We start from the raw sequence: 57,671 nt of genomic DNA, 5'->3' as shown, positions 1-57,671 counted from the left end.
TCGACGCCGCGGAGTTCTGGGACGTACGTTTTGATATACTCGGCGTCGGGGTCGTATCGCTCGCCCTGCGTCATCGGATTGAAGATGCGGAAGTACGGCTGTGCGTCCGTACCCGTCGAGGCCGCCCACTGCCATCCGCCGTTGTCGTTGGCAGTGTCGTGATCCGCGAGGTACTCCCGGAAGTGGTCGTACCCCTCACGCCAGTCGATCTGGAGGTCTTTCGTGAGGAACGACGCGACGATCATCCGCAGACGGTTGTGCATATACGCCTCCTGTTTCAGTTGTCGCATCCCCGCGTCTACGATCGGATAGCCCGTCTCGCCGGCTTTCCAAGCCGCCAACTCGGCCGGGTCGTCGCGCCATTCGATCCCGTGTTCGTACTCCCGGAAGTTCTCGGATACCACCTCGGGGTTGAAAAAGAGTACGTGGGTGTAGAACTCCCGCCACGAAAGTTGGGACTGGTACTCCTCGACCGACTCGCGTGCGGTCTCGTCTTCGGCTTGCTCGTGCGCCGCAGCGGTCGCTTCGTACACTTCCCGGATCCCGATTGTGCCGAACTTCAGATCCGTCGAGAGTCGGGAGACCGCGTTCCGCGTCGGGTAGTCCCGGTCCTCCTCGTAGCGGAAGATGCCGTCCGCGCAGAAGTCGGTGAGGCGGTCGCGGGCGGCCGCTGTACCGGCTGCCTGGACGTCCGCGGTAGGCGGTTCGAAGCCTAACTCCTCGATCGACGGCAGTGCGCCGCCCTCGACGTCTGCGAGGTGGTCTTCGTCCGGTGCGGCGAACGGGTCAGGCTTCGGTCGGTCGCGCCACTTCTTCCAGAAGTATGTGAACACCGAGTAGGGGTCGCCGTTGTTGGTCGTGATCGACCCCGGTTTGTGGAAGATGGCGTCGTGGAACGATGCTCTGGCGACGTCCTGTTCGTTCAAGGCCTGGCGCACGCGGGCGTCGCGTTCGCGAGCGAGGCCGGAGTAGTCCTTGTTCCAGACGACGCGGTCGGCGTCGTACTCTTCGGCGAGGTCGGGCAGGACGCTGGCGGGGTCGCCGCGGGCGACGAGGAGGTCCGAGCCGCGCTCGCGGTACCACTCTCGGAGGTTCGCGAGTGCGTCGAGCATATACCGGACCCGCGGCGATCCGGCGTGATCCAGAACCGCGTTGTCAAAAATGAACACCGGTACCACCGGGCCGGACGCCGAGTCTCCCGCTGGTGACCCGGCTGCGCCCGCTTCGTCGGTGCTTACAGTGCTTTCTCTCTCGGTACTGGCTGTGCGCTCTTCGTCGGGTCGGGCGTTGTTCGCGGCGTCGGCGGCCGCAGCGAGCGCCCGGTTGTCGGCCGCCCTGAGGTCCCGTCGGTGCCAGTGGAGTTGCATACCGGCACGTAGGACCACCGCGGCATGAACGTGTCGGCGGTTTCGTCTCAGTTCGCCCAAAGCGGATCGATGGCGTCTCGCCGTCCGTCAAGCACGGCGAAGCGCTCGCCGCGGCGGCGCTCCAGATACTGGAGGAGGCGCTCGGCCCAGCGAAGTTTGCGCGCTTTCGCGTCGTCGACGGTCGGATCGTCGAAGTCCCAACCGACGAAGCAGAGGTCGGCCGCACCGAACTCGTCCGCCAGGAAAGCCGCCCGGTCGCCGTCAGTGAACCCGCCGAAATTGTAGACGGTACGGATCGGTTCGGCCTGCGTCGTCGCGAGAACGTGCGCCTGATCACAGCGTGGCGTCCACTCCTCGACCAAGTCGAGATTATCGCCGTGAGCGTGTGCTGCGACGGGCGTCTCCTGCCGCGTCAGTTCCACGGCCGTCCCGGGATTCTTGTCGAGGTCCGTCACCAGCAGGTCGAGGTCGTAGCCGGCCTCGCGGACGACGTCGCCGGCGGTCGAGGCCGCGAAGATGAGATCGGCGTCGGCCACCCGGTCGATCGCTGCGCCCAGACTCGGCGCGGCGCCGACGATGGCGACTGTCGATCCCGAGCAGTCGAGGCGGTCCAGATCGAAGGGCGTCGCGTACTCTGCGATGGTGTCGCGGACGTGTTCGTCCCCGTCGCGGGGGTACCCGAAGTCCGCGAGAATCGACTCGTAGATCGGCTCCCACGTCTCGAAGCGCATCGTTACCACTCACCAGTGTAACGGTGCGAGTCGGAATGGCACCAAGTACCCCTACCCGCGTGCCCTTCCGACTTCCAGTGTGTCGATTCCGATGGGGACATCATAAGTTTTCCCGTGTGCTAATGGGCCTGACACGGCGACAGAGGCCGTTAGGTGTCCGTTCGTGAGACGAACGTCCAGATTTTCTGGCGTCGGCGAGAACCGGCCGGGCGACGGTGGCACGCCACTCGTCCCGCGTCATTCGACCTGTGCGACGATCGTGTCGAGCGCGTTCGCAACGCCGGCAGAGAACTGGCCTCCGCTGGGGTCGAGTCTCGCAAGCGCTCGCGGTGTGCCGAAGAGGAGCGCCGCGCGGCCGCCGTCGGCATCGATCCGCCCGCCGTCGCTTCGAGGCGTCGCGTTCGCGGCGTCATCCGTGGCTCCGACGGCGTTACCCGCCACGACGGTCGCTCCCGCGTCGGCAGCGGCCGTGGACAGCGCGCCGACGTCGCCATCGGAGAGTCCCCCGAGTTCGAAGACGCGTACGGTAGCGTCGGAACTGAGACGCCCATCGTCGGCGACGCCGAGGCGCGCGAGGTGGCGTTCGGCCTCCCGCGGCGTGGTCACGTCGAGTTCCTCGACCGCGACGTCGCCGGTCTCGCGCTCCCGGAGGCGCGAGCGGGCAAATTCGTGACCGATCAGCGCAGCGTCCCTCGTCTCGGCCACGTCGTGGGTCCGGATCACGTGTGCCCCTCGTTCGACCGCCATCGAGGTGGCTGCAAGCGACACGGGAAGCGCCTCCTCGGTGTCGCGGCCGGCGACCGCTCGGAGGAAGTTCTTCCGGTTTATCGAGACTAGAATGGGATGTCCGAGGCCGCGGAACTCGCGAAGCCGCCGGAACGTCTCCCGGTCGTCCGCGAGCGTCTTCTCCTCGGACCAGCCGCCGAAGGCGGGATCGACGAGCGTCTTGTCGGTGAAACCGTTGAGCGAGAGCGCGTCGTAGATGTCGTCGACGTCCTCGATCGCACCCGGACGCTCCAGATCCGGCGGCGACGCCATCTTCGACACTGCAACGTCACGCTCCGAACAGACTCGCGGCATCTCCGGGTCCGCGAACCCACAGATGTCGTTGACCATATCGAAGCCGCGGTCGAGCGCCGCTTCGGCGACCTCGTGATACCGCGTTTCAATCGAGAAGACGGCGTCCCCGGAGACGCTCTCGAGCGTCTCGACGGCGGTATCGAGCCGTTCGAGCTCCCCCTCCGCAGAGAGGACCTCGAAGCGCTTGTTCGCGGATTCGAGGCCGACGTCGACGATGTCTGCGCCCTGTTCGATGAGTGCTTCATCGACGTACGCCGCGGCCTCAACGGGGTCGTCGAAGACGCTCGGATCGTACGGCGACTCCTTCGAGACGTTCAGTACGCCCATTATCCGCGGCGGGTGTTCGTCACCAATCGGCAGCCCAGCAGCGTCGACAGTTCGCATACTCGTAGGTTGGGCGGCGGACACATATACTGACTGGCAGCGTCGGTGAGAACCGGTCACTTCGGTGACGGATCGACCCGGCGCATTTTACCCGTGCGACGACAAGCGCCGCGTATGCCCAGACCCAAATCCGACTTCGAGACGCTCTACCCGTACCAACTCTACGAACCCGAGGACCTCCTCGACCCCGAGATGATGTATACGGTCCCCGAGATTGCGCGCCTGCTCCAGGGCCTCGACCCATCGGTCGAACTCGACCCCGACACCGAGGCGCAACTCATCCGGTGGACAGTGCCCTGGCTGATGGCGCACACCGACGATCTGGTGATCAACGACCCCATTGGTGACGAACCGGGATACTTCGGACTCGTTCACGACCAGCATCCGCCCGAAGAGATTCCTGAGGACGCTGACCAGTAGTCATCTGTCGGTGAGTTCAGGCCGCCACGCTCCGCGGTGCGTCACCGAAAGCGTCGGAGACGCCCGGCGCTTCACCCCATTCTAGCCGCCTGTCGAGCCAGTTCGACGTCGGCGAGCGGGTCCTCGACGATGCTCGGCCCGTGCCCGACGTGCAGCGCCGTTAGTTTGGTCTCGACAGCCTCGGACAGCGCGTCGATGCTCTCGATGATCGTCTCGCGGTCGCCGCCTTCCAGGTCGGTTCGGCCGAAGCCGCCGTTCTCGAAGACCAGATCACCGGCGAAACAGACGCCAGACGCCGGTGCGTACAGACAGAGGTGGTCAGGCTTGTGTCCGGGCGTATGCAGCGCTTCGTACTCGTCGTCGCCGATCGGCACTCGGTCGCCGTCCCCGATGGCGTTGTCGACGTATTCGTTCGTCGGATCGAACCCCCAGGTCTCCACGTCGAAGGCCGCTCGAATCGACTGGAGGTTTTCGACGTGGTCCGGATGCGTATGCGTGAGGTAGACCCGATCGACGCCGTCGGCGTGTTGGTCGATCCGGCTGACGACGTCGAAGTTCGATCCGGCGTCGACCAGCGCCGTCGTCTCACCCGTCACGAGAAAGACGTTGGAGGTGAACGCGCGGACGCTACGTGCGAGATTGTGAATCACAGGTCTACTACTCACGTGCCTGACTTCGCTCTTTCCTCTTTCTCGCCCGCGAGGGTCCGTGCGCTTTTGTACGCTCGCGCCGACCCCACCGGTGTGTACCGGAAGGGTCACTACGGCGTCTCGTTGCTGGTCTTTGCGCCCATCGCCTTCGTGCTGTTGTGGTTCGAGCAGACCAATCTCGCCGTCGTCACCGGGGCGGCGATGCTCTGGCTCGCGATGCTGCCCGACGTGGATCACCACCTCCCGGGGATTCCCCACCGGGGACCGACCCATTCGCTGGCGTTCGCCGCGCTGGTCGGCGGAGCGTTCGGCGCCGCTGGCGTCGCGCTCTCGGATGCGCTGAGCGGATCACAGACCGGTGTTGCGGCCCTCAGCGGGATTTCATTCGGCGTTCTCGGGTTCGCAATCGGTGCGCTCGCTGTGGTCGCACACCTCCTCGGCGACGCGCTTACGCCCGCAGGCGTGAATTTTCTGTGGCCGCTCTCCGGGCTGACGTACTCGCTTGGGCTCTGGGCGGCCGACAACACCATTGCCAACTACGGCCTTTTCGCCGCTGGCGTCTTCGCGACTGGCGCGGCCGCGTATCTGGGCGTCGCGCTGTGATCGGCCACCAGGCCCATAACGTCACAAGGCTTATTTGCTACCTTCTCGTTTGTCCGGACGCAATGGCGAAAGGTACGGTCGCGTTCTTTAACGACACAGGCGGATACGGTTTCATCGAAAGCGAGGACTCCGAGGAGGACGTCTTCTTCCATATGGAAGACGTCGGCGGCCCGGACCTCGAAGAAGGGCAGGAAGTTGAGTTCGACATCGAGCAGGCCGACAAAGGCCCACGCGCGACGAATCTCCAGCGCCTGTAAGAACGCACCACGGAAGCGGTACTGCAGTCGGCGACCCCGTCGATTCTCACCACGATTTTACATTTCTGACGCCCTGAGCGGTGGCCCCGTCTGACGCGCTCACAGCGTTCCCGCATCCGCACGCTCGCGCAGTTCCGCAGCGCGCTCGCGGATTTCGACCCACTCTTCATCGTCCTTCCGGTCGACGTGTGAGTACATCAGTCCCATCCGCCCCGTGCCGCGGAGGGTCTCCTCGTTGCGGTCAAGGAAGTCCCAGTACAGCGCGTTGAACGGGCAGGCGTTCTCACCGGTCGTTTTTGTCTTCGCGTACGCGCAGTTCGCGCAGTGATCGCTCATCCCGTCGATGTAGTTCGCCGAGGCGGCGTAGGGCTTCGAGGAGAGCACGTCGGTGCCAAACGACCCCATCCCGACCACGTTCGGCGTAGTCACCCAGTGGTAGGCGTCGACGAAGCCGAGGTGGAACCACTCGTTGAGTTCGGCCGGATCGACGCCGTACAGCAGCGCGAAGTTCGACAGTATCATCAGCCGTTCGATGTGGTGGGCGTACCCTCGTTGGTGGACGTGACCGACCGCCTCGGAGAGACACTCCATCTCCGTGTCGGTGTTCCAGTACAGCGGCGGCAGCGACTCCGTCTGATCGAGTTGGTTCGCATTCGCCAGCTGGGGCATCGAGCGCCGGTAGACGTGCCGCATGAACTCCCGCCAGCCGATCACCTGCCGAACGAAGCCTTCGACGCTGTTTAGCGGCGCGTCCCCCGACTCGTACGCCTCGAGTACCGGCTCGATGACCTCCTCCGCGCGAAGCAGGCCGAGATTGAACGCGGCCGAGAGCAGCGAGTGGCTCATCGCCCACTCGTCGTTGCGCATTGCGTCCTGGTACGCGCCGAACTCGGAGAGCCGCTCGGAGACGAAGTGATCGAGCGCCCGCTCGGCGGCCGCGCGTGTGACCGGCCAGACGAACGGTTCCGGGTCGCCCCAGTGGTCATCGTAGCGTTCGACGACGAACTCCCGCACCTCCTCGGTGATGCTGTCGGGCTCGAACTGCGGCACTGCGGGCGGCGTCCAGTCTGCCGGTGGCGTCTCCCTGTTTTCGTCGTCGTAGTTCCACTCGCCGCCGACCGGGTCGGCTCCGTCCATCAGGATCCCCGTCTCACGGCGGACGTGGCGATACCACGCCTCTTGACGATAGCTCCCGATCTCGTCCGTCTCGCCCCCCGAGTCGGATCGCTCGCCGGCCCACTCGTCGAAGAACGACCGGCTCGTCAGAAACAGGTCGTTCTCGACCAGCGTGAGCGTCCCTCCGCGCGCCTCGACGAGACGGCGGCGTCGCTCGTCGGCCCCGTGGCTGGGAGACTGAATCCCGACGAGGTCATCCTCGGGGTTCGCCTCGAAGTACCGATCCAAGCCCGCGCCGAACGTCTCGGCTTCGAGGTACGTGACTTCAAACCCGCGCTCGCGGAGCGAATCGCGAAAGTGCCGCATCGCGCTGAACACTAGTGTGAGCTTCTGCGGGTGGTAGCGTTTTCGTTCTGCGAAGGCGTGCGCCTCGATGAGCAGGACGTGATCCGCCGATTCGAGCGGCGCAGTCCCAGGGTGGAGTTGATCGCCGAGGAGCCAAACAGTCATCAGGCAATATTCGTTCGCTATCGACAAAACCGCCACGGCTGTTAGGTTCCGGGGCGGGGAATTCTCAGTCCCCGAAATCGGTCCTGTCGACAGTAGCGAGAGAATGCCACCACTAGGTACCGAGACCGACGACGCTCACGCCGGAACGGCCTCATTTCGGCGGAGTAGAACGCGATACCACGTACGTCACCGTAGGGCAAGAATTTAGATGGCTGGCCCCGAGACGTACAATAGATCGATATGGACGGCGCTACTCCCCGAATCCTCGTCGTCGAAGACGAGCCCGACTTGGCAGAACTCTATGCCATTTATCTCTCGGATACGTACGATGTGGAGACGGCGACAGACGGCACGACAGCGCTGGATATGGTCGACGGCGACGTCGACATCGCGTTGCTCGACCGTCGGATGCCCGATCTGACCGGCGACGAGGTCCTCGAGGAGATCCGCGCCCGCGGGATCGGCGCACAGGTGGCGATGATCACTGCGGTCGAACCCGACACCGACATCGTCGAGATGCCGTTCGACGACTACCTTGTCAAGCCTGTCACCCAGGAAGACCTCCACAGCCTCGTCGAGGTCCTGCTCCGCCGAGCGAACTACGACGATCGCTCACAGGAGTTCTTCCGGCTCGCCTCGAAGAAGGCCGCACTGGAGTCTGCGCCGGACGTCTCAGTCGATGAGGAAGACGAGTATCAGCGACTCACTGACCGGATGGAGGAGATCCGCGAAGAACTCGACGACACCCTCGCGGACCTGAGCGACGATGATTTCCGCGACGCGTTCGCATCGTTCCCCGACGGCGAGGGTGACGTGGACTTCGACGATCTGGATTCGGACCCCTCGTTCTAACGCTATTTTGCTGCCGCCGCGCCCGCGGTCCGTAGCCAAGAACCTCACGTCACGCCCGATCGGGCGATGCCTACCGACGGCTGCCCGGTTGCGGATCGATGTGTGCGGGCGCGAGCAGGTCGTCGATGCGCTGCTCGTCCAGCCACCCTAAAAGGTGCACGAGCTGTGCCGCGGCGGCCTCGAAGAGTTCCTCCCCGATCTCGGGCGTCGCGTCCGTCTGATCGCCGAAGACACCGCTCTCGGAGTTCTCGATGGCGTCATAGAACGTCCGCGCGCCGTGTCGGTTCAGGTGCTCGGCGTTTTCGACGTCGACGATGCCGCCGTCGCGGGCGGCCTCGAGCTGTTCTTCGTGGACCAACTCGGGTGCGAGGTGCTGGATCATCGCCGTCTCTTTCGGCCCGCCGTGAGGCCCGTTGTGCTCGAATACCTCGTCGACGAGTTCGGGGATCGACTCGTTCCACATCCACTCGATGGCGTACATCGTTCCGTCGTCACGCAGGCGTCGGCCGACCTCACGCAGATGTTGGACGTTGCCGCCGTGTGCGTTGACGTAGACGACACGGTCGATGCCGTGGTACGCGAGATTCCGCGTGAACGACTCGACGTAGTCGCGAAACGCCGGGGGATCGACCCACATCGTGCCGTGGAACTGGCGGTGGTGGGGGCTGACGCCCACGTTCACCGTCGGCGTGCAGAGGTGGCCGGTCCGATCGGCGGCCTCACGGGCGAGTCCCTCCGCGATGAGGTGATCCGTCGCAAGCGGGAGGTGCGGGCCGTGTTGTTCGGTCGAGCCCAGAGGAACGACCGCGACCGATTCCTCGGCGACGTAATCTCCGAGCTCGGGCCACGGCTGGTCTGCGACGTACATACCGAGCGGTAAAGGTGGAGCCTCAAGAAGGTATGCCACCCGGCGAGGGGGCAGATCGACCCCACAGGCTGCGGCCAATAGATCACCGTAGGGTCGGTGTAGTCCGGAGTTATTCGATTGTTGTCGGTTCAGCCGTCGTCACCCCGTCGCTGTCGCCGTCGTCGCCACGGACATCGCGAACCGCCGCGACGCACGCACCGAGTCCCAGGAGCACGACTGCGAACTGGACCAGGCTGCGCACGATCGGAATCGCAGCGAGCACTGTCACGACGACGACGCCGACGAGCAGCGCGACCCACCGGTTCGTGTAATCGGCCAGCGACAGCATCCAACTGCCGAGTGCGACTGCACCGTACACGCTGGCGACCCACAACAGCAGGCCGAAGACGAGGAATCCAGCCAGCGAGAGCGGGATGCCGACGATCGTAATGAGCAGTATCAGCAGAGCGATCGGGGTTGCAATCAGCGCGAGGAGACCGATGCCGAGACTCCGGAGCGTCCGCGTCGTACTCTCGGAGACGACGCGGCGACTGAAAGCGGGAGCGGCGAGCAGGAGGACGCCCCCGAGCAAGAGGTTCGTCAGGGCTCCGTAGAGCGGGCCGACCCAGGCGGGGATCGTCGGAAGCGACGCCCCGCCACCGCCGCCGGAACCGAACACGTCGGGGCCGGCGAGCGAGAGGTTCTCGTCGCGGATGACTTCGCCCGCGACGGTCGCACCGCCCGCGATGGTTGCGGTCGCCGCGTCGTACGTGAGCGACCCGCCGATGGAGGCGTTCGGTCCGACGGCGAACGTCTCCGCGCTGACGGTCGCGTCGCCGTCGACAGTTCCGTCGAGTCGGACGTCGGCCGACCCCGCTTCGAGCGCGCCGCCGATCCGTGCGCCCTCCCGGAGTTCGAAGGCCGCAGAGCCGGCAGTGACGTCGCCCTCGACGACACCTTCGACGATCACGCTGCCTGCGGCCGCGTCCACTGAGCCGGTGACACGGCCGGTGTCCGTCACCAGAACCGAACCGGCTGCGGCCTCGACGTCACCCTCGACCGTCCCGGCGATGATGACGCTTCCCGCAGCCGCTTCAAGCGGTCCCTGCCGCGTTTCCCCGGCGTCGACGCGGACGACACCGCCGAAGGATCCGTCTCCGCCCGGCCCGCCCGGGCTGACCGACTGTGCGCTTGCGAGTGCCGGTACTCCGCCGAGGACGACGAGCGCCGCAAGGAGGACCGTGAGGTATGGATGGAGGTTTGACATTGGTCACACGAGAGGGGACCTCTCAGACGACGCTACAGGGGAACGTGAGTAAAAACTTATCATCCATCCTATTAGTATTCGGCTGCCGACGCTGGCTTCCCGGTCGGCTGCCGGCGCGCTGAACTTTTTGCCACCCCGGTTCGTGCCACCGCTATGGAGTACGCGACACTCGGGAACACTGGCGTGACAGTCTCGAAGATCTGTCTCGGCTGTATGAGTTTCGGCGATGTCGGCTGGCGCGATTGGGTCCTCGACGAGGAGGCGGGAACGGAACTGGTCGAGCGGGCGATCGACCTCGGCGTGAACTTCTTCGACACTGCGAATGTGTACTCGGAGGGCGAGTCAGAGCGCATTCTCGGTGACGCCCTCGCGGAGTACGATCGCGAGGAGTTCGTCGTCGCCTCGAAGGTGTACTTCCAGATGGACGGGGACGACCCCAACTCTGGTGGACTCTCGAAGAAGGCTATCGAGCGGGAACTCGACAACTCGCTCGATCGACTCGGGATGGACGCACTGGACCTCCTCCAGATCCACCGCTGGGACGACGACACCCCGATCGAGCAAACGATGCGCGCGCTGGACGACGCCGTCCGGCGGGAGAAGACCAGATACGTCGGCGCGTCGTCGATGTGGGCCCACCAGTTCGCCGAGGCCCAACAGATCGCCGAGCGCGAGGGACTGACGCCGTTCTCGACGATGCAGAACCACTACAATCTCCTCTATCGGGAGGAAGAACGCGAGATGCTCCCGATCTGCGACAAGCAGGGCGTCGGCGTCATCCCGTGGTCACCGCTGGCTCGCGGGTGGCTGGCGCGCCCCCACGAGGACGCCCGTTCGACGACGCGCGGGGAGACCGACGACCACGCGCACCGGCATCCGTACCTGGAGGGTGGCGGCCGCGAGGTCAACGAGCGCGTGCAAGAACTTGCCGCGGAGAAAGGCGTGAAGATGGCCCAGATCGGCCTCGCGTGGCTGTTCGAGGACGACCGCGTCGACGCCCCGATTGTCGGCACGACGAGCATCGAACACCTCGAAGACGCGGTCGAGGCGCTCTCGGTCGATCTCACGCAGTCAGAGATCGCATACGTAGAAGAGCCGTACGAGCCCGTCCGCGTCTCGGGCCACGAGTGAGACCGTGATGCGGTATGGAGGCGTGAGCGCTTTTGTGTCCGGCGATGGGAGGACGGTTCGGTACGGGAGTGTGAGTATGACCGAGTTCCCGGACGTGTGAGCGACGCGCCGCTACGACGAGCCGTCCGCGACGACCTCACGGTCACCGTTCGGCCTCTCGCTTTCGGTCGCGGTGATCCGAACGACGGCGCGAGCAGCGAGGAGCGCGATGGCTACCTCCGAAAGGCCGACAACGAGGAACGAGATCAGATAGCCCGCGGCCGCCGTGGTCACGCCCCCGAGCAGGAAGCCCGTCAGAAACCCGAGACTCCCGAAGACGTTGAACCCGCCGAGCGCCGCCCCGCGCGTCTCCGGCGTCGCAACGTCAGTGACCAGCGCCATCGTCGCGGGCGAGACGAGTGCGCCCAGCGCACCGACAGCAACCATCCCGACGATAGCGAGCGAAACGGTGGGCGCGATACCGACACCGACGATGCCGAGTCCGTAGCAGATGGAGCCGACGACGACCGGGGCCGCTCGACCGACGCGATCGGAGAGGATGCCAGCCGGATACTGTAACAGCGCGAACGGAATAAAGAAGGCCGCAAGCGCGAGCCCCGCGCCCGCCGCACTCAGTCCGAACGCGTCCCGGAAGTAGAAGACGCCGACAAGCGCAAAGAAGCCGGCGGTCATTCGATCGATGAACCCAAACGCGTACGGAACGCCGAGTTGTGGCCGGCGCCTGAGCCCGCGGAGCGCCTCATCAACGCGGAGACGGTCTGCCCCCGGCAGATCCTCGGAGATCGTCAGAAAGAGCACTGCGACCGCGAGGAGCGTGGCTGCGGCCGCATACAGTGGGTAGATTGGGTCTGCATCGGCTAGTCGGCCACCCACGACCGAGCCGATCGCCGCGCCCAGCCCGATCGCGATCCCGGCCGCACCCATATTCTGGCCGTTACCGCCGGTGAGATCCGCGAGCGCGGTGATCGCGAGCGAGAACGCGCCGATCGTCATCGCACCACCGAGAAGCCGGACGATCAACACGGCATCGAACGAGAGTCCGAGCCCCGGAGCGGCCGCAAGCACGAGATAACTGACCGCTCCGCCGACTGCCCCGGCCGCGGCGAGCGGCGTCCGGCGGCCGAGGGCGTCGCTCGCGGCACCCCAGACGCTCGCGAAAATCACGAAGGCCGCGAACTCCGCCACCAGAAACCACATTCCCGCCCGGATCGCCCTGTCGCCGCCCAGCGCCGAGATGATGTCCTCGACGCCAGGGTACAGGAAGACCTGGGAGATGAGGACGCCCCAGACGGCCACTGCCAGCCGGATCCGGGTTCCACGACGAGTCACAGTCCGCATTGCCGCCCAGAACAGATATTCGCGTCGTTTTTCGAGCCGACAGCAGTTCGACGCGGCGGGGCGATGCGTTCCCGCCGGAGTCGTCTTCGAACGTCACGTGGTTCACCGTGCTATCAGAACCCACTTTGCCGTCTGACTCATCTTTCCGCTATGGCCGATGGACCGGACGAGTGGACGCGACGGGCGACGCTAAAGGCCGCCGTCGCGGCGGGCGGTGCGGCGGCTTTGTCAGCGTGCCTCGATCGATACTCGGAACCGGCGCCTTCGGGGCCTGAGGATCTCTCGTCGCTGCCGGGGAGACAGCACGCGTGGAACGACCGCATTCGGACCGACGAACACGGAAACAGCCTCTTGCCGCGACACCAGTCGCTGCTCTATCTCCGACTCCCCGGCGACGGGCCGCCGGATGCGACCGCTCGACGTGCCGTCGAGGCCGCCCTCCGGACGCTCGACCGCGCCTACGAGCGGAGTCACGAAGGACTGCTGTGCTCGCTGGCGTACTCGCCGCGGTACTTCGACCGCTTCGACGACGACCTCCCGCCGTCAACCGATCTGCCCGAACCCCGCGCGCTCTCGCCGTTCGAGACGCCCACGTTCGACCGACAGGACGCGCTCCTGCATCTCGCATCAGATCGCGCGGACGTCGTTCTCGCGGCCGAGGGGGCGCTTCGGGGGCGCCAGTCGACGGTGAACGGCGTCGACGTCGAAAGCGCCCTGACCGACGCCTTCGAGGTCGCAGACCGCCGGACGGGATTCGTCGGTGCCGGGATGCCGGCCGAGAGACAGGACGGTCTGGAGGGGATCCCGGAGTCGAACCCCGTCCCGGAGAACTCGCCGCTGTTTATGGGGTTCAAAGCGGGGTTCCGAAAGAACCAGGCCACCGAGGAGCATGTCACACTGTCGAGCGGTCCGTTCGCCGGCGCCACGACGAAGCACGTCTCGAACCTCCGGATGCGGCTCGACGACTGGTACGGCGAGCAGTCGTTCGACGAGCGCGTCGCGGAGATGTTCTCTCCTACTCACGCCGCGGAGGATCTGGTCGAGGGCGTCGGCGAGACTCTCGGCGCGAGTAACGGCGTCACGGAGGAGATAATCGAGCGTCTGCCCGAACACGCTCGTGAACACGCCCGCGTGGGACACGCCCAGAAAGCCGCGCGGGGCAATCGGACGGACGACGGGACAGTCCGGACCCTGAGGCGGCATTTCGAGTCGACCGACGACGACGAGGCCAGTCTCCACTTCCCGAGCCTCCAACAGGAGATCTCGACGTTCGAGGAGGTCCGGACCGCGATGAACGGGACCGATCTGACCGAGATTCCGACGATCCGGCAGCGGGCGAACAACGGGATTCTCGAGTACGTGTTCGTGAAACGTCGCGGCAACTTCCTCGTCCCGCCGCGGTCGCTGCGGTCGCTGCCGACGCCTGCGGGTGAGACGCCCGGACTCGACTGATCCGCGCGGAGCGAGCGAAGCAGACGGGTCGACCCGGTTTCTAGAGTTGCTCTTCTATCGCGCTGCGAACCGTGTCTAAGCCGTATCCCTCGAGTAGTTTGCCGTTGACGTAGACGGCCGGCGTTCCAGGGATTTCGCGTTTCACACCTTCCTGGCGGTCAGCCTCCACCACAGGACGGTAGGGCTCCTGACTTGCGGCCCCGGCAACGGTACACCCGTCGATACCGAGGTCAGCAGCGAGGTCGTGGACGATCTGGTAGCCGTTGCTGGAGAGTCCGTCCTGATTCTCGTACACTCCCTTGGCGAACTCGAAGAAGGTCTTCTGGCCGCTGCGGTCCTGCACTGCCCGAGCAGCCGAGGCAGCGAGCCACGACCAGTCACTCACCGGGATCGGGAAGTCGAAGAAGCGATACCGCGCGTCGCCGGCGTCGACGTAGGTGGATTTGATCTCCGGGTACACCTTCTGCGTGAAATCCTGGCAGTGTGGGCAGGTGTAATCCTCAAACACTTCGACGGTGACGGGGGCGTCGCTCGGACCGAGCGACGGTCGGGGCAGAGAGGAGACGGTTTCGAGCGTGCCGACGTCACAGTTGTCCGGAAGCGCGGCGTTTGCAGTCTGTGTGCTTCCACCGCCGTCGCCGCCGAGACAACCCGCAATTGATCCGAGCGCGGTCGCGCCGCCTAGCGCGGCGAGGTACGACCGTCGTGTCGTTCGCATAACTGGACTGAAGATCCGACGATATATAATCGCGTTTGTCCCGGAACGTGGGGCGGAACCAGTCTATTTTTCACCGCTGCGCGCGCTCCTCCGGTATGGAGTTCGACGAAGACGATAGCGTGGTACTGCACGACAAACACAGCGAGTTCGACGGCGAGGTCGGCACCGTCACGCAGGTCGTCGAGACGATGTTCGGCGACGCGACGTACACCATCAGTTTCGAGGAGGGCCAAGAAGTCGGTATCTCGGCCGATCAACTCGAAGAGGCAGACGACGCGGACGACGGAGAGTAACGGGAGTTTTTCACGCCTCGACGCAAAGCGTTCTCGATGCCCCGAATCCCGTTTCACTACGTCGATCTGCGGACCTTCTGCTACGAGACCGAGGATGAAAAGCGCGTAGAGAGCGCGCTGCGGACGTTCCTCCCGGAGGACTTCGAGGTGACCCGCACAAAGAGCGAAGGCCACCACGGCGATCGGATCGTCGTCCTCTCGGCGCGTGTCGAGAATGCCGACGACGTGCGGCACGCCCTCCGCCGTCTCGCGTCGCTTCCGGAGTTCGAGACGTTGCTCTCGGAGTTGGACGACCGCGTCACCGACAACACCGAACTGTTTCTTCGACTCGACAAACAGGCAGCGTTCCGGGGCGAGGTCCGTCGCGGCGACGGCATCACGCTCCGAGCGAAGGTGGAAGCCTATCCGGCCTCAAAGGAGGCCGCCGTCGAGAACGCCCGTGAGGCGCTCGAACGCGCAGAGACGCTCGACGGCGATCCGGAGTAGGTCGATGGGGGCCCCACCTGCGACGGGAGACGCCCCGTTCGGGCCTGACGCCGCTTGTCGATCCACGTAGCAGCCAGTCGTGGCGGTTCCAGTAGGTATATTATCCGACATCAAGAAGCCCACACGATGCCCTCCACCGTGCAAGAGTTCGACCGGCCTTCAGAAGCGACTGCCGTCGCGAAGCAGTACCTCAGACGCGAACGCCCGTTGAGTGCTCTCGTTGCCGCTGTCGTGGTCTCAATATTCCTCGGAACGTTTCTCGCAACCTCGATCGTCCCGGCGCTCGTCGTCGGCGCCGTACTCGTCTTCGTCACCCGGGCACCGATCGTTCAACCACGCGGGTCGGTCCGACTCCGGACTGACGCCAACCCCGAGCGCGTCGTCGAATCGTTCACCGGAGCGACGCCCCCACTGCTCGCCTTCCAGTGGGGGATCGCAGACCGGATCACCGCTGAAGACGGGACGATAACGTACCACGTTTCGTATTTATTCGGCCTGCGATCAGTTCGGATGGCGGTCGAAACGCGGACCGAATCTACGTCCAACGGGACCCATCGAATCGAGTTGTCAGTCACCGCGAACGGCCGACCGTGGTCGACGTACGACGTGACCGTTTCTCGTGAGGATGACCAGACTTTCGTCGCGTACGACTACGGCGGCGACAGGCGATTCGGCGTTCGACGCATTCCACAACGTCTCGTCGCAGCGCGGTACCGGGAAGAGGCCCTCGCTGTGCAGGGATACTCGGTCGTCAATCGTGACGACCAGTTAGGAATTATCGGATAACCAGAGTGGACACACTCAGCGGTGAGTGGTCGTCCAGTACCTTCGGTCGGTATCGCGACGCTGGGTTGGCCTAGTCGTCGACCCACTTGATCGAGCAGCCCTGCGATGGCGTCGGATCGACGGGGATTTCCTCGCCGTCAAGCAGCGCTTCGACCGCCTCGCGCATCTCGTGGCGCTCGGGTTCGGCGTCGGGATTCATCGCGTCGTCGATCCGCGAGTGGAACGCCAGGCGGAACCTGTCGCCGTCGCGTTCGAACAAGAACGGATCAGGCGTGCAGACCGCTCCGTACTCCCGGGCGACCTCCTGGGATTCGTCGCGCAGGTACGCGGTGTACTGCACTTCACCGTTCTCGATCCGTTCGTTCATCCGTTCGAGGGAGTCGTCGGGATACGCCTCGGCGTCGTTCGGATTGATGCCGACGACCGCGAGTTCGCCGTAAGCGTGCGCTAGGTGATTCAGTTCCTCGACCTTCGCCTCAGCGTACGGACAGTGGTTGCAGGTGAAGACCACGAGCAGGGCGTCGTAGTCGGCAAATTCCGACAACGAGTACGTCTTTCCGTCCGCCCCGGGAAGTTCGAAGGCCGGGGCCGTATCGCCTCGTGACAGTTCGGAATCGGATTCGACGAGAACCATACAACATAGACGACCTCACCGCTCAAATGTGTGTTCGTTCCAGTGAACCTCGGGATCGAGCCCGGAGGCCCTCGCCTTGCTCTTCTGTAGACCGACTGCCTGGTCAGCCTCCGTAACTCAGTCCCCCTCGACGCCGACAGTCGTCTGCAGGAGGTCGCTGTCAGCATCGCGGACGATCCACCACGCGAGGCCCAGCGAAACGAGGCCGATCGCCGCCACGAGGCCGAAGGAGACCCCGAGACCGACAGTGTCGATCAGGTAGCCGAACACCGGTGGGGCGACGACGCCGCCGAGTGAGATACCGATCGTTACGAGCGCGAAGTTCTTCCCCAGGTCGGCGCGCGCCGAGAGCCGATCGGCGAGTGTCGAGCGCGCTGGGCGGGAGAAACTGATGCTTCCACTCAAGAGCAACACCAGCGTGAGTCCGGCGAGCGGGAGCGAGAGCGTCGCCAGCAGCGCCGTCAGGACGACGAGCGCCACGTAGCCGGCGATGATAATCGGCCCCGCACCGACGCGGTCCGTGAGCCCGCCACCCGCGAGGATCAGTCCAGCCCCGACCGCGAGCATCGCCGAAGTGACCGCGCTCGCGGTCCCGTCTGCGAGCCCGTATCCTCCGGCGAGCAGGCTGGGCGTGTACGTCCGGATCGTCCAGGCGACGATCGAGGTGAGGAACGCGAGCACGGAGAGTCCCAGGATCCCTCCGGAAGCCGTCAGATCGCCGAATAGCGACCTGCTGCGCCCCGGAACCGATCGCAGCGTCGGACGCTCGTCGGGACGCTCCGCCAGCCCCGGACGGGTGACGTCGTCGTCGACCGCTCGGAAACTGAGGAGGCAATACGCGCCGTAGACCGAGCCGAGGGCGGTAATGGTCCAGATCGCGGCTCGCCACGAGAGTCCGAGGGCAGTCGTCGCCGCCACCACGGCGAACGGGGCGGCGAGTCCGACCGCGCCGCCGAACGCGTGGATGCTGTAGGCTCGACCACGAGTGGCGTCCGTCGAGGCCGATGCTAATAGCGGGTAGTGCGCCGGGTGATGCCCCGCGACGCCGACCCCAACGACGAACTGCGCGGCCAGGAGCCACGCATACGAGGTGGCAGTCGCAGTGAGTATTGCTCCTGTGGTACCGAGAACAAGCGAGATACCGAGGACGAGCGTCCGGCTGTAGGCGTCAGAAAGGTAGCCGAGCGGGAGTTGCAGGAGGAGAATGACCGCGTTCTGGACGCCGATTGCCGCTCCGATAGCGGCGATGCTGACGTCGAATCGTGCGGCGAGGACGCCGACGAGCGGCGCGAGCATCACGATGTACGAGTGGTTTACGAAGTGCGACCCTGTCACGAGCGTAACGACGCGACGGTTCCCTGCATCTGTCACAGGGCGTACTCCTCGCTGCAGTGGAATATACTCGCCGAAAGCGTCTCGGGAACCGTTGAGGCGTCAAACCGTCCCGAGAGCGACGGGGGCAGTCACTACGTCTACGCGTGCTTACCCGCGGTTGCGACGTCGCTCCCGGTCGCCCTGCCGGCGCCAGACCTGCGCGAACGACTCGAAGAAGTCCGCGTCCGTGTCGATGACGACGTGTTCGGCGCGGAGGCGTCGCGCCCGGGCGGCTACCTCGTCGACGTGGGCCGACAGTCGGCTTCGGTACGATTCCGCCGTCGATCCCGCGAAGTACGTCCGCTGGGTGGCTCCGGTTTCGGGGTCCTCGAACACGGCGTCGCCGACGACGTCGGGATCCCGTTCGTCGGGAGCGACGACGTGGAGGAGGAGAACGTCGTTGTCATCGAGAGCAGTGAGGCCGTCCTCGATGGCGTCGGGGTCCTCGAGAAAATCGCTCACGATCACGACGAGCGAGCGCGAGTGAATCGTTCCGGCGTACGCCGCGAGAGCGTCGGCGAAGTCAGTTCGGTCGTCCGGTTCGATGTCGTTCACGCGGTCGAGCAACCGGAGGAGTTCGCCCCGTGTCGACTGTCGGCGGTCGAGTCGCTCGACATCGGTTCCGATAGTCGCAAAGCGGAAGGCGTCGTGGCCCGCAGCGGCGAAGTACGCGAATGCGAGACCGAACCGTGCGCCGAACTCGAACTTGTGCGCGTCGCCGTCGCCGAAGTCCATCGAGGCCGAGGTGTCCAAGAGCACGTGAACCGTGAGATTCCGCTCGGCCTCGTACTGTTTGATGAAGTACTCGTCCGTTCGCGCGAAGACCCGCCAGTCGATGCGGCGGACGTCGTCGCCCGGGGCGTATCGTCGGTAGTCGCTGAAGGTGAGCCCCTCGCCCACGTTCGGCGACTGCTGTTCGCCCTGCTGCGGCGAGTCGGTCTCCCGCGTTAGCGACGCTTCGAGCGCGGCGAGTTCGTCGAGAAACGACGGCTCAATCGGCATCGTCGAGCAACGCCGCGACGACGTCGTCGGCGGTCGTGCCCTCGCGCTCGGCCCGGAAATCGACGATGAGCCGGTGTCTGAGCACCGGATGGGCCATCGCCGCGACGTCGTCCCAGGTGACGTGCGACCGGCCTTCGAGGAAGGCGCGAGCCTTCGCGGCCACGACGAGTCCCATACTGGCCCGCGGACTCGCGCCGAACTCGACGTTTTCGGCAGTCCGGGTCGCCCGCACGAGGTCGATCACCCTGTCGCGAATGTCGTCGGCGATCGGGAGTTCCCGGACCAGTTGCTGTGCGTGCTGGAGTCCATCGCGCGAGAGTACCCGATCGACCGCCGGATCCGGCGAACCCGTGGTGTACCGGTCGACGATCTCGCGCTCCTCGCCGCGACTCGGGTAATCGACGAGGATCTTGAGGAGGAAGCGGTCAGTCTGGGCTTCCGGAAGCGGGTAGGTCCCCTCCTGATCGATGGGATTCTGCGTCGCGAGGACGAAGAAGGGTCGGGGGAGTTCACGCGTCTGCCCCGCCGTCGTGACCTGTTTCTCCTGCATCGCCTCCAGCAGTGCCGCCTGGGTCTTCGGCGTCGCACGGTTGATCTCGTCGGCGAGGACGAGGTTCGCGAACACCGGTCCACGCTCGAAGACGAACTCCCGATCGCCGCCCGCCTCGCGGATGATCTCCGTGCCGGTGATGTCAGCCGGCATCAGGTCGGGCGTGTTCTGGATGCGCGAGAACGAGAGGTTCGTCGCGTCCGCGATGGTCCGCACGAGCGTCGTCTTCCCCAGTCCGGGGTTGCTCTCGATCAGGGCGTTGCCGTCACAGAGCAAGCAGACGAGCAGTTGCTCGACCACGTCGGACTGACCGACGATGCGTTTGCCGACCTCTGTGCGGAGGGCTGTGAGTCTGCGCTGGATTCGGTCGATGTCGTCGTTTGAGCCGTTCATCGGTTCGTATCGCTATTGGGTCGTCGCCGTCGTCTCCTCATCATCGATCTCTCTGATTCGCAGGTTGTACTCGCGGACGAGTTCGGCGTCTTCGATCCGCTGCTCACCCCTGAATCCGGCCTGCTGACTGTCGAACGCACCGCTCCCGCCGCCGACGTCGCCGTAGTTGTCGCCGGCACCGGTCGCGCCTTCGTCGATCACCTCCCCGCTCCCCGTGACACTGATGTTCTGCAGCTCTTCGCCCGCCTGTACGTCCTCGCGGTCGCCGAGCACCTGATCGCCGTCCTGTAGGCCGTCGTCGTCCGGCCGCTCGATATTTCCTGTCTCGCCCGGCCCGAGCAGGCCGCCCAGGTCCGGGTCGACGACGGCGATCTGGACGCTCGCGAGGCTGACGAGGACGACGAGAACGGCAGTGACCGCGACACGGCGCACCGCAACGAGTTCGAACGCCGACGTCTCGCCAAGGCGCTCGATCACGTCGTCGTAGAGCCGCTTGGCCATCGTCCCCTCGTGTCCAGCTTCGACGGCGTCGCGAGCGGTTCGCAGCGCCGCGCGGAGCGCCGGATTCGCAGCCTCGAATCGCTCGACGAGGGACCGCCGCATTCGGAGCAGATACACGCTAGCGAACGCGACGACGCCGAGGATAAGGGCGAGAAGCGAACCCGCGCCGACCGTCGTTGGCGCGGCACGCCCGAGGACCGGCACGCCGCGGAGGAGAGCGACGGCAGCGTCCGGGAGTCGAACCAGGACCCGCAGCGCCTCAGGGTCGAAGAGTATAACGAGGAAGTTCGCCGCGAGCGCGATGAGCGCGGCGTCGACAGCGGCGTGAATGACTGCGGCCTTGCGTACCTCACGGCGGACCTCGTCGAGCGCCGCGCGGATCCGCGCGGTCGAGTCGCCAGACGCCTCCGCCGGCGCTCTTCCCGTCAGTGGGGATTCGTTCGCTGACGCTGCTCCGTCGCTGTCGGGGGCTGGGTCACTCGACATTCTTGCACTCCTCGGGGGCGCTTTCGTTCCCCTCTGGCCACTGCTCACAGACGCTCCGGAGGTCCTCGCGGTAGGAGTCCCGTTCGGACCGAACCCGTTCGAGTTGGCTCTTCAGCGACTCGACCTCCGATTCGAGTTGCGATGCTCGCGATTCGAGCGAACTGATCCGGTCGCGGGCGGTCTGTAGGTCCTCCCGCAACTGTTCGTTCTGTGCGCGGAGTTGGCTGTTCTGTGTCTCGACCGCCGAGACGCTGGACTGATAGAGGACCGTCACCCCGACGGTCCCGGCAGCGAGGACCAGCAGGGCGACGACGAGCATCATATTTGGGCGACGGCCGATGAACGTCACGGGAGGCCTCCGTCCGAAGTTGTCTTTCGGCGACGGACTTGAAGCCGCCGATAGCTCACTTCGGCAGTAAACACGAGCAGTCCGGCGAGAAGGGAGAGCCAGGTCCAGTCAGTCCGAACCGGGCGGACGCCGCGAGCGCGCTTGGCGGCGAACCGTGCAATCTGTGCGCCCTGGCCAGCAGTGAACTCACGGCCGCCCGTCTCCTCGACGAGCGACTCCAGGGCCGGCGCCGGGCCGAATGCGGCGTACTCCTCAGGGTAGTTCGCGGCATATGTCGCGTTCGCGACCCGGAAGTAGCCCGTCTCCCTGGGCGTCAGCGTCGCCCGGTACGTCTCCTCACCGACCCGCCGAAACGAGAGATTCCCGATCTCGGGGCGCGTCTGGCTCCGGTACGTCACTGTCGTCGGGACGCCGACACGGGTGTCCGGCAGACCGACGATTCCCGTCGCCTTTCGCTCGGGATCGCCGATGGCGTAGTTCGTCGTCCGCGTCAGGAGAAGCGAGTCGGGGTCGCGGAGCAGGCCGTCGAGCGTCCCCTCCTCCCCATAAGCGGTGACCGTCGCAACGCGACCCAACCCGTAGCGCCACGTCGCGATTGCCGGTTGCCCGTCGCTCCCGGCGACGAGGAAGTTCGCCCCCGGCCTGACAGAGACGGCATTGAACGCCGCGGGCGACGCTGTCAGCGTGACCCCCGACGTGACGAACGCGTTCCGGTCGAGGACGACGAGTCCGGATCCGCCCGGCGAGCCAGCGCCTCCGAAGAGGATGCCCAGTCGCGTCGTGTCGGTAGCGCGGAAATAACTTCCTTCGCCCGCACCGGCAATCGTCCGCAGCGTCTCTTCGTTGACGCGCTCGCCCGCGCCAACCGTAATGACTCGAATCCCCCGCTCTGAGAGCCGTGATGCGATCTCCGCCGCGCGTTCGGGGTTGTCACCGCCGTCGCTAATCAGGATAATCGTCCCGGTCCGGTCATCGAGTAGTTCGGCAGCGCCGCTGATGCCGCTCGCGATGTCCGTCGCCCCGCCGGCGCGAAGCCGTCGAATCTTGTCCTGCAGCTCGCCACGATTCTGCGAGAGCGGTTCGATCCCGCTCACTCGGTAGGCCTGGTAATTGAACGCGACCAGCCCCACCTCGTTCTCGTCGCCGAGTTGGCCGAGCACCGACAGCGCTGCGGACTTCTGGATCCGCATTCCCTCCTCGGCGCTACCGGAGACGTCGACGGCGAGGACGATGTTCGTCGCCCGCCGCTGGCCCTCGCCGACCGACACCGGCAGCATCGATGCGATCTCTGATCCGCGGTAGTCGCCGCCGGCGAAGGCGTTAAGCCCGCCGACCACCAGCAGGCCCCCGCCGTCGATGACGAACTCCTGAAGCCGGTCGACATTCCCAATCGATCCTGCGGGCGCGTCCTGAACGACGACCGCGTAGTACGGCGAGAGGTTCTCCGGCACCTGTTCCGCAGTCGTGACGTCGTAGAGTTCGCCGAGATACTCACGGAACGGGTAGTCGCCGGGCGAAACGTAGAGAATCTCGGGCCGTTCGACCACACGGACCGTCTTCCGATAGACGTCGTTCGCCACGAAGCGGTCGGTCACGTCGATTTCGGCGGTGATCGTGTGGCTCCCCGTGGACTCGAACGTCTGGTTGAACGGAATCGTCGTCGGCGCGTCGTTGGCCGTGCGTTCGAGGACGGGTTCGCCGTCGACCCGCACGGTGATCGTCGCGGAGGTGTTCGGACCGACACCATCGACGCGGGCGGCAAAGCGGTTCTCAACGCCCAGGCTGGCCTTCTCGGGCCCCTCGACCGTTACGTAGCGCTCTCTCGTCCGCGGCTCCAGCGACACAGTCGACACCGAGGCGTTGACGGATCGCGCGAGGGCGGCCGCTTCTCGAAGCGACTGGCCGCTGGTGACCCGCCCGTCGCTGACAAGCACCACGCGCCCGTTCTCGCGGACGTTCGCGGCGACAGCGTCACCGATCGGGGATGACGCGTTCGCGCCAACCGGAACCCGCCGGACCGAGACGCCCGCGGACTCGATTGATTCGGTGAGGCGATCGGCGACGTTCGGTGTGACCGCCATACTGTCCGAGCGGTCGACCAGCATCGTCACGCGCGGATCGCCGGCCGTCTCCCGCGACTGGGCGGTGTACGGCCCAGCCGCGGAGACGACGACGAGCGCGATGACGGCAACTCGCGCAAGCAGAAGCCAGCGCCGGGAGGTCGCTGACGCAGCGCCCGAGGTCGCCCGGTAGATCAGCGCCCACACTGCCGCTGTGCAGAGAGGGAGCGCCAAGAGGAACAGCGGGCGGGCGAGACCGATCGACAGCCCCTGCGTGAGTTCGATGCTCACCATCAGAGATCACCTCGCCGTCGGAGGAAGGCGATCTCTCCGATTGCGACCGCGATGAGGCCCAGCGCGAGATACTCCGTCAGCGGGTCCGGAGCCGTCCGCTCCTCGGTTCGCGAGGTAGGACCACCGCCCGCTGTCTGCTCGACCGACGCCGCCGCGACGTCGGACTCGCTCGGGCTGAGTAGCGACGCGCTGTACCGGGTATCTTCGGTCGCGTAGAACCCCGCCTGGCGGGTCACGACGCTCGATGCGGTCACCTCCCCGGTCGGCGTCCGGACTGTCGTCTCATTCTGGAACCGGAGCCGCTCGCCGGTCTCGCGGTTCAGTTCCGCCAGCGATTCGCGGCCCGCGAGTTCGTAGGCGGCCCGCTTCCAGAAGATCGGGTACTCGTAGTCGTATTTGAACGACGACGCAGACTCCAGATAGCCGTAGTAGAGGACCTGGCCGCCGTCGCGCGAATCGGTGGCCACGATCGGCGTCCCGTCGGTCGTCGTCAGGAGCGCTTGCCCCGTACGGAGGTCACCGCGGACGTATCGCTCCGGCGGCGGGAAAGTAAACTCGCGCGTGAGGTCGGCATCTGCCGGTGTCCCGAGCGTCGGGTTCGACCCCATCGTCGTCGAGTCCACAAGCAGGAGATCGCCGTAGTCTTCGACCGGCATCGACGAGAGCGACTGGGCCTGAATCCCGACCCCGCCGCCCGCCGACAGCGCATCGCGGCCGGCCGTGATGTGTTCTTCGCCGAGGGCGTCGGCGTCGACGTTGCTGTAGAGCACCACGTCGTACGCCTCACCGGGCGGACTCGGGACCGTGTCCGGCGGCCTGACGGTGGTCACGTCTACGGCCTCGACAACGGACAGCGCGGCGGTGAGATAGCGGTTCTCGTCGTTCGTGACGAGCAGGGCATTTACGCTCGCGTCCGCCGGTGCAGCCACGTAGGCGCGGTCGTCTGCCGGGAACGAATCACCCGGTGAGAGACGGAGTTCGCCGCCGCCTTCGGGAACCGGGAGCGTGACGCTCCGGATGTCGCCGGAGTCAAGCGAGACTGTTGCGGTCTCGTCGCCGAGTGAGACCTCGCGGTCGACGGATTCGGAGCCGAAGTTCTGGACCGAGACCGTGACTTCGCTTCCGGAGAACCGCTGATCCACGACGCCGACGTTGCCCGCGCCGCCGCTGGCGAACTGCCGAAGATCGACCGTCAGTCCGCGGGCGCGGGCCGCCCGGATGGCCGGTTGCCAGTTGTCGTCGCCGGCAAAGTCGCTGAGCACGACGATTCTGGCGCTCTCACCGGCGATGCTCGTCGCTCGCGAGACCGCCGCGCGCAGATTTCCGGGGGCGGCCGTCGCTTGGAGCGACGACAGCACCGTCTCGGCGTCCGAAGCGGTCCCTCCCCGGAGCGCGATTCTCGCGCTTCCGTCGGCGACGACGATGGAGGTAGTTGGGGTGACGGCGTCGCGGGCAGCCGCGACTGCCTGATCGAACCGCGTGCCGTCGGTGGTCTCGACGGTCATACTTGCGCTGGCGTCGACGACCAGCACCGTCTCCTCGACGGTTTCGGACTGGGGCGCGACGACGTACGGCGTCGCGAGCGCAAGCGCGAACAGGAGGATCGCCAGCAACTGGAGCGCCAAAAGTGCGTTGCGCTTGAGTCGTTCGAGCAGCGGCGCCGACGAAGAGGTCCCCGAAGAGTCCGATAAAAACCGGACCGTCGGGAGCGTCACCCGTCGTGGGTCCGGGCGGATCAGATACAGGACAATCACGGGGACGGCCGCCAGCAGAGCGGCCAGACCGAGCGGAGAGAGGAAAACGTCAGAGAGAGCCATCGTGATGGTGGCGTACCCCAGGGATATTGGGCCTTTCCCACTGCCGTCGATCGACGGCGTATCACCACCGGCGCGTGCAGTTCGACGGCCGGAGAGCAAATCATTTCAACAGGGGTCCCTTCGCCTCACATATGGAAGCGAAGCGGGAACTGCTCGACCTGTTGCTGAGCAACGCTCGACAGAGCACTGAGGACATCGCGCGGCAACTCGGTGTCGATGCAGCAACGGTCGAGGAGCTGGTCGACGAACTGGAGACCGATGGGGCGATCCGCGGGTACCAGGCCGTCGTCGACTGGGACAGCGTGGACGAGAGACACGTTCGTGCGGAAGTCGAATTGAACGTCGAACTCGACCGCGAGACCGGCTACGAGGACATCGCTCAGCGGATCGCGAAGTTTTCACAGGTCGCATCGCTGCGACTCATCTCGGGCGACTACGATTTCGCCGTCGACGTCGAGGGCGACTCGATGCACGACGTCTCGAACTTCGTCTCCGAACAGATTGCGCCGATTCCCGAAGTCACCCAGACGGTGACGCACTTCGTGATGCGGACCTACAAGGAGCGCGGCGTCTACTTCGGTGACGGCGACGACGACGACAGACTGGCCGTCTCACCATGAGCGAGGAGCTCACGAGTCCGCTCTCAAAGCGAGCGAGACAGACGCCGCCGTCGGGCATTCGACGGTTCTTCGAACTCGCCGAGGAGATGGACGACCTCGTCTCGCTCGGTGTCGGCGAACCCGACTTCTCGGCCCCGTGGGCCGCCCGAACGGCCGCCATCGACTCCCTTGAGAGAGGGCGGACCTCGTACACCGCGAACCGCGGCCGTCGGGACCTCAGAGAACAGATCGCTGAACACGTCACCCGATACGACCTCGAATACGACTCCGACGAGGAGGTCATCGTCACGACGGGCGCGTCGGAGGGAGTCGATCTCGCAATGCGCGCACTCGTCGACCCCGGAGACGTGGTTGCGGTCCCGGAGCCGACGTACATCTCCTACAGTCCGACGGTGACGTTCGCCGGCGGCGACCCGCTCCCCGTGGAGACCCGCGCTGAGAACGACTTCGTGCTCACCTACGAGGACCTCGAACGCGCCGGGGCCGCCGAGGCATCGGCGCTGGTCCTCTGCTACCCGAACAATCCGACGGGTGCGGTGATGACCCGCGACGAACTTGCCGAGGTCGCCGAGTTCGCCCGTGAACACGACATCTTCGTCCTCTCGGACGAGATCTACGCGTCGCTCCGATACGATGACGACCACGTCTCGATTGCGACGCTTCCGGGGATGCGCGAGCGGACGGTCATTTTCAACGGGTTCTCGAAGGCCTACGCGATGACGGGACTGCGCCTCGGGTACGCGCTCGGGCCGCCGACGGTCATCGACGGGATGAACCGCATCCACCAGTATACGATGCTGTCGTCACCGACCACGGCGCAGTTCGCAGCCATCGAAGCGCTCGAATCTTGCGACGACGCCGTCGCAGAGATGCGACAGGCGTTCAATCGGCGGCGGCAGTTCGTCATCTCACGGTTCAACGAACTCGGGATGGACTGCTTCGAGGCGAAGGGCGCGTTCTACGTGTTCCCGCAGTGTCCCCCCGGTTGGGAGAACGACGAGGAGTTCGCTGAGGCACTGATCCGGGAGGAGCGCGTTGCGCTCGTTCCGGGCCGGGTCTTCGGTTCCGGCGGCGAAGGACACCTTCGCGTCTCGTACGCCTCCGGGATGCGCGATCTGAAGACGGCACTCGGCCGGATCGAGTCGTTCGTCGGCTCTTCCTGACGGGGACGTTTCAGTTCACAAAGTATTATTTGTGAGGCCCCCCAGAAGTGAGATGAATGCACGCAGGACGCGGCTCCGACGATGCGGCTGTTGGTGCCACTGTGGGCGTTGCGACGGCTCTCGAGGACCTGAAGACGCGCGGTAGCGCACTTCTGGTCGTCGGGACGGTGCCGGAGGAGCAGTACGCACGCGTATCGGGGTGTATGCTCGGCGATGCGTCCGAGAATCGGCGGCGACTGGTCGTCGAGCGAGGGCGGAGCCCCGACGTTCGCTTCGCCGACATCGACCGCTGGACGCCAGAGTGGACGCGGATCCTCCACTACGACGTCGACGCCAGAGGATCCACCGAGGCCAGTAGTTCGGAAGCGGCGGGTCCGGAAGCCGGAACGGACGGGCCCGAGACAGGACCAGGCGGCCTGTCAGCTGCCAGACCCCCGACAGACGGTCCCCACGGTTCCACGGACGTCAGGACGGCAGTTTCGGGTTCGATCACCGATCTCGGCGTCGAGGTCAGTTCCGCAATCGACCAGCTGAACGCGATTGCAGGCGGACTCGAGCCAGCCGAGTTACGGGTGGCCTTCGACTGCACTGCGTCGCTGCTCTCGGAGCACGACGAGCGAACGGTCTTTCAGTTCCTCCATCTTCTCGCCAGCGACGTCCGGCGGGTCGGGGCGATGGGACACGTCAGACTACAGATGCCCCACAACGCGAAGATAGTCAGACTGCTCGAACCCCTCTTCGATGCTGTCGTCGAACTGCGTCTTGAGGGCACAGCGACACAGCAGCGATGGCACTTCCGCGACGCTGGGGTGACCTCGGAGTGGCTGTCGATCGACTGAAAACGGCGAGCACAACGACCAGTACGCTTTTTATTATGTGCGCAATTCTCTCATACGATGGAACGCTTCGATAGCCGCGAGCACTCGGCTTCTGACCCTGTCCCGACGACCGGGGACGATCACCTCCAGATCGAGTTCGAGGCGCTCTCGGATCGAAGCGGCATCGTGGTCTCTGACCCGATCGAACGGAGTCAGTTTGCGCTTTCGACCTCGGAACCGGCCCGCATTCGACGGGCCGATCCGACGGCGTTCCAGTTCCCTGCCGACGCCGCGGTCAGTCTGCGAACCGATCAACTCGACCTCGAGACCGCCGTCTCGGTCTGTGTTCGTGACGGCGACGGACAGATGCTGGCGCAGACCGAGCACTTCGCAGATCAAACGTTTCCCGAGGGTCGATACAGCGTCGAACTCTTCGCGCCGATCAAGCTCTATCTCCGGGTCGACTCCTCGATTCGGGTCGTCTCGGACGCGATGGAGACCAGAATCGAGTTCGGTGACGACACCGACGTCCTCGTGGGCGCGCGTTCGCACCACAAACGCCCCGCAGCGACGATCCAGACCACCGATCGACCGCGGGACGCGATGCGTGCGGTCTCGCTCCTTGGGTCGGCCCTGAAGACGACGAGCGTGGAGCGTTCGTATCCGTCGCTGCGCGGCCATCCGCCGTTGATAGAGCGCGGGGCCACGTTCGATGCGCCCGACGGACTCGAACCGCCGGAGACGGGCGTCTCGATCGTCCTGCCGGAGACCCGACGGCACACCTACGTGGCCGCACCGCTCGCGTACTACCTCGGGGCCGAAGTCGTCCCCGGTGAGGCGGCACGGATCGTCACCGACGACGGGTTCGAATACGGTCTCGATGGTCCGACCGGGTTCGAGGAGACGGTGTCCCGCGTGCTGAAACAGACGTTCTTCCTCGATTGCCTCACCAGAACTGAAGGCTACTACGAGGTTGATCTGCACGAGCGAGCAGCGTTAGAATCGGACCTGGGGCTGGACTTCGCCGATCTCTACGGCCGTCCGCTCGGTGCGCAACTCGATTCGTACCTCGACGTGCCGTACGACCTGGTCGAATCTCACATTCCCGAGTGGAAACTCACGACGCGCGTCGCTCCGACCGGGTCGAACGTCGAACTACTCCCGTTCGTCGCTAACGATCTCGCCATCGTTCGGACACCCGAGTGCAACCTCACCGGCGGATCGGCCGTGCAGACGGACGCCGTGAACGAGTTCCTCCGTGGGGCGTCGGCACCGTCGCCAACGGGTCGGACACTCTCGGGCGACGATTTCACTCGGAGCGTCGGCACTCGAAGCCGCAGTCAGAGCCAGAGCGTCGATTCGAGCGACCGCGCCCACCGAAGGCGGACGTACGTCAGGCCGCCGGAGTCCGACTCGCTCGAACAGTCGTGGTTCGGCGACGGAATTCCGATCGGCGCGAGCAAGGCCTCGCTCCAGGCGTACCGGAATCGACTCGACCGGGAGCCGATCGAGGGCGACATCGGCATCACCGTGGTCTGTAACGACCCACGGATGGCCGAGGAGCGGGCCGCCGTCGAGTCGGTGTACGGCTCCCGAGAGGAACTGCCGTTCGACGTGCGGACACATTATGAACTCTCGGTTGCGGAACTCCGGGACGTCCTCACCCAAGAGGCGGAGTTTCTCCACTTCATCGGCCACATCGACGACGACGGGTTTCAGTGCCCCGACGGGGCACTCGACGTGACGACGATCGATGCGATCGACATCGACTCGTTCCTCCTCAACGCGTGCCAGTCGTACGAACAGGGGATGGAGTTGATCGAGCGCGGGGCGATCGCCGGAATCGTCACGCTCAACGACGTGATCAACAGCGGGGCGGTCGACATCGGGCGGACGCTCTCTCGGCTGTTGAATTATGGATTCCCGATCCGTGCGTCGCTAGAACTTGCGAGGGAGGATGCTGTCATCGGTGAAAACTACATCGTGGTCGGTGATGGGAGTTTCTGCGTCGCACAGGTCCAAGGGACGATACCTAACACGTGCCGAGTGAGGCAGAAAGGTAGCGGCTTCGCGATCGACTACAACACATATCACACGGCTGCGTACGAACTGGGAAGTCTCGTTGTCCCGTACGTACCAGGTAACGAGCAGTACTATCTCTCATCTGGTACTGCCGATACGTTCTACGTGACGCGGTCTGAACTGGACGAGTTTCTCTCGAAGGAGACGATTCCTACGTTGATTGGCGGTCAGCTACGGTGGAGTGACTTGGTTGACGTGAATTCGCTCTGATCAGGGGCCGTTGATCGCACCGTGGTTGACTGCCGCCGCTGAACCTGCTTGTGAGAGCAGCAGCAGCGCGGTGAACAGGACGCCCATCGCACGGGGGTGATTGGACAGGTACTCCGCCACAGCGTTGGTGTCATCTTCGGACATGACGGATGGTACATAGTGTCGGTTTAATATGAATTTTTCTGACACTTTCTGATATGATATAAATTATTTTTAAGGCTCAAGTATGCTCACAAAAAGCGTGGCAGCGTCAAAATATGCTCTCGGAGCTAGTGCTCCGGTCACTGGAGAAGTTTCGATTGGAAATTACTAACTCTCGCTGACAGGTCGTTACTCGGAGGAAACGTCTTCGTTACTCGCGGTCTGCCCGATGTCGCGGTACATCGCGGCGAAGTCGTCGTCGTCACCGAGTTGACCGAGCGTCTCGTCGAGGTCGTTTCGGAGTTCTGCGACACGCTCGGTGAGTTCCTGGTACTCCTCGTTATTTTCGAGTGAGACGGCGTCTTTCTCCGACTCGAGGAGGGCCTTCTTCGAGGCGAGTGAGAACAACTCCTGGATTCCTTCGTCGTATGTGTCTCGAAGGAGGAGATTCTCGATTGTTTCTTTGAGCGCCTCGCGGGAAACGGGTTTGACCAGGTAGTCGTCGAATCCCATCTCGACGATGTCGTAATCGGGCTCGACGGCAGTGACCATCGCGACGCGGCAGTCGACGCCCCGCTCGCGGATCGCTTCGAGCGCCTCATCGCCGGAGAGATCGGGCATCCGACGATCGAGGAGAGCCACGTCGACCTCGTCGTCGAGTTCATCGAGTGCCTCGCGGCCGCCGTAGGCGACTCTGACGCGATAGTTGTCTCGCAGCCACGTTGCATACAGGTCGGCGAGATCCGGTTCGTCTTCGACGACGAGGACCAGTGGCGGGTCAGCACTCATTGGTAGATTCGCGGTGTTTCAGAAACACCGATATGAGGTGATTGAAATCCGTGGGTATATCAATATATCCCTTATCGGGTGTGCCACGCGAATCTGGTTCGAGTCCCTCAGTTTCCGTCGGGGCTGTAGTTCGGTGCCTCGTCGGTGATCATCACGTCGTGCGGATGGCCCTCAGTCTGGCCCGCGCTGGAAATACGGACGAACTCCGAACGCGTTTTGAACTCCGGAATCGTCCCGGCACCGACGTACCCCATCCCCGAGCGCATCCCGCCGACGAGTTGGTGGAGTTCCGACGCCAGCGTGCCTTTGTACGGCGTTGCGGCCTCGACACCCTCGGGGACGAAGTCCTCGTCCTCGTCATCCTCTTTGAGGTACCGCTCGCCGCCGCCGGATTTCATCGCACCGACCGAGCCCATTCCGCGGTACTGCTTGTACTTCTTCCCGTTCATCGTGATGACGCGGCCCGGTGCCTCGTCGGTGCCGGCGAAGTACGAGCCGAGCATCACGGCGTCCGCACCGGCCGCAATCGCTTTGATCGCGTCGCCAGAGTATCGGATTCCCCCGTCCGCGATGACGGGCACTCCCTCCGGCGCGGCGACGTCTGCGACTTCCGCGACGGCTGTGATCTGTGGCATCCCCGCGCCGGAGACGACGCGAGTTGTACAGATCGAACCGGGGCCGATGCCGACTTTCAGACCGTCTGCGAAGTCGACGGCCGCCTCTGCGGCCTCCCGGGTGCCGACGTTGCCGACGACGACGTCCGCATCGACGGACTGCTTGATCTCCCGAGCGCTATCGAGGACGTTAAGATTGTGTGCGTGTGCGCAGTCGATGAAAATCACGTCTGCGCCCGCCTCGTCGGCAGCGGTGGCGCGTTCGTCGTCAAACGGCCCGACGGCGGCCCCGGCGCGCAGACGCCCGTCTTCGTCGCGGGCGGCGTTCTCGTGCTCGCGCCGCTGGAGGATGCCCTGCATCGTGACGAGGCCGACGAGTCGCTCGTCTTCGTCAACGATGGGGACGCGCTCGATTTTGTGATCGTACATCAGCTCCAGCGCGTCGCGGGCGGCCACCTCGCGACCCGCCGTGATGACCTCGTCGGTCATCGCCTCTCTGACTTCGTCGGACTCGCCGACCTCGAGGTACGGCCGGATGTCGGTGCCGGAAATAATCCCCAGGACGGTGTCGTCTTCGGCGACGACGGGTGCCCCGGAGATGCTCTCGCCCTCCATCATCTCGTCGACCTCACGGACGGTCTGACTTGGGCGGGCGGTCACCACGTCCTCGCGGCGGATCACTAGTTCGTCCGCGCGCTTGACGCGCTCAATTTCTGTGACCATCTGGGCGGTGTTCATATTCTGATGGAGAACACCCAGGCCACCTTCGCGGGCCATCCCGATGGCCATCGCGCTCTCGGTGACGGTGTCCATCGCCGCCGAGAGGATCGGGATGTTGAGTTCGACGTTCTTCGAGACGTACGTGGAGACGTCGGCGGCGTCGGGTTCGACCCGACTCTCCATCGGTCGAAGCAACACGTCGTCGAACGTCAGCGCTTCCGGTACCTGAAGTTTTTCTGAGAATGAACTGCGTTCGGAACCGTCGTTCGCCATATAAACGGTCTGCGGGCGACCGACAAAAGCGTTGTGAGATGACAGGCGCGTGCAGACCGTTGGCATCTACACGCCCGGAACGTGCACGTCCGTGGATGGGTCAACCGGATCGCGAGACGAATCCAATGGTCCGGTTTCTGCGGACGGGGGTCGCTGTCCGGGTACGCCGAACCGGAACCAATAGGAATGTACAATCGCAGAACGCCGCAATTTCTGCCGAACGGGGGCACGTTTGCCGGCGATTCGTCAGTATATGACTGGTATTTTCTCACAATCAGTAGTTCTTCGCGGCTGTTGGTGGAAGAGGGTCAGAACCGTGGGCACACCTCCCACACAACGCTTAATATCCCAGTGCTTATTCTTTCTTGTATGGACTCCGAGTGTCCCTCTGCATCGCGCATCGCGGGTCAGCCGATCGACCGCTTCGATGCCGCCTTTACATTTACACCGATGCAGAATTTCAAACGCGGAAACTGGACGCTCCCCGCGTCCGACTCGCTCGGAGTGCTCGGCCAGGCCCGCGCCGCGTCAGCGTCGGGCTTGCGCCCATATCGCCGTTTGGCCGATGGTTACGGCCGTTAGTCACGAATGAGCGTCTCTCGGCACCCAGTCGCACTCCGTCTTGAGCAGCAGGTCGGCGGTGCAACCCGCCTCCTGGCGACGGTGATGGCGTTACCGCTTATCGACGGAATCTTCCCGGCACTTATCATTGCGGGGACTCTCAGCAGTCCGCTCGGTATCGTCGAAACGGGACTGCTGATATTCGGCGGCTCGGCGACCGTCGCAGTCATTCTCGCGGAGATGGACGGCTCTCGCCGCGAACAGGTCATGTCCGTGCTCGTCCTCGGCGCGATCCTGCTCCCGATCGCCGGACTGGAAGCCCTCTTCGCGGAAACGCTGAAGACGGTGTTGGACTTTCAGGTCTTCCACCGCTTCGCCGGGTTGGTGATCCTCGCGATCGCCGCGAAGACTGCTTCCGCGAAGGTCGGCGAGTATCTCCCCTCGCCGAGCGTCATTATCGGCCTGGGGCTGGTCGCCAGCCTCAACCTCGGTGGAGCCTCGCTCGTGGTGAACCCCAACCCCGGGATGATCCTCCGCGCAGTCGCGGCCGCAGCAGTCGGCGTCGGCTTCGCGCTCGCCGTCGCAATCTTCGCACCTCGCCTCCGCGGCGCGGTCGATCTCGACCGCTTCCGATTCGGCAGTTCGGTCGCCCTCGGGATGTTGGCGCTCGACGTGCTGGGGCTACTCCCGACGGAAGCACCCGTCGCACTGGGTGTTCTAGGCGTCACGGCACTGTTCTCGTACGATCCCGGTTCCGACGTCGAGTCGCTCCGGGACGACGCGGCCGAAGATGAACCCGAAGTCGCGGCCGCCGCCGAGGGCGAGGTGGCCCCTGAACCGCCGGCTGCCGCGTCCGGGGCCGTCGCCGACGGCGGTGACTGGAGCGAGGACGGTGCGGCCGACAGCGACGACGAGGACGGCGGCGACGTCGGATACGGCTCCCCTGACTCCGCCGGCTCGCGCGCCCCGTGGCTGTGAAAAGCGACTACCGCCGACCGCACGACGGATTTACCACACTTGCAGCCGTTTGCTGTCGTATGAGCAATCGAGTCGTCGAGGGACGAATGGTGACGCCAAAGCGCCTGGCAGAACTCGTCGAGGGCGATCGGCCGATGGAGGCCGAAGCGATCGAAGACGCCGAGATGGACTGCCCCGAGTGCGGAGAGAACGTCCTTTCGGTCGGCTATATGCCGAGTGTGACGGAGTTTGTGACGGCCTACAAATGCCAGGAGTGTTCGTGGTCCGATACGGACCGCTGAATCCGCGTTTCGTCCGCTGAGTGGCCCCTCCCAGCATCGACCGATCGTAATTGCTTTAAGTGATATAGCCATACCGATTAATGCGAACTACGGGGCCGTGGCCAAGCCCGGCATGGCGACTGACTCCAGAGGCTTGCGCCCGGTGACGATATTCCAGACTGATATACCGAGCGGCCGACTGATCATCGGTTCGCGTTGACGACCCTCTGGAGTACCGAGGCGCGTACCGGAGATATCAGTCGATCGGGGGTTCAAATCCCTCCGGCCCCATACCATATATTAAACTTTCTTAGCCTTGCTTACAGATACCTGTTAGGAAATCTATACGGTTTCTGGACGGAGCTACGTGGTGAACAGGATACGAACCGAACAACCAAAGAAAACGATGCCCGGTTAAGAATAACATCCGCCACACGCTTGTTCGGTTTCGACGAAGAAGGCGTCAACAAGACTGTAACAGGCTCACCGGAAATAACGATTCGCACTTCTCAGAGCTGCTACTCCCCAAATGGCGCTTCCCTCACCCTTAGTGGCTGGATGCGAGTACCTAGAGAACGCGCTTCTTCTTCTTTCTGTGAAGAACCAGATCGATTACTTACAACGATCTGGGTTCGAGAAGAAGGAGAAAAGAACCACCCTGGTTCGCATCGTGTTCCCCCCGGTTTGACCACGAGGTGGGTCGAATGAGCCGTCGGCCACAGTTGAGCCGACAGGTCCCGGCGGAGTCCGTGGCGAAATTCGATGAATGGTGCGAACACGAAGGGCACGTGAACGGTGGTGACAAAGGCCGCCACGCGGAACAGGCCATCATCGAGTATCTCCCACCGACGTATCGACCTGAGCGCTTCCGCGACGATCTGGACGCGCTTGAAGCGGACTTGCGTGCTGATCTGGATGAGGTTGGACTCCTAAGTCAGCATTCTTCGTTGAACCAGAACCCAACTTCGAGGTCCAGTGACGAAACAACCAAACTCACTTACCGTATTGCCGAAGATGTTCAGGACGCACTCGAACGATACGTCCACGATCAAGAGGGGAAAATCCGGGAAGTGATTGGAGAATACGTGGCAACAGCGTTGGACGAATACCGTGATGGTGGCCAAGTTGGGCGCGTTCGGCGTTACTACGAGCAACTGCGGGAGAACGTAGATATGGTGTCTGAAGATCGGGTTGGCGCAGTTATTGAATGGTTACACTCCGAGACTGGTAAACGAGATTATTACCACATCGAGACGATACGGTGTGCGGTCAGTAACGCGTTAGATGTCCATTCCGACGGCGTTCGAAACGATTTCGCAGACCGTGTGATTGACCGTCTGGAACTCGTGTCCGTAGACACAAGTGAGGGAGTGTATGCTACACCGGAAGAGGCAGAGAAGTTGGTTCAACAGCATACGGTCAAATCTGATTTCCGCTGGTCTTTGACGGACAAAGGGGAGCGTGTGGAGCACCTCAGAGAAGCTGTTAGGGCTCGTTCCAAGAGCTCAGCGAAGGGTGCCGGTGTTGATTACAATCAGGTCCGGGACGAAGTATTCGATCAACAGCCCAGCAACGATTATTGCTATGAATTGATGGAATTAGCCGGCGAGGAATCTGGCTTCGAATATGGTCAACACAACGGGAAGCTGATGCTGCGCTACACTGGTAAGGCCGATCCGTTAGAAGCGAGACCGGATACCGAGTGGGTTAGTGACGCTGCAAAACGTGTACAGGAGTTCTGTGATGAGGCCGGATTGAAACCGGAAGAGGTTGACCAGCCAATTCTCGATAATCTGATTGTACGAGCAAAGTTCATCGACGAATACGACGAGGAGATAGGTCCGAGCGAACGGGCAATGGAAGCAGTAACTGAGGATGATCGAAGATGTGTCCGAGATCGCTTTACCGGTCCGTCCGACTCTAACGCGAATAAAACAGCGAATGTTGTGAAAGAGGAGATGGATCGACTAACTGCGGAAGCGGAACCGGTGACAGATGGTGGTCAGCGTAGGAATAATCACGATTGAGAAATATTACTAGAAAGATAGGTGGGCTTTTGGATTGGGGTGTAGATATATTTCACCTACCCAAGAGCGTCGGTCAAATATTGTCGAGAGTAGCTTGGTCGTCAGAGATTTGTCGTTTGTTGGAGCGTCCCCGTCTGTTAGAGTTTTCCCGTCTGTTTACGACTTTCTCAAAGTGCTCTTCGACTTGCGCCCAATCGAAAAATTCCGCACCGCAGGAGCAGGAATATCGAGGAGCGGGGCCAGTATCCAGCGGATGTAATACCAGGGTATCGGGTACTACCTTTGGTGTCCCATCTTTTCCTGGCTGATGCTTCTGCTCGGTCCAAGCTGGTTCCTCGGCTGTAACGATGTGTTCCTCTTCTTGTTGCGTAGTCATTTTGACCACCGTCACCTACGGAACTGCTTCTGCATTTAAAAATAGATTTGGAAAATGGGGTCGCTGATGCGGCTGCGATACCGGTACTACGTGTCCAATCTAAGTCCTGAACGCCTGTCGAATCTTCCTCGCTAAAGTCAGCGCTTTCTGATCGTGTTGGTTCCCATTGTAGCGGTGAGACGCGTCAGCTCACTCTTCGATCAGACGGCTGATTCACTCCTCGAATCCGGGGCCGATGGTAAACGAGTCTGGTGCGCAGGGCAGTTGGTTGTGTTGACACCACTGGCAGTGCTCACCAGCCGTGTACCGGCTGAACGAGAGCTCAGCAATGCGGTTCATTGACGCTGTCACATCGTCTCTGACTGCTTCTAAGTCAGCGTTGCTGAACGTTCGGGATTCGATCTTCGGCCCGATCTCACCGACGTAGGCGTACCCTGCACGTGCGACTGGCTCATCGTACAGGTCCTGGCACGCCAAGAGGTAGATCGGGAGTTGCTTGTCATCTTGTAGGTCGCGGTGACGTTCCGTTGCCTTGTAGTCAATCACGAGGAGTTCATCATCCGGTGTTCGGTAGACGGCGTCAATGTAGCCGACGAGTTCGTGCCCATCGATGTCAAGTTCGAACTCTCGCTCCGCGTCGATGATCTCATAGCTGGGGAGATCTAACTCGAAATACCGGTCGATACACTGTTTCGCCGCTGGGAGTGCGTCCTCGGCACGACGTTGACTGGCTAGACGCTCGCAGATTTCGTACCACTCCTCGCGGCCGCTCGCAACCTGATCCGCGGCCTGCTCTGCAGTATCGTGGAACAGCAACCCAATCTGACGTTGCGACACACCGTCTCCGGTATCGCCCGTTGCTTCGTGATAATCGGGGAACGCGTTAACCACGTACTCTAGGTAATGACTTCGTGGACATTCTTCGTAGGCGGCCAGCGACGTGTAGCTGTGTGAGAGCGACGGCGATGGTGTCGACGGGCCAGTCAGAGACGAAATTCGGAGCGTCTCCCGTTCGGATCTCGGGGTGAGGTTCCCATTAATGGTAGTCGTTGCAAGGTCGAGCACGCGATCGCGCGCAGTATCAACCGCGAGTTCCTTCCCGTCATACCTGACAGTACCGCCGATGTGCCCGACTGTTTCGCTGGCCAATGTGTCGGTCCAGTCGACCGCGGTATGCGGGAGACACTCTTGAACGTCGGTCCAGAGTGGGAGCTGTCCTCGCTCTGGCCCCCACGGGATTCGGGGTGGCAGAATCTTACCAACTGTTTCCGCCATCGGGTCTACGTCCTCGGCATCGTCGTCTTCGTCACTGCCGCCTTGGAGAACGAGGATGTCTTCGGCGCGTGTGATGCCGACGTGGAACACGCGGCGGGTTTCACGCGCGTCACGCTCGACGAAGTCTTCGGCGAACGCCGCCTCTGGACCGTCCGAGAGGCTGGTTTCGAGCGCGTCGTAGGTGCGTGCACTCGGTGCCCACTCGTCGGCTGTGACTTGCGGGATAAGGACGACCGGGAAATCGAGGCCCTTGCTCTTGTGGATGGTCATTACGTTGACCGCGTCGTCGGCGGTGTCCGGTTGGCTTGTCGGGGTCGAGCCACTCTCGTCGAATAGGGAGTCGTAGTGTTCGAGTGAGTCAATGAACTCCGGCGTGAGCGGTGGTTGGACGGCACTATCCCCGTACTGTTCGATAACATCCTCAAGCTGGGCGAGGTCTCGGCGTTCCTGTTCGCTGAGGTACCACTCGATATTCGTGATGTCTGTGAGTTCGCGGTAGAGATGGCTGAGTGACGCCGAGTCCCGGATGTTGAGGAGTTCCGTGACGTGCTTGCGGGCCTCTGCGACGCGGTCGGGTTCTTTGAACTCGTCGAGCGGTGTCTCACGCAGCGTAGTCACGAGTGGCTCGTCGCCCGCGTTGAGACTGCGGAGATCCGCATCGCAGAGCCGGTAGCGCATCAGGAGCACGCGATTCCAACTCACCTCGTCCTCCGGTCGTGCGAGGGCTTTCAGGTACGCGGTGACGGTTCCGACACCGACTGATTCCGTGGCTAAATCACCCGCCACCTGGTACGGGATGCCGGCGTCTTCGAATTCCTCGATGACGGGGGTGGCGTGGTCGTTCTTCCGGACGAGCAGGGCGATGTCGCCCGGGTCGTATGCCTTGTCGAGGTTCGCCGCTTCACCACTCAGTAAATTCTGGACGACGGTGCGAAGTTGGGTCGCGCCGTCCTTGTCGTCGTCTTCGTCCGGCAGGTTGACGGTCGCAACGGTGTCCCCGTCGTATGCGGGTTCATCGACGCGGGTGAGCGTTTTGTGGCGTTCGCGGTGATCGAGTTTCTGAATCGCTTCGTTCGCCAGGTCGAGGATTGGCTGTCGAGAGCGGAAATTTTCCTCTAACGGTTTGTCGGTGAGTGCTGCGAACGCGCGGTCGAGTTCGTCGGTGATGTTGGCGACGTGCGCGCCGCGCCACTCGTAGATTGCCTGATCGTCGTCACCGACGACGAACAGGTTATCGTCAGTGACGAGTGACGTGACAAGATCGAACTGAAGCCGGTCGGTGTCCTGGAACTCGTCACAGAACACGTAGTCCCACCGGTCGGCGATCTCGTCACCGACAGGCGAGTTCATCAACGCAGCGGTTTCCACGACGAGCCCGTCGAAGTCGATGAGATTCCGCTCGTCAAGCTCGCGTTCATACGCTTCGTACCCTGCGGTGAGGTCACGGGCAGTGAGGCAGTCTGAGAGGAACGAGTCGAGATGGTCCGTGAGTTCGAGATCAAGGTCGCCCGGGATGCCTGTCGGCGCACCGCTCGCGTACCCGCCGAGCAGGTATTTCGGGAGTTTGTATGCGTTGTCCGGCAGTGCTCGGTCGCCCGCTTCGTGGGCGTCGAATGCGGCTTCGAGTGCATCACACAGCTCGACGAGGCGGTCGAGGAAGTCCCGCGCGCTGGCCTCGATGCCATCTGTCCCGAGTGCGTCACGTTCAGCGACGAGGTCGGCACGCGCGTCTGGGAGCGAGTCCAGCACGCTCGACACGGACCGGCCACCTAAGTGGTCGCTGGCAATCGCCTCGATGCGTTCGGGAACGTCGGCGAGATCGTAGACGCGGTCAGCAGGGCCGAGGAAGGCGTCGATGTCGTCGGGTGTGATACCGCTGCGTTTCATCGATCCGATGAAGTTCAGCAGCTTCGATGCGGCTCCCGACACGTACCCGTCGCTCCCGTACACGTTTGGTTTAACGGATCGGTACTCGATTTCGTCGAGAACGTCCAGCACGATGGCGTACTTCTCGGCGTCTGTAGCGACCTCGAAGTCCGGATCGATCCCGGCTTCGTAGGCGTAGTCGGTGAGGATTTCGTTGCAGATTGAGTGGTAGGTGTACGCGTCGATGTCGTAGCCGGCCGCGCCGAGTTTCGCGTTGAGTTTCTCACGCATTGAGTCTGCGGCGTTGTTCGTGAATGTCAACGCGAGGATCCGGTCCGGGGACACGTCTTCCTCGTCGATGAGGTACTCGATCTTCCGCACCATCGTGAACGTCTTCCCCGTCCCGGCACCGGCGAGCACGCGCATCGGATACGCGTTGGAGTCAATAATCGCCTGCTGTTGCGGCTCTGGGGAGACATCCTCTTCCGGTACCGGGAACCACGACGGGTGCTCAGAATCGTCACTCATCGTCGCACCTCCGGCGACAATCGATCAGCACACATCTCTCGATACTCGCAATCCGGGCACGCCTCCTCGTTGATGAGGTCGAATGGCTTCGGTTCGTATGCCTCGCCCGTGATGCCGTCGTGTGCGGCGCGAATGAGCGCCCAGATCGTGTCGTAATGCTCCTCGTAAATCTCGGTAGTTTCTCGCGGGTACCCGCGGGCCGACACCTCGTACCCAGTCGGTGTACTCTCGAACGACGTGCTGTTGAGGAGCCCATAGAAACTGAACCGGACTTCCATCCCATCCTCGTAGAATGGTTCGTTCTTCACACCCTCGATGTATGCTGCCGTCTGGAACGCATTCCGCACCCGCTTCGGTTCGTGTGCCTCCCCGTCGAGATGCTCGCCGAGGTACTCGGCTGTCCCGTCGGAGAGCATCCCGTGCGTTTTCCGCTTGTAGTCGAAGATGTGCAGGCCGTCGTCCGTCCGGATGACGTTGTCTGCTTTCCCGTGGAGCCCTCGCCCATCTACTTCGCACTCGACCCAGCACTCGGTGGCGATCGATCTGCGGGCGTGGTCGATGCCGACGCCGCCATCGGGATCGAAGAACGACTCGATGGCCGCCCGGTTCTCGGCACGCTGGTACTCGCGGTGTGCTCGTGATTCGTAGTCGTCCGCGCTGCTGTGTTCGTCCCACTTCGCATCGAAGATCCGCATCGCCCGGTCGTGAATTACGTCTGGGGTATCATCGCGGTCAGTCGCCTCGCACACGCCCTCAATCGTCTCGTGGTAGATCGTCCCTTGATTGAGGTACAGTTCGGTACGGTCTGGTGCGTTCACGTCCTGCACGTAGCGGTAATCGTACAGCCGGGGACACGTTGCGTAGTTCGCCAGCCGCGATGGTGAGAGCGACTCTTGGCTCATCGCCGCACCTCTCCATTAGCGAACTCGACACGCGCACGCAGCGCTTTCCGAAGTTCCTCACCGCGCGCACCGCTCTTATCGAGCAGGTCCTGAATCTCGCCGAGTTCCGCTTCTACCTCGTCGAGTGACACCGTCACGTCCTGGCTGTTCGTGCGGCGCACCGCCGCGAGCGCGTCGTCAACCCGCGACAACAGGAAGTCCTCCGCCGCTTGCTCGCTCGTGATGTGTGGGTCGTCAGCGTCGGTGACCCACGGCAGGCGGTCGTACGCGTCTGTGAGGAACCGCGACGCCTGCGCCCGCTCTTCGAGCGCGGTGTCCTCGTACTCGTAGAGACAACAGTACAGGTGCTCATCCGCAGCGCCAGCCCCAATCGCCAGGCGTCGCCGCGCGTGTTCCGTGTGATACCGCGCGAACGGCCGGCCCGATGCTGTGGATGTCGTCGGAAACGTCGCATCCACATCTGCCCCGTCAAGTTCCGTGACACCGGGGTAATCCGGCATCGACGCGACCCGCTCGGTTGGGAATAACCGCGTCAGGAACGGGTCACCCGGGTACTCACTGTCGACGAGATTCACGAGAAACACCGCGCGGAACGACTCGTTTTTGATCGCCTGCAAGTGGTCCACGCGGACGCCACCGTTGAGGTCAGTCGCGCTCGTCTGGTTTTGTTGCGGTGCGTACTCGTGGGCGCGTTCGAGCATCTCCTCGAAGGACGCCCACGTCGCATCGATGAACGCGGTGTCTTCGAGGAACTCGGCCATCCGAAACGCCCGCTTGACGTTCCCGAACTGCGCCCGTGCATCAAGCGGGGTCGCACGCTCCGCGATCCGCTCTTTCAACCCTGCGTCGGTCGCCCACCAGCGAATCCCAGCTTCGAGGCTGTCCATCTCACGGACGCGATCCAAACGCTCCGAATCAAGCTCCGGCCCGTGGTCAGGCACCGCATCCTCGTCGTCGGCTGCAAGCTGCCGAACAGCAGCGAGGAGTTCCCGAATTGCTGGGTCATCCCCGAAGCCAGTCACGGTCGTCGATTCTGTTGGAATCCCAGCGCGTTCGAGCGCTTCGATCGTGTCCGTGACGGTACTCCCGCTTTGTTTCGTGGCGACAGCGATGTCGTCGTACTTCCACTCCGACTGCGCGACAAGGTCTTCGATTTCGTTGGCAATCTCGGCGAGTTGTTCGTCACTAGAGTCTGTAGCCAGGATGGACACCGATCCCGTTTCCGGGTCTGCTGGAGCCGTCTCGTCGGCGAAATACGCTGCTGTGGCAGCCGGTCGTGTCGACGGCGTCTCTGATTCCCCGCGTCGCGTCTCGCTGAACGAGACGTAGTCCGTAACTGGCCCTGTCTCAACCCACGTGCGCCGCACGCTCGCGTTCTCTTCGGCGATACAGACGAGCTCACAGTCCCCTGCGAGCGCGTCGAGATACGCGCGGTCGAGCGGGAAGAACTCCTCAAACTCGACGGCGAGCACCGCCTCGAAATCAACGACATCGTCCCGAGCATCCCCAGTAAGGACATCGAGCGCTTCCGAGATGAGTTGCCCGCGTTCTATATGGTCATGCTCGGCCAGCCACTCGTGAAATGCATCGAGCGCAGCCGTTATATCACGGAGTTCCGGCGTCTCATCAGGCGTGACCGTCTGCCAGGAGATCGTACTCATCACAGCATCCACGTCCTCGATGAACGACGGCTGTTCAGACGCCCGTTGAAGGTACTCTGTGTCCCACTCGTAGTCAGCGAGGAATCGGTGCAGGAGTTCGCGCCGCAGCGCGTCAGAGAGAATGACGCGGTCGTCGGTCTGATTGAGGACATCGGTCGCGTGTACCACAAGCGAGGTGACGTACGGCGTCGCAGCTCCCGGCAGTTCCGCACCTAACGTCTCCCGGAACGTGTCCGTACTCGTCGGCGCACCCGTAACGACGAGTACATCCTCAGAATCGTAGTTGTCGAGGAGCGTTCGGTATTCGTCTCGTGCTATCCGTGCAACGTTTTCGCCCCCGAACGGTGCCGTGACCAACGTCCCGCCGAACTGCCGGTGAGATTCGTAATCAGACATATCTGTTACCCTCGGACGAGTTGTGTGACCCGAGACAGAACACCGGTGTTGTCAGCGGCTGTGCCGGTGTCACGTCGTGCGTTCTCGATGATACTCGGGTCATCTATCCAATTCTGGAACCTGTTTGCGCTTTCAAACTGGACTGCCGGCCCGTAAATACTGGCCCGGATGTGGGCCGGCGTAGCCTTCTGGAACTCCCAGCACTGCTGTTTGTCCAGGTTCGCTGAGAAATCGGCGACAATCCGCCCGTCGTCTTTGAAATCGAGTTCACACAGCCCGTCGGAGAGCGCGCTGATCCACTTCCGTCGTCCCGGGTCGTGTTCCTGTTCGGCGGGTTTCTCCAGCGGCACGTACTCCGGTGGTTCCTTCTCGGCATACGCGTACAGCTCCGCGAACACGTCCCGAGCATCTGCGAGCCGGTCGGACTGGTCTGGCAGCGAGATATCCCGCTGCAAGAACAGGTGGGCGAACCACGGGAACAAGTTACAGCTGTCCGCCTCCCCCGCGATCTGCGCGGCGGCTTCCCGTTCGTCCTTCTCCAGTTCGGAGAAGTTGACGTTGAAATCCAGCGTCTTCATGCGGGTCCGAAGTTCGGATTTGGGCTTCGTCGAGTCGTTCGAGGAGAAGATGAACGTCGGCATCTGGATGGAGCCGTCCCACTTCCCCTCCCAGTACGACTTGATGATGTCCCGGTCGATCTTCGACTTCGCCACGTCGTCAACGATGTACGGGAAAACGGTATCCGACGCACGAGCACGTTCAATGTTGTCTTTGACGAAGTCGTCGCCAGTCGTGACCTCCTGCACGTATCCATTCGAGATGAGTCGCGCCCCGAACCGCAGGAACATACCCTTCCCGCTGTCGTTGTCGCCGTGAAGGAACAGGAACGGCAGGTCCTTGTCCAGCTCCGCGGATTCGTATTCGGCGTAGTGATGGGCGCAGTAGTTTGCGAACGGAGCCCAGCAGAAGTAGATAACACCCTCATAGAAGTGCGCCCGCGTTTCCTTCGTCGTTCGCGTTTCACCGAACTCGCCGACCGTTTCGACGTACTGCTCAATCAGGTTGAGCGCGTCAGCGACTTCCTGCGGATCATCCGGAAGCGGAGCCGTTAATTCGAGGACGGAGTCATCAACCCGTAGCCCGACCGTCTTCTCTTCCTCGTTGACATTGAGATCGGGGTATCCGGTGAAGGTCTCTTTGTATCGTGCGATACCGGCTGGTGTCGCTACGATTTCACCGTCATTGACTCGGATGTTATTGGCGGATAGCGTGTCGTCCAGATTTGAGATGGCGTCTTCGAGCCCCTGCGGGGAGAGACGCACACGCTTGTCCGAACTAATCTCGGTTGGATCTGTATCGGTATCTTCAGCGTCGAACACCGCCTTCTCGGCTTCTTCGGAGTCAGTGACGACGTTGTATGTGTTGACTTGGTCGTCGTCAACCGCTTCGTCAAGCCGGGCGTTCAGCTCGGCAACCGGATCGTCACTGAACTCGTCGCCGCCCAGCCAGATGTCGTAGATTTTCGCTTCTTCTTCTGCCGTGTCGGCGTCATCGATCTCTTCGGTGAGGTCTTCCATGAACGGCGTCGCGTAGTCCTTGTGGAACGCGTAGAGCCGTTCGAACCACTCGTCGACGGGCGTGTCCCCGTTGGTACGCCAGGCCATGTTGACGTTGGTTTGTTTGCTCCCCTGCCAGGCCTGCTTGGAGAGGTTCGCCGACCCACAGATGAGTGTGCGAGACCCGTCCTGGTTCTCGACGATGTAGAGCTTCGTGTGGAGGAGGACGCGCGCGGAATCGACGGTGTGGATGAGGAGGTCACCGTCTCGCCGCAGTGATTCCAGTTGCGCGGCGATTTTCTTCGCGTTGTTCGTGTTCTTCAGCGATCGCCGGTAGTCGTCATACTGGTTGTCCCCGACGATGACCTCCAGTGAGTCCACTGCGAGGTCCCGGTTTTGAAACATCTTGTAGATGAATGCCGGGGACTGACTGTACGTGACGCAGTAGACGTGCTGGGCGTCACCGAAGTAGTTCAGGAAACTATCCCATGATTTGTCGGCAGCCATCTCCAAGTCGGCGGTGCTGCCGTCATCGAACTTGACTGTGGCTTCGAATTCTGTCTTTGGCATATGTGAGGGTTACCGGTGTGTTGACGGGTGTATGAGTGGTTGCGTGAGGTTGTGCTGGTGCATAGTCAGATGTATGGGACACCGCGGATGACGCTCCCTTTGGTGAGGTAGCCCTTCATAGCGAAGTCGGCGCACTTGTCGGCGTAGTACGTGGTGATTGGAAGCCGAGTTGACCGGCTCAGCGAACCGACGTGTGCTTCCGAGAGCCAGTAGGTCTGCTGCGCGAGCGTATCGAGGTCTGTCGATCCGTGTCGTTTCACGATCTGCAGCGGCCGCGGCGTGCCAGGGCTGCCTTCCTTCCCACCGGTGGTGGTCAGGTAGGAGTGGTCGCCGTTGTGGACGTGGAAGGCGACGCCTTTGTCCGCGATCTCGAACCGTGCTTTCGATTCGTTGTACGCGGCGATGCGGGGATTCCCGGATTTCCGAATCTCGACGAGGTCGAACCGTTGAATGAGATCCCGGGCTTTGTCAAGACGGTCGATGAGGTTCTCGACATCGAGGTAGAACTTCCCGTCACGATGGATGACTATGTGCCGCGGTGGCCGGCCTTCTTCTTCCGCGAAGATTTCCAGGACGTGCTTGATGACGTTCGCTACGTCGTCCTCGTCGAACGTCTCACCCGCCTGCTTCGTGACGGCCTCGGACGCGAGAATCGTTCCATCAGCCATAATGACGTTTGCCGCCGCGCCGAGATGTTGCTGAGTCGCGTGGTCGTACGTCACGTCAAGCCCGACGAACGCATCAACGCCTCCAGGAATGTCGTCGATACGCCACGGTACCCCGCCCGCTTTCCCGATAAGGGACGAGCAGATGTTCCCGCGGTAGTTGCCGTTACCGAGATTGTCGACGGAGATCATCTGACTCGGCACGCCGAGCTGCCCGAGCCGCCGCTTGAATTCGGGGTACGGGTCGTCGTAGTCCGCTGCCGCAGCTTCGTCTGCATCCGGCACGACGATCAGCGCTGCATCGTAGTCACTTGCGTTCTGGGCGTGCTGGGAGTAGTGGAACTCCGAGCCGAGTTCGTAGGTTTCCTGATCGAACGCCGTCGGACCCGCATCGTAGTCTGCGAGCTTGTTCAGCAGCGAGAGCACGTACGGCCGTGCATCGTCCTCCTCGTCTTCGGGATACAGCGCGATGATGTCGAACGACTCTGGTGCCTTGTACACGCCATACTCGTTCCGTTCCAGCCCGCCAGCTCCGTAGTATCCCGTCTTGCCATCGCCGAACCGCAGGTTCGGGATATTCGGCGTTTTCTGTTCCCGGTATCCATCGTTCGTTGGCTGGGGGACCGGATCGAAGCCGAAGCACGGTGTCGGACCGAGCAGATCGACGAATGACGTGACGACGTTGAACCGTTCCTCGGGCTTCATCCGGCTCTCATTGTGGATGACATTCAAGAACGTCTCATCGACGCGACCCAGCTGGTCGAAGGTTGGGATGACCTTGCAATATTCCAAGAGCTGCGGGAAGATCGAATCCTCGTCGCTCCCATACTGCAGGTCGGCGATGATCGGGTCACCGGCCCGCATCGAGTCGATAACATCCTGATCGACGTGCTTCTCGTGGTACTCCGACATCGGGACGCCCGGCCCGTCGAGCACATCATCGTAGTCCATATCGATGATCTCCTTGACCGTCGCCGTGCGCGCACTATCGTACAGGTCCGTGTCGTGCTCGACGGTCACTCCGGTGATGTCGTGTCCACGCTCTACCCACTCGGCGGCCGAAAACGTCGATTCCAGGTGATACGCGACGTTCACGCCGCAAATCACGGTCCCGTCAGCATCGACGCGAATCCGGCACTTGTACTTCCGATAGGCTTCGAACAACCCGCTGTTCGCCGTTCGCTGGGGGGTAGGTTCGATGATCGAATCGATACCCGACACCTCGAAGCGACCAGCAACGGCTCGTTTCACGTCCTGTTTGACAAACTTCTGGAGCGGACCGTCGTCCGTATACGAGCGCGCTTCCAGTGTCGTCTCGCCCTGGTGTACCGGCTTGACTGTGTACCCGTGAATCGAGATCGTATCCCGGAGTTTCTTGGTCGCGTAGATACGCCGCCGTGACGCATCGGCCGTTGTCACAGGGCTGCCGATCTGTGACTGGTAGTAGTTCGCCGCTTTCGCCGTGAACCCCTCAATACCGTTCGTGAAATCATCAGGGTCGATTCCGCCACTCCCGGTCGCCCGGAGTTCGTACTCATAGACAGATAGCTCCGGCAACTCCCCGAGTTCGAACTGCAGCAAGTAGTTCCCGTCCGAGAGCGGCTGTTGATGCAGCACCTCGCCGCCGCCATCAGCCGTCGGCCGCGGACGATCATCGACCTCACTTCCACGAACGAACCCTTCCCTACCGGACGCATTCGATGTCGTCGCGGCATCGTCACTCGAATCTCTCTCCCCTGACTGCCCGACCGACTCTTCTGAGGTTTCACTTCCGGCTGGCGGATCGTCTAACAGCGTGACGGTAAGATCATATCCGGGGTTGAGTTGCATCTCGTCCCTGAACTCGTTCCCGACGACGTTTTCTAGGAGATACCACTCCCCGATCTGCCACTCGAAGTCCGCGACCTCGTTGTTGTGGAACACTGTCAGATCTACTGCCGCGCCGTTGGTGTCCTCCAGCTGGATTTTCCGAGCGATGGTATCGTGGTCCCACTCGTCAATCCCTGTGACGCGCAGCGCGATGTCGATCTCTTCCCCATCCTCGATATCGGCCTTAACTGCCATCTACGCCGACCAACGGACGCCCAGAATAAATAGGTTTCTACTAGACGAATTCTAAACACGGTAACTCAGCTTTAGCATCAAACTGTTACAGGAACCAGATACAGCCAGCTCAATAAGCTGCTTCTGATGCAGTATCGAGCGACATCGAGAGTCGAAAATCTGCTATACTGGGTCTAGTAGATAGCAATACTACAGTAGAATCCAAATAGACACATCGGGATGCGTGAATATTTGTACTAGCCCATAATAATCGTCTCTATGCTCGGGACAGGCAGCGCAGAAGAGTTCATCGGCGACGCCGAACACCACAACCAGTGGTGGAGTGACGAGACTTCTCCAGAACTATCGCAAGCCATAGACCTCACCCCGCGATCTGATTTCCACCGCGTTCTCAAAACGACGAACACCCACTACACTGACAGCGTCGAAAACCTCGTCTACGCAATTCACGGCCAGACTGGCATTGGCAAAACCACCCTTCTCCACCAACTCATCGCAGCGCTCCTCAGCACGACCGACTTCCCGCACCAAAACACAGAACTTGAACTTGTCTCCGCAATCGAGCCACGGCAAATCCTCTACATCCCCTTAGAGGACTCCTTATACCAGCTCGAACGCGCGGGCGACGACATCAACCGCCTCAACCAGGTCATCGACTACTTCCAGACGCACGTCGCACCCCGTCAGGGACACACGTTCATCCTCCTCGACGATGTCCAGGCCCTTGATCTCGATGAGGATCGGAAAGCGGAGCTACTTGACATCGTTGACGAGAACACGTACGTCTTCCTGACCGGCATCGTCAAATCTCAAGTCGATCTCTCCACGACTGAATCCGCCGACAGCGTCGAGGAATTCGAACTGTGGCCGATCCTCCCGATGAAATTCATCGACACCGTTCAAATCGGCGCAGGCCTCGGCATCGATTTCGATGACGAATTCAGAACCCGCCTCGAACAATACCAATCATCAGACTTAGACGGTCCATCGCCAATCAGGACGATTCGTAGTGGCCTGTCTGGGGCGACTTCCGAAACCACTCTCGATACTGCTGTTGAGACACTCTCGGAACTCTGCTTCAACATTTTCGATGCGGACGACAGAAACAACCTCCACGATGCCGCGCGCGCATACCTACGAACAGGCGGGACCCTCCACCAAACAGACGACCCATCTATCCGAAACGAACTCTCCAAATCCCATTTCCTCCTCTTCCTCTACAAAGAACTCGCCAAATACTACTCCATCCAGCAACCCGAAAACCTCCACCGACTCAGTTCCATCGCAGCCACCAACGCCGGTGAAGAACTCCAGTACACAGCCCTCAGCGACCAGATCGGCGTCGACAGGCGAACCGTCGATAGCTACCTCGATGTGCTCGACGAAGGCATCGCTGTCACCGAATCTCACGACTACTCTCTGCGACGCTACCGCCGCACCCGTTTGTACCTCCGCAATCCACGGCACCTCGTTCTCCTCTCCCAACGTCAGGAACACCACGGCTTCGAAGGCTACGAACAGCAAGACACGCTCAACCACGAATTCGAATACAAACTAGCCCGCACCGTTGCCTTCGACCACGCCAAACGCCTCGCGTTCACCGTCGGCGCAAACGATGTCGAATACACGGAAACCAAATCCGGCCTCGTCGACTACATCCTTCACCGCAACGGCCACGTTCTCCCCTTTATTTTCTCCTACCACCCGCACACTGGCAACGCCGAAACAATCGCCGAAGAATTCACCCCAGAATCCGGCCAGCACACTAAATCCGACAGTGAAGAGCTACAAGAGTTAGACTACCAGGCACCATACCGGTTCATCATCACCGACAGTCTACCAAAGGAAGTCAGAGAGGACGAATCATTGATTGTTGAGAACGGCGATACCAATATTTGTTATCTGCCCTATTGGTTGTTCTGCCTCATCTGTTGATTTCGGGGGGCTCTCCTACGACTCCAGAAATGTACCCGCTGAGTATTATATGGGATATGACGGGGGGCAAACACTTATTCCAGATGGGTGATACAGTGTGACGGTAATAGATGTCACAGGTTCGGACAACAGACGAATTACTGACTGAGATCCGAGGGGAATGCCTGGGGGCATACCGAAGTCAACCAGGCCGAATTGACGGGGATATCGGGAACGAGTCTGAGAATCAAAGTAACTATCACGGCCGGTTTATCTACGAATTAGTTCAGAACGCTGATGATGTCTTAGACGACCGGGAAAAACAGCGGGCTAGGTTTGAGTTGCACGATGATCGACTGTATATGGCTCATACAGGCGCACCGTTTACTGAGGAGAACGTTAGAGCACTGTGTATCCTCGGAAAGAGCTCAAAGAGCGATGAACACGCAACTATCGGACAGAAAGGGCGTGGTTTCACCTCTGTCTTGGAAATCACGAATTCCCCAGCAGCGTACTCCACAACGTATGACTTCCAGTTTGATAGGCAAACGGCGTACGAGATAATACGCTCTGAGTTGGATTTAGAACGCTCATTAAATCCGAGTGACGTGCCGGTATTAACAATACCTTTTCTCCCTGATAAACGCCCTCCGCGTGTACAGGAACTCTTAGCTGATGATTCACCGTTCACAACGGTGTTCGAATTTGAACTACGGGATGGGCGCTACGAGACAATCAAACAGCGTCTTGCTGATCTTAATCCCCAGATTATGCTCTTCCTTCGGAATTTGGAGCAGTTGGAGATCGTGATCGATGGAGATGAGCTAGTTTGGGAATTGAACCGATCCTCAATCGATGCGGATTTGAACGAGAACGTCACAAGTTCAAAAATAGACATTAGCTGTGATGGAATCCGTGCAGAGTGGGGTCCCGATGCGGAACAGCACCGCTACGTCAAATTTCGCAAGGTAGACATCCCCGTCACGCATCGGGAAGGACTCGAAGGACCTCATTGGGAGTCCGTTGAATTCACAGAAATCGGTGTAGCTCTTCGGTATGAAGAACGGGAAGACAAAGTACATCTCCAACCGTTCGACACAGCTCCAAATATCCACTTGTTTCTGCCCACAGAAGAACCAAGCCCGTTCCCGTTGTTAATCAATGGAGCATTCAAGCCGGATAGTTCACGAACCGGGATTCCTGTCGTAGATGAGCAAGATGGATACAACGCGTTTCTGCTGGACGAGCTCGCGGAATTAATCGCGTCAGATGTACTTAAGTACGCAACCGGCACTGGGACAACAGTTGATGAGTTCCTTTCGTGCATTCGGTATCATAACGACGCGCTTTCCCGTGATGCGCCGGCGTATCTCGCCTCAGCACTTGCAGATGAGTTTTGGGAGACTCGCTTTCTCCCAGTTGTTGACGACGATCTAGCGTGTAGGGTGTCGGAGGACAGGTATTCGCCTTCAGAACTGATTCTACCGTACTCACACGAAGACGCTCGCTGGATCGGGTCTGAGATCGCATCCCTCTATGGCAGTGGGGAAGTCCCAAACGAAATTGATCCGCAAACAAGGCGCTTCCCAGCAGTAGATCTCCTTGAAGACGCCAGCATTCACACGCTGCAATCACTCGGGGTTGAAAGTCTGAACGCAGACGAAGTCCCGTTGCTACTTGCTGCAGCACCTGCTATGCGGACTACGATTCGATCGTTTGACGATGTCGGGCTTCGCCGCAAAGTTGATCCCGTGTTGCACGTTCTCATCGGCGTTGAGTCCGTCGCCAGTGATACCGAAGTTAGGGATCAGTTCCTTGACGCCTGTACAGAGGAACCTGTATTTCCGGTTTCGGTAACTGACGATGGTCAAATCAACCGCGTCTCAACCAGCTCCATTAACTTACTCTTCCCGCCAGAAAACTTCCAGCTTCAGGTTGAGCTGACCGGAGTTCAGTTCCTCGCCCCACAAATCTATCGTCCAGAGGGATGGACTCGTCCTCGTGGTGAACACGGAGACACGGATGACTTCCAGTCGGAACTGGCCTCAATCTGGAGTATCGAAGCGTTCGATTTCCAGTCCTTCGCACAGGCGGTCATTCTTCCACGACTCCCCCGGAGCAGAATACCGATCGGTGATATCTCTGACCTGAAATCAATCTCGCAACTTCGTGTGCTACGGGAACTTGCCGGGGAGACAGTGAAACCCTCTAATCCGCTCGTCCACGAACCTCGGAAGGAAGAGGAGCTCTACCGACTCTGTATGCTCCCAGTCCCGACCAAGGATCACGGGTGGGAGCCGGCTTACAAAGTTTACTTCGGCGAGGACTGGTTTGATGAATCGTTCCCAGATTGGGCATCGCCACTTTCTGTTCTCGATGCAGCGCGCGATGTAGACCCACCAGTCCTAGCCGCACCCGAGGTACTCCTCACAGACTCGGAACTCGATGCTGAGGACGAAGCGACAGGGACGGACGAGGAAACGACTGTTCGTGACACGTGGTTCGCTTTCTTCCAGTGGCTTGGGGTTACACCCCACCTACGACTTACGCCGCTATTCAATCCCGAAGAAGAACGTGAATACGGGGCGACAGCCGACCTTGGCCGTCCTTCAGAAAAACATCCAACGTTAGGTGCACTCCATCAGTCAACGTGGGATCGATTCCGGGAGCAACTGCAAAATGCCGTCGACGACAGCACAGCTAGTGACCGGAACAACCTATCAATTTACCGTGCTAACCGATTAGAGTTCTGGCCGACAATCCGCGATGCTGCCGAGGCCGACGAAACCGTTGCTATTCGTTTGTTCTGTCATCTCGCATACTGGTGGGAAATGCGGTACAGTGAGGCGACAACTGTCGGTGTCGGCGGACATTCTGTGAGTGCTAATCAGGTCGCCAGTCGAAACAAGGGAGTCCCCAATTCAACCGAACGGTACCCCCTCGGACGGAACCTCTGGTTATGGGAACTCAGAGAAACCGATTGGTGCCCCTCAATTCACGGGCAGTACAAGCCAACGCGAGTCTGGCAGCGAACTGATTCACTAATCGAACAGTTCACGATTGACCAGCAGGGAACAGTCCTCCTCCCCGTCCTCCACAACGATATCGAAACACGCATTGGTAGTCCCCCGGATGCGTTGTGCCAGTCACTCGGCATCCGAGCCACGATCGCCAGTAGTGATTTCCAACCTGCAGATGCAGAACTCGTCTGTCAGCTACTGGCGAAGCGAGCAGATATGATGACTGATTCAGAAATCGATGACGCGCTGCCTACAATGCGGACCGCGTATCGAGAACTGGCAATGGTGATGCCGTCACGGCAGAAGCGTGATCCCCCGGAAGCCTGGCAGGAGAGTGCGAGTGACCTCGCGTCGACATCTGTCGTCTGTGAAGTATCCGATGGTGAGTACGAACTTCGTGCCGCTGAGAATGCGTTCTACGTCACTTCTCGTGGTGAGCGCCAACAAATACCGCTTTCCGACCCACCTGTATTCATTCTTCAGGAAAATGAGGCGGGAGCGTATGGTCGATACTTCGGTATGCAGCCATTACTGGACGCTGTCGAGACGGAACTCCCAGATCCCGATTCCAGTCGCCGCGACGAACTGACGGCGAACGTTCAGACCTTCCTTACAGAACGCACAGACGCGATTCGGTGTCTACTCTCGCGTGACCGACCGTCACAACGAGCGGAGGACGCCGATACGCTTGACCGCTTCATCGACGAGGTCACAGTTGTAGATGCGTTGAACGTTGTGTATCGACTGGGGGAGTACAGTGAGCGAGCAGAGCCCCCGTGGTTCATTCAATCACCCGAACGCGTCGGTGCACGACGTACTCCCTATATCCGCGCCTCCGGTGACGATGTTCGGGGTATGATGGACACTGTTGCCAAGGCCCTTTGTGAGTTTCTAGACTATCCAAACATCGGCGATGTCGTTCTCGTTCTCCAGACGGACTCAGAGCTGGAACGGGAGCGACGACTTGACCTGCTAGACGCACCCCGTGACTTGCTTGATGAATCCGCAATCGGGATCCGCGGCAATTCGATTGGTTTGGGAAGCGTCAGTGATGATGACGCCAGTGACTCCTCAGGACAATTTGAACCTTCCCTGCCTGGAGAGGATGCCTCGCCAGGGGGCGCGCAGGACGAGAGTGATGATACGACCCGTGCTCGGGGTACAGATACTGATCCTGCTGAACAGCTGTGGGATCCGGACGAGTTGACGATCACCCTCGAAGACGGGACCGAAATCGAGGGGGCAGGCGTTGACGGCGGAATAGTCACGAACGGGGAAGGGTCCAGAAACAGCGGGTCAAACGGTGGTTCTCAAACAAATACGTCATCTTCTCCGGGGTTAGGTGGAATTCGAGAGGCGATTAATCAAGTTGGCAGGGAAATTGCGTATAGTTTCGAATGTTCACGGCTACAAGCCGAAACCGGTGTGGACGACCCGGAAAAGTACGTGTTTCACGTTGATGATCGCTCCCATATGGTACGAGCACGGAGAGGTATCAAATCGAAACCTGTTCTCGACTGGCTCACCCGCGACATCGGTCTCGACTTCACATATCCCGGATTCGATATCCTCACTGTTCATCCCGATAGCAACGACACCAATCCCAAAATTGACCGTCTTATCGAGGTCAAATCTCAAAAGGGAGATGGAGACGTTTCAATTTCCTTGAACGAGTGGAATACCGCAACACACGACGAACTACAGGAGAATTACTATCTGTACGTTGTTGCAGATCTCGGACAAGGCTCCTCCGGCTACCCGTTCATTCGAACCATTCAAAATCCGTCGAAAATCCTTCGAGCTAAACCGGAGGAACAAACGTCGATCTCCCTAACGGTGAACACAAAGCGCTTCTCGAAGGGAGGCACAGTCAAAGAAATCCCTTTGAGTCAGACTGAGTAGCTCATCGAGGAGACAGTCAGAGCGCAGTTTAATGATAGCTGAGAAAGAGTACCGGTTATAATGGCAGCTACACTCACCGAACCCACCGTTCTCGCTGCCGCAAAAGAAACCCTCTATCCCGATCTCAACACGAGCCCAGACCATTACGCTGTCACGGAAACACAGTTCACGAAACCATCGTGGGGCGGGTGGAAGATACCCGATGAGTTGCATCGTCGCCTCGCACCGTACAATACGATTCGACTCACGGACGGGGAACCTGATCTTCTCGGCGTCGGGATGCCTGCTCTCGAAGTCCTGAACGCCGATGCCGCAACAACGCCGGTCACGGTAATCGAAGCGAAAGGCCACAACAGCGACCCGAGTGCTGCCGACGTTCGGCGCGGAATCAACCAGGCACACGGCCATTTGTCCGAAGTCAACATCGGGTACGTTGCCGCTCCAATCCAAAGCATCACCGACCAGGCACGTGCACTGGCCCGAGACCTCAACATCGGCGTCATCGGTGTCGAGAACTCATACGATGCCACGCTCATCGAACCTGCTCGCGTCACCGGTGTCGGGGACTTCTCTACTACGATTAATGCAATCCGGTTCCAAGCTACTACGCATCAACTCACTGAGGGCAGTTTCCCAGTCAATCACCCGAAGAATTATCTAGGCTATGTCCTCGCATTCTCTGCCGACGGTGATACGCAAGACCTCTATTCTGAGCACGTCATCAACGGCGTCTCAGAGGCCCGCCGAGGCGCAATCTTGCTCGGCTTGGTCGATACTCAGCCTAACGGGGTGACACTGACTCAGCTTGGAGCGGAAGTTGTCCGTTTCGCACGCGATCAACACGGCAGCCTCTCGGCAGCACTCACCCGGTTCGACACTTGGTGGGGAAAATCAACTCGATTCACAGACCTCGCTCCCCGCTGGGCGCAACTGGCCCGCTCAATTGCTATCCAGTATGATCCAACGCAACTCATCATCGAAGCACTCGAACGCCTTCATCACCGCGGCATCAAACCCGCGACTATCGACGATCTCGTCCGTGAAGCCTGTCGTATCAACCAACCACTCTCCGTCGAGGTGTTCTTCACGCAATCCAGGCGCGAGAACGTGCTCACCGCCGACGGTGACATCGACGAATCAGTGCTTACCGATCCGACCGTGTACAAGTCTGGTATTCACTTTCAGTTCAAGTACCACCTCTACCACATCGGACTGCTCACGGAAGGCGGGACCGACGACAAGGACGAGGTCTTATCGAACGAGTGGGCGCTACATCAAGCGGTTGGGCGCTGACTGGCTCACTCTTCACCTGACTTACTCACCTCGGTGATGAGATTCCCGAACCGGCGGAGCAAGACTTCTGCATTTTCCATAGTTGTGGTCGGCTGGTACTGCCCCTCTTCGTACTCTGCCAGTTGGATGCTCGGGTGCGCTAATAGATTGAGTGACTGTTCAATGACGTGCTGCTCTGGAACATGCTCCTCATTGTACATACCTTTCAAAATCAAGCGGAGCCGGTCAGCAGTTCCTTCTTCCGGATCGGCTCGTTGCAGCGCTTCCATTACCGCTAGCAAGTCCTCAGTACCGCCAAGACGGGTCCGGAGTTCATCATCGATCTGATCAAGCCGGTCATCTTGGAACGCACCCGGTTCGGTGAGATACGTCGAGAGTGTTTCAGGCGGAATCCCATAGGCATCACGCCGTTCTAAGAGCGCCTGGAGATGATCCGTCGCAAGGAGAACGATGCCCTGTCGGTCCGCATCTTCAATTGCTGCCGGAGTGAAGCCAGGTGCAACAACAATCGCTTGGTCGGCTGAGTGTCGTTCCTTATGCCCCTGAATTCGTGTTGCATCCGGCGAGGCTAACCTCCCACTGCTCCGCGCCTTCACCTCGATGACCGCGTGAATTGGAGCCGTGATTTCAACGTCCGTATCATCTCCGCCTTCAATCCATCGCGCTTCAAACCCCAACT

45 protein-coding genes and 1 tRNA gene (1 of these 46 running past the window's edge) are annotated in these 57,671 nt (G+C 61.7%); 20 read left to right on the top strand and 26 right to left on the bottom strand.

Annotation, left to right across the window (positions count from 1 at the left end; genetic code table 11):
* The 3 genes from ABEI27_RS07595 to ABEI27_RS07585 form a co-directional block, all read right to left on the bottom strand.
* Positions 1–1,367 carry the 5' portion of a cryptochrome/photolyase family protein gene (locus tag ABEI27_RS07595; protein ID WP_375798807.1) on the bottom strand. 145 nt of this gene lie to the left of the window's left edge, so only the first 1,367 of its 1,512 coding nucleotides appear in the window; it begins with the start codon at positions 1,365–1,367; its stop codon lies off the left edge, out of view.
* Between the two features lie 47 nt (positions 1,368–1,414).
* A complete protein-coding gene (locus tag ABEI27_RS07590; RefSeq protein ID WP_375798806.1) occupies positions 1,415–2,098 on the bottom strand; it encodes a 6-hydroxymethylpterin diphosphokinase MptE-like protein in 684 nt (227 codons plus the stop codon).
* Between the two features lie 237 nt (positions 2,099–2,335).
* Positions 2,336–3,562 carry a dihydropteroate synthase gene (locus ABEI27_RS07585; RefSeq protein WP_375798805.1) on the bottom strand — a complete coding sequence of 409 codons (1,227 nt, stop codon included), beginning with the start codon at positions 3,560–3,562 and terminating at the stop codon, positions 2,336–2,338.
* A 114-nt stretch (positions 3,563–3,676) separates the two neighbouring features.
* Here ABEI27_RS07585 and ABEI27_RS07580 point away from each other — a divergent pair, with 114 nt between their 5' ends.
* Positions 3,677–3,982 carry a DUF5827 family protein gene (locus ABEI27_RS07580; protein ID WP_375798804.1) on the top strand — a complete coding sequence of 102 codons (306 nt, stop codon included), beginning with the start codon at positions 3,677–3,679 and terminating at the stop codon, positions 3,980–3,982.
* Positions 3,983–4,053: 71 nt separating this feature from the next.
* Here ABEI27_RS07580 and ABEI27_RS07575 read toward each other — a convergent pair whose 3' ends face one another.
* A complete protein-coding gene (locus ABEI27_RS07575) occupies positions 4,054–4,632 on the bottom strand; it encodes an MBL fold metallo-hydrolase (RefSeq protein ID WP_375798803.1) in 579 nt (192 codons plus the stop codon).
* 93 nt (positions 4,633–4,725) lie between these two features.
* Between ABEI27_RS07575 and ABEI27_RS07570 the strand changes: the two genes are divergently transcribed.
* Both ABEI27_RS07570 and ABEI27_RS07565 read left to right on the top strand, forming a co-directional pair.
* Entirely contained in the window at positions 4,726–5,235 is a 510-nt protein-coding gene (locus tag ABEI27_RS07570) for a metal-dependent hydrolase (protein WP_375798802.1), read from the top strand.
* 62 nt (positions 5,236–5,297) lie between these two features.
* Positions 5,298–5,492, top strand: coding sequence for a cold-shock protein (locus ABEI27_RS07565; RefSeq protein WP_011571141.1), 195 nt, complete (start codon positions 5,298–5,300; stop codon positions 5,490–5,492).
* A 99-nt stretch (positions 5,493–5,591) separates the two neighbouring features.
* Here the strand turns inward: ABEI27_RS07565 and ABEI27_RS07560 are convergent, their stop codons facing one another.
* Positions 5,592–7,118 (bottom strand): cryptochrome/photolyase family protein, encoded by a 1,527-nt coding sequence (locus tag ABEI27_RS07560; protein ID WP_375798801.1) that lies wholly within the window; start codon positions 7,116–7,118, stop codon positions 5,592–5,594.
* Positions 7,119–7,358: 240 nt separating this feature from the next.
* On the opposite strand from ABEI27_RS07560, the gene ABEI27_RS07555 reads away from it, so the two are divergent.
* Complete coding sequence (locus ABEI27_RS07555; RefSeq protein ID WP_375798800.1) at positions 7,359–7,970, top strand: HalX domain-containing protein; 612 nt, start codon at positions 7,359–7,361, stop codon at positions 7,968–7,970.
* Between the two features lie 70 nt (positions 7,971–8,040).
* On the opposite strand, the gene ABEI27_RS07550 is transcribed toward ABEI27_RS07555, so the two are convergent.
* On the bottom strand, positions 8,041–8,838 hold the full coding sequence (locus ABEI27_RS07550) for a creatininase family protein (RefSeq protein WP_375798799.1): 798 nt from the start codon (positions 8,836–8,838) through the stop codon (positions 8,041–8,043).
* Positions 8,839–8,947: 109 nt separating this feature from the next.
* A complete protein-coding gene (locus ABEI27_RS07545) occupies positions 8,948–10,084 on the bottom strand; it encodes a polymer-forming cytoskeletal protein (protein WP_375798798.1) in 1,137 nt (378 codons plus the stop codon).
* 153 nt (positions 10,085–10,237) lie between these two features.
* Between ABEI27_RS07545 and ABEI27_RS07540 the strand changes: the two genes are divergently transcribed.
* On the top strand, positions 10,238–11,215 hold the full coding sequence (locus ABEI27_RS07540) for an aldo/keto reductase (protein WP_375798797.1): 978 nt from the start codon (positions 10,238–10,240) through the stop codon (positions 11,213–11,215).
* A gap of 111 nt (positions 11,216–11,326) precedes the next feature.
* Here ABEI27_RS07540 and ABEI27_RS07535 read toward each other — a convergent pair whose 3' ends face one another.
* A complete protein-coding gene (locus ABEI27_RS07535) occupies positions 11,327–12,553 on the bottom strand; it encodes an MFS transporter (RefSeq protein WP_375798796.1) in 1,227 nt (408 codons plus the stop codon).
* 150 nt (positions 12,554–12,703) lie between these two features.
* Between ABEI27_RS07535 and ABEI27_RS07530 the strand changes: the two genes are divergently transcribed.
* Positions 12,704–14,005 (top strand): Tat pathway signal protein, encoded by a 1,302-nt coding sequence (locus ABEI27_RS07530; RefSeq protein WP_375798795.1) that lies wholly within the window; start codon positions 12,704–12,706, stop codon positions 14,003–14,005.
* A gap of 40 nt (positions 14,006–14,045) precedes the next feature.
* On the opposite strand, the gene ABEI27_RS07525 is transcribed toward ABEI27_RS07530, so the two are convergent.
* Positions 14,046–14,723, bottom strand: a complete 678-nt coding sequence (locus ABEI27_RS07525) for a DsbA family protein (protein WP_375798794.1) — start codon at positions 14,721–14,723, stop codon at positions 14,046–14,048.
* Positions 14,724–14,818: 95 nt separating this feature from the next.
* On the opposite strand from ABEI27_RS07525, the gene ABEI27_RS07520 reads away from it, so the two are divergent.
* From ABEI27_RS07520 to ABEI27_RS07510, 3 genes are all read left to right on the top strand, one after another.
* Entirely contained in the window at positions 14,819–15,016 is a 198-nt protein-coding gene (locus tag ABEI27_RS07520) for a DUF1918 domain-containing protein (protein ID WP_375798793.1), read from the top strand.
* Between the two features lie 36 nt (positions 15,017–15,052).
* Positions 15,053–15,502: an RNA-binding protein gene (locus tag ABEI27_RS07515; RefSeq protein ID WP_375798792.1), complete on the top strand. Its 450-nt coding sequence runs from the start codon at positions 15,053–15,055 to the stop codon at positions 15,500–15,502.
* 126 nt (positions 15,503–15,628) lie between these two features.
* Complete coding sequence (locus tag ABEI27_RS07510) at positions 15,629–16,288, top strand: hypothetical protein (protein ID WP_375798791.1); 660 nt, start codon at positions 15,629–15,631, stop codon at positions 16,286–16,288.
* A gap of 70 nt (positions 16,289–16,358) precedes the next feature.
* Here the strand turns inward: ABEI27_RS07510 and ABEI27_RS07505 are convergent, their stop codons facing one another.
* From ABEI27_RS07505 to ABEI27_RS07470, 8 genes are all read right to left on the bottom strand, one after another.
* Positions 16,359–16,922: a thioredoxin family protein gene (locus ABEI27_RS07505; protein ID WP_375798790.1), complete on the bottom strand. Its 564-nt coding sequence runs from the start codon at positions 16,920–16,922 to the stop codon at positions 16,359–16,361.
* Between the two features lie 117 nt (positions 16,923–17,039).
* Positions 17,040–18,293, bottom strand: a complete 1,254-nt coding sequence (locus tag ABEI27_RS07500) for an MFS transporter (protein WP_375798789.1) — start codon at positions 18,291–18,293, stop codon at positions 17,040–17,042.
* 111 nt (positions 18,294–18,404) lie between these two features.
* The gene (locus ABEI27_RS07495) at positions 18,405–19,298 is read right to left on the bottom strand and encodes a DUF58 domain-containing protein (protein ID WP_375798788.1); all 894 of its coding nucleotides are present in this window, start codon (positions 19,296–19,298) and stop codon (positions 18,405–18,407) included.
* A complete protein-coding gene (locus ABEI27_RS07490) occupies positions 19,288–20,241 on the bottom strand; it encodes an AAA family ATPase (protein ID WP_375798787.1) in 954 nt (317 codons plus the stop codon). The genes ABEI27_RS07495 and ABEI27_RS07490 overlap by 11 nt, the downstream gene beginning before the upstream one ends.
* 12 nt (positions 20,242–20,253) lie before the next feature.
* Positions 20,254–21,228 carry a hypothetical protein gene (locus ABEI27_RS07485; protein ID WP_375798786.1) on the bottom strand — a complete coding sequence of 325 codons (975 nt, stop codon included), beginning with the start codon at positions 21,226–21,228 and terminating at the stop codon, positions 20,254–20,256.
* Positions 21,218–21,550, bottom strand: coding sequence for a hypothetical protein (locus tag ABEI27_RS07480; protein ID WP_375798785.1), 333 nt, complete (start codon positions 21,548–21,550; stop codon positions 21,218–21,220). The genes ABEI27_RS07485 and ABEI27_RS07480 overlap by 11 nt, the downstream gene beginning before the upstream one ends.
* 23 nt (positions 21,551–21,573) lie before the next feature.
* Positions 21,574–23,931 carry a VWA domain-containing protein gene (locus ABEI27_RS07475; RefSeq protein WP_375798784.1) on the bottom strand — a complete coding sequence of 786 codons (2,358 nt, stop codon included), beginning with the start codon at positions 23,929–23,931 and terminating at the stop codon, positions 21,574–21,576.
* Positions 23,931–25,748, bottom strand: a complete 1,818-nt coding sequence (locus ABEI27_RS07470; RefSeq protein WP_375798783.1) for a BatA domain-containing protein — start codon at positions 25,746–25,748, stop codon at positions 23,931–23,933. Before ABEI27_RS07470 ends, ABEI27_RS07475 begins: the two co-directional genes overlap by 1 nt.
* A 131-nt stretch (positions 25,749–25,879) precedes the next feature.
* Here ABEI27_RS07470 and ABEI27_RS07465 point away from each other — a divergent pair, with 131 nt between their 5' ends.
* Genes ABEI27_RS07465 through ABEI27_RS07450 form a run of 4 tightly spaced genes read left to right on the top strand, consistent with a single transcriptional unit; the run spans position 25,880 to position 30,641 of the window.
* On the top strand, positions 25,880–26,368 hold the full coding sequence (locus tag ABEI27_RS07465; RefSeq protein ID WP_375798782.1) for an Lrp/AsnC family transcriptional regulator: 489 nt from the start codon (positions 25,880–25,882) through the stop codon (positions 26,366–26,368).
* Positions 26,365–27,531: a pyridoxal phosphate-dependent aminotransferase gene (locus ABEI27_RS07460; RefSeq protein ID WP_375798781.1), complete on the top strand. Its 1,167-nt coding sequence runs from the start codon at positions 26,365–26,367 to the stop codon at positions 27,529–27,531. The genes ABEI27_RS07465 and ABEI27_RS07460 overlap by 4 nt, the downstream gene beginning before the upstream one ends.
* Positions 27,532–27,587: 56 nt before the next feature.
* A complete protein-coding gene (locus ABEI27_RS07455; RefSeq protein WP_375798780.1) occupies positions 27,588–28,370 on the top strand; it encodes a hypothetical protein in 783 nt (260 codons plus the stop codon).
* A 57-nt stretch (positions 28,371–28,427) separates the two neighbouring features.
* Positions 28,428–30,641 (top strand): hypothetical protein, encoded by a 2,214-nt coding sequence (locus ABEI27_RS07450; RefSeq protein WP_375798779.1) that lies wholly within the window; start codon positions 28,428–28,430, stop codon positions 30,639–30,641.
* Here ABEI27_RS07450 and ABEI27_RS07445 read toward each other — a convergent pair whose 3' ends face one another.
* The 3 genes from ABEI27_RS07445 to guaB form a co-directional block, all read right to left on the bottom strand.
* A complete protein-coding gene (locus ABEI27_RS07445; protein ID WP_375798778.1) occupies positions 30,642–30,785 on the bottom strand; it encodes a hypothetical protein in 144 nt (47 codons plus the stop codon).
* Positions 30,786–30,971: 186 nt separating this feature from the next.
* Positions 30,972–31,571, bottom strand: coding sequence for a HalX domain-containing protein (locus ABEI27_RS07440; RefSeq protein ID WP_375798777.1), 600 nt, complete (start codon positions 31,569–31,571; stop codon positions 30,972–30,974).
* A 107-nt stretch (positions 31,572–31,678) separates the two neighbouring features.
* The gene (guaB, locus tag ABEI27_RS07435) at positions 31,679–33,178 is read right to left on the bottom strand and encodes an IMP dehydrogenase (protein WP_375798776.1); all 1,500 of its coding nucleotides are present in this window, start codon (positions 33,176–33,178) and stop codon (positions 31,679–31,681) included.
* Positions 33,179–33,766: 588 nt separating this feature from the next.
* Here guaB and ABEI27_RS07430 point away from each other — a divergent pair.
* From ABEI27_RS07430 to ABEI27_RS07415, 4 genes are all read left to right on the top strand, one after another.
* On the top strand, positions 33,767–34,717 hold the full coding sequence (locus ABEI27_RS07430) for a DUF5794 domain-containing protein (protein WP_375798775.1): 951 nt from the start codon (positions 33,767–33,769) through the stop codon (positions 34,715–34,717).
* Between the two features lie 59 nt (positions 34,718–34,776).
* A complete protein-coding gene (locus ABEI27_RS07425) occupies positions 34,777–34,998 on the top strand; it encodes a DUF5795 family protein (protein WP_375798774.1) in 222 nt (73 codons plus the stop codon).
* Between the two features lie 91 nt (positions 34,999–35,089).
* Positions 35,090–35,268 (top strand) — tRNA-Trp (locus ABEI27_RS07420).
* A gap of 413 nt (positions 35,269–35,681) precedes the next feature.
* Positions 35,682–37,004, top strand: coding sequence for a hypothetical protein (locus ABEI27_RS07415; protein ID WP_375798773.1), 1,323 nt, complete (start codon positions 35,682–35,684; stop codon positions 37,002–37,004).
* A gap of 589 nt (positions 37,005–37,593) precedes the next feature.
* On the opposite strand, the gene ABEI27_RS07410 is transcribed toward ABEI27_RS07415, so the two are convergent.
* From ABEI27_RS07410 to ABEI27_RS07390, 5 genes are all read right to left on the bottom strand, one after another.
* On the bottom strand, positions 37,594–41,049 hold the full coding sequence (locus ABEI27_RS07410) for a UvrD-helicase domain-containing protein (RefSeq protein ID WP_375798772.1): 3,456 nt from the start codon (positions 41,047–41,049) through the stop codon (positions 37,594–37,596).
* Positions 41,046–41,951, bottom strand: coding sequence for a RecB family exonuclease (locus ABEI27_RS07405; protein WP_375798771.1), 906 nt, complete (start codon positions 41,949–41,951; stop codon positions 41,046–41,048). Before ABEI27_RS07405 ends, ABEI27_RS07410 begins: the two co-directional genes overlap by 4 nt.
* Positions 41,948–44,008: a DNA helicase UvrD gene (locus ABEI27_RS07400; protein ID WP_375798770.1), complete on the bottom strand. Its 2,061-nt coding sequence runs from the start codon at positions 44,006–44,008 to the stop codon at positions 41,948–41,950. Before ABEI27_RS07400 ends, ABEI27_RS07405 begins: the two co-directional genes overlap by 4 nt.
* Positions 44,009–44,013: 5 nt before the next feature.
* Positions 44,014–46,134 (bottom strand): phospholipase D family protein, encoded by a 2,121-nt coding sequence (locus tag ABEI27_RS07395; RefSeq protein WP_375798769.1) that lies wholly within the window; start codon positions 46,132–46,134, stop codon positions 44,014–44,016.
* 65 nt (positions 46,135–46,199) lie between these two features.
* The gene (locus ABEI27_RS07390; protein ID WP_375798768.1) at positions 46,200–48,863 is read right to left on the bottom strand and encodes a Piwi domain-containing protein; all 2,664 of its coding nucleotides are present in this window, start codon (positions 48,861–48,863) and stop codon (positions 46,200–46,202) included.
* A gap of 258 nt (positions 48,864–49,121) precedes the next feature.
* On the opposite strand from ABEI27_RS07390, the gene ABEI27_RS07385 reads away from it, so the two are divergent.
* From ABEI27_RS07385 to ABEI27_RS07375, 3 genes are all read left to right on the top strand, one after another.
* Positions 49,122–50,798: an AAA family ATPase gene (locus ABEI27_RS07385; RefSeq protein WP_375798767.1), complete on the top strand. Its 1,677-nt coding sequence runs from the start codon at positions 49,122–49,124 to the stop codon at positions 50,796–50,798.
* Positions 50,799–50,908: 110 nt separating this feature from the next.
* Positions 50,909–55,699 (top strand): DUF3883 domain-containing protein, encoded by a 4,791-nt coding sequence (locus ABEI27_RS07380; protein WP_375798766.1) that lies wholly within the window; start codon positions 50,909–50,911, stop codon positions 55,697–55,699.
* A gap of 279 nt (positions 55,700–55,978) precedes the next feature.
* Positions 55,979–56,992 (top strand): hypothetical protein, encoded by a 1,014-nt coding sequence (locus ABEI27_RS07375; protein ID WP_375798765.1) that lies wholly within the window; start codon positions 55,979–55,981, stop codon positions 56,990–56,992.
* Between the two features lie 5 nt (positions 56,993–56,997).
* Here ABEI27_RS07375 and ABEI27_RS07370 read toward each other — a convergent pair.
* Positions 56,998–57,671: restriction endonuclease (locus tag ABEI27_RS07370; RefSeq protein WP_375798764.1), on the bottom strand; the 674-nt coding region annotated here is incomplete at its 5' end.

This window comes from Halobellus sp., from assembly GCF_042218505.1.
GTDB lineage: Archaea > Halobacteriota > Halobacteria > Halobacteriales > Haloferacaceae > Haloquadratum.
Note: the sequence above shows the minus strand (reverse complement) of the source record. Positions and strands in the feature narration are given on the sequence as shown.

Bases quoted from the DNA above. Each gene is read 5' to 3' on its own strand.
- ABEI27_RS07540 (WP_375798797.1), top strand. From the start codon at position 10,238: ATGGAGTACGCGACACTCGGGAACACTGGCGTGACAGTCTCGAAGATC.
- ABEI27_RS07495 (WP_375798788.1), bottom strand. From the start codon at position 19,298: ATGCCGATTGAGCCGTCGTTTCTCGACGAACTCGCCGCGCTCGAAGCG.
- ABEI27_RS07505 (WP_375798790.1), bottom strand. From the start codon at position 16,922: ATGGTTCTCGTCGAATCCGATTCCGAACTGTCACGAGGCGATACGGCC.
- ABEI27_RS07515 (WP_375798792.1), top strand. From the start codon at position 15,053: ATGCCCCGAATCCCGTTTCACTACGTCGATCTGCGGACCTTCTGCTAC.
- ABEI27_RS07385 (WP_375798767.1), top strand. From the start codon at position 49,122: ATGCTCGGGACAGGCAGCGCAGAAGAGTTCATCGGCGACGCCGAACAC.
- ABEI27_RS07415 (WP_375798773.1), top strand. From the start codon at position 35,682: ATGAGCCGTCGGCCACAGTTGAGCCGACAGGTCCCGGCGGAGTCCGTG.
- ABEI27_RS07585 (WP_375798805.1), bottom strand. From the start codon at position 3,562: ATGCGAACTGTCGACGCTGCTGGGCTGCCGATTGGTGACGAACACCCG.
- guaB (WP_375798776.1), bottom strand. From the start codon at position 33,178: ATGGCGAACGACGGTTCCGAACGCAGTTCATTCTCAGAAAAACTTCAG.
- ABEI27_RS07560 (WP_375798801.1), bottom strand. From the start codon at position 7,118: ATGACTGTTTGGCTCCTCGGCGATCAACTCCACCCTGGGACTGCGCCG.
- ABEI27_RS07425 (WP_375798774.1), top strand. From the start codon at position 34,777: ATGAGCAATCGAGTCGTCGAGGGACGAATGGTGACGCCAAAGCGCCTG.
- ABEI27_RS07480 (WP_375798785.1), bottom strand. From the start codon at position 21,550: ATGATGCTCGTCGTCGCCCTGCTGGTCCTCGCTGCCGGGACCGTCGGG.
- ABEI27_RS07590 (WP_375798806.1), bottom strand. From the start codon at position 2,098: ATGCGCTTCGAGACGTGGGAGCCGATCTACGAGTCGATTCTCGCGGAC.
- ABEI27_RS07390 (WP_375798768.1), bottom strand. From the start codon at position 48,863: ATGGCAGTTAAGGCCGATATCGAGGATGGGGAAGAGATCGACATCGCG.
- ABEI27_RS07535 (WP_375798796.1), bottom strand. From the start codon at position 12,553: ATGCGGACTGTGACTCGTCGTGGAACCCGGATCCGGCTGGCAGTGGCC.
- ABEI27_RS07395 (WP_375798769.1), bottom strand. From the start codon at position 46,134: ATGCCAAAGACAGAATTCGAAGCCACAGTCAAGTTCGATGACGGCAGC.
- ABEI27_RS07510 (WP_375798791.1), top strand. From the start codon at position 15,629: ATGCCCTCCACCGTGCAAGAGTTCGACCGGCCTTCAGAAGCGACTGCC.
- ABEI27_RS07530 (WP_375798795.1), top strand. From the start codon at position 12,704: ATGGCCGATGGACCGGACGAGTGGACGCGACGGGCGACGCTAAAGGCC.
- ABEI27_RS07465 (WP_375798782.1), top strand. From the start codon at position 25,880: ATGGAAGCGAAGCGGGAACTGCTCGACCTGTTGCTGAGCAACGCTCGA.
- ABEI27_RS07375 (WP_375798765.1), top strand. From the start codon at position 55,979: ATGCCTGCTCTCGAAGTCCTGAACGCCGATGCCGCAACAACGCCGGTC.
- ABEI27_RS07565 (WP_011571141.1), top strand. From the start codon at position 5,298: ATGGCGAAAGGTACGGTCGCGTTCTTTAACGACACAGGCGGATACGGT.
- ABEI27_RS07400 (WP_375798770.1), bottom strand. From the start codon at position 44,008: ATGTCTGATTACGAATCTCACCGGCAGTTCGGCGGGACGTTGGTCACG.
- ABEI27_RS07445 (WP_375798778.1), bottom strand. From the start codon at position 30,785: ATGTCCGAAGATGACACCAACGCTGTGGCGGAGTACCTGTCCAATCAC.
- ABEI27_RS07440 (WP_375798777.1), bottom strand. From the start codon at position 31,571: ATGAGTGCTGACCCGCCACTGGTCCTCGTCGTCGAAGACGAACCGGAT.
- ABEI27_RS07485 (WP_375798786.1), bottom strand. From the start codon at position 21,228: ATGTCGAGTGACCCAGCCCCCGACAGCGACGGAGCAGCGTCAGCGAAC.
- ABEI27_RS07525 (WP_375798794.1), bottom strand. From the start codon at position 14,723: ATGCGAACGACACGACGGTCGTACCTCGCCGCGCTAGGCGGCGCGACC.
- ABEI27_RS07460 (WP_375798781.1), top strand. From the start codon at position 26,365: ATGAGCGAGGAGCTCACGAGTCCGCTCTCAAAGCGAGCGAGACAGACG.
- ABEI27_RS07545 (WP_375798798.1), bottom strand. From the start codon at position 10,084: ATGTCAAACCTCCATCCATACCTCACGGTCCTCCTTGCGGCGCTCGTC.
- ABEI27_RS07555 (WP_375798800.1), top strand. From the start codon at position 7,359: ATGGACGGCGCTACTCCCCGAATCCTCGTCGTCGAAGACGAGCCCGAC.
- ABEI27_RS07380 (WP_375798766.1), top strand. From the start codon at position 50,909: ATGTCACAGGTTCGGACAACAGACGAATTACTGACTGAGATCCGAGGG.
- ABEI27_RS07520 (WP_375798793.1), top strand. From the start codon at position 14,819: ATGGAGTTCGACGAAGACGATAGCGTGGTACTGCACGACAAACACAGC.
- ABEI27_RS07490 (WP_375798787.1), bottom strand. From the start codon at position 20,241: ATGAACGGCTCAAACGACGACATCGACCGAATCCAGCGCAGACTCACA.
- ABEI27_RS07550 (WP_375798799.1), bottom strand. From the start codon at position 8,838: ATGTACGTCGCAGACCAGCCGTGGCCCGAGCTCGGAGATTACGTCGCC.
- ABEI27_RS07430 (WP_375798775.1), top strand. From the start codon at position 33,767: ATGAGCGTCTCTCGGCACCCAGTCGCACTCCGTCTTGAGCAGCAGGTC.
- ABEI27_RS07450 (WP_375798779.1), top strand. From the start codon at position 28,428: ATGGAACGCTTCGATAGCCGCGAGCACTCGGCTTCTGACCCTGTCCCG.
- ABEI27_RS07405 (WP_375798771.1), bottom strand. From the start codon at position 41,951: ATGAGCCAAGAGTCGCTCTCACCATCGCGGCTGGCGAACTACGCAACG.
- ABEI27_RS07475 (WP_375798784.1), bottom strand. From the start codon at position 23,931: ATGGTGAGCATCGAACTCACGCAGGGGCTGTCGATCGGTCTCGCCCGC.
- ABEI27_RS07410 (WP_375798772.1), bottom strand. From the start codon at position 41,049: ATGAGTGACGATTCTGAGCACCCGTCGTGGTTCCCGGTACCGGAAGAG.
- ABEI27_RS07470 (WP_375798783.1), bottom strand. From the start codon at position 25,748: ATGGCTCTCTCTGACGTTTTCCTCTCTCCGCTCGGTCTGGCCGCTCTG.
- ABEI27_RS07455 (WP_375798780.1), top strand. From the start codon at position 27,588: ATGCACGCAGGACGCGGCTCCGACGATGCGGCTGTTGGTGCCACTGTG.
- ABEI27_RS07580 (WP_375798804.1), top strand. From the start codon at position 3,677: ATGCCCAGACCCAAATCCGACTTCGAGACGCTCTACCCGTACCAACTC.